Source organism: Streptomyces rimosus (assembly GCF_008704655.1).
Classification (GTDB): Bacteria; Actinomycetota; Actinomycetes; order Streptomycetales; family Streptomycetaceae; genus Streptomyces; species Streptomyces rimosus.
The window spans coordinates 5,231,567-5,288,646 of sequence record NZ_CP023688.1 but is presented as its reverse complement, the minus strand read 5'-3'; the positions used below and the strand labels follow the sequence as shown (position 1 = coordinate 5,288,646).

Annotated in this window: 50 protein-coding genes (2 of these 50 running past the window's edge); 23 read left to right on the top strand and 27 right to left on the bottom strand. The window is 72.5% G+C overall.

Features of this window, described 5'->3' with window-relative positions:
- The 3 genes from CP984_RS22655 to CP984_RS22645 form a co-directional block, all read left to right on the top strand.
- Positions 1-1,761: the 3' portion of an acetate--CoA ligase family protein gene (locus tag CP984_RS22655; protein ID WP_030182656.1), read on the top strand. 495 nt of this gene lie to the left of the window's left edge; only the last 1,761 of its 2,256 coding nucleotides appear in the window; its start codon lies off the left edge, out of view; its stop codon occupies positions 1,759-1,761.
- 178 nt (positions 1,762-1,939) lie between these two features.
- Positions 1,940-2,746, top strand: coding sequence for an enoyl-CoA hydratase/isomerase family protein (locus tag CP984_RS22650; RefSeq protein WP_003983156.1), 807 nt, complete (start codon positions 1,940-1,942; stop codon positions 2,744-2,746).
- Positions 2,747-2,828: 82 nt separating this feature from the next.
- Complete coding sequence (locus tag CP984_RS22645; RefSeq protein ID WP_003983155.1) at positions 2,829-3,461, top strand: flavin reductase family protein; 633 nt, start codon at positions 2,829-2,831, stop codon at positions 3,459-3,461.
- A gap of 61 nt (positions 3,462-3,522) precedes the next feature.
- Here the strand turns inward: CP984_RS22645 and CP984_RS22640 are convergent, their stop codons facing one another.
- The 3 genes from CP984_RS22640 to CP984_RS22630 form a co-directional block, all read right to left on the bottom strand.
- Positions 3,523-4,593: a Zn-dependent alcohol dehydrogenase gene (locus tag CP984_RS22640; protein ID WP_003983154.1), complete on the bottom strand. Its 1,071-nt coding sequence runs from the start codon at positions 4,591-4,593 to the stop codon at positions 3,523-3,525.
- Entirely contained in the window at positions 4,593-5,768 is a 1,176-nt protein-coding gene (locus CP984_RS22635) for an acyl-CoA dehydrogenase family protein (RefSeq protein WP_030191195.1), read from the bottom strand. Before CP984_RS22635 ends, CP984_RS22640 begins: the two co-directional genes overlap by 1 nt.
- A gap of 206 nt (positions 5,769-5,974) precedes the next feature.
- Positions 5,975-6,886: an SDR family oxidoreductase gene (locus CP984_RS22630; protein WP_003983152.1), complete on the bottom strand. Its 912-nt coding sequence runs from the start codon at positions 6,884-6,886 to the stop codon at positions 5,975-5,977.
- 154 nt (positions 6,887-7,040) lie between these two features.
- On the opposite strand from CP984_RS22630, the gene CP984_RS22625 reads away from it, so the two are divergent.
- Entirely contained in the window at positions 7,041-7,982 is a 942-nt protein-coding gene (locus CP984_RS22625; protein WP_003983151.1) for a cyclase family protein, read from the top strand.
- A gap of 269 nt (positions 7,983-8,251) precedes the next feature.
- Here the strand turns inward: CP984_RS22625 and CP984_RS22620 are convergent, their stop codons facing one another.
- From CP984_RS22620 to CP984_RS22600, 5 genes are all read right to left on the bottom strand, one after another.
- The gene (locus CP984_RS22620; RefSeq protein ID WP_003983150.1) at positions 8,252-8,725 is read right to left on the bottom strand and encodes an ATP-binding protein; all 474 of its coding nucleotides are present in this window, start codon (positions 8,723-8,725) and stop codon (positions 8,252-8,254) included.
- A gap of 414 nt (positions 8,726-9,139) precedes the next feature.
- The gene (locus tag CP984_RS22615; RefSeq protein WP_003983149.1) at positions 9,140-10,144 is read right to left on the bottom strand and encodes an acyl-CoA dehydrogenase family protein; all 1,005 of its coding nucleotides are present in this window, start codon (positions 10,142-10,144) and stop codon (positions 9,140-9,142) included.
- Entirely contained in the window at positions 10,141-11,277 is a 1,137-nt protein-coding gene (locus CP984_RS22610; protein WP_003983148.1) for an acyl-CoA dehydrogenase family protein, read from the bottom strand. Before CP984_RS22610 ends, CP984_RS22615 begins: the two co-directional genes overlap by 4 nt.
- Positions 11,277-12,464 (bottom strand): amidohydrolase family protein, encoded by a 1,188-nt coding sequence (locus CP984_RS22605; protein ID WP_003983147.1) that lies wholly within the window; start codon positions 12,462-12,464, stop codon positions 11,277-11,279. The genes CP984_RS22610 and CP984_RS22605 overlap by 1 nt, the downstream gene beginning before the upstream one ends.
- Positions 12,465-12,632: 168 nt before the next feature.
- Positions 12,633-13,637 (bottom strand): LysR family transcriptional regulator, encoded by a 1,005-nt coding sequence (locus CP984_RS22600; protein ID WP_030184549.1) that lies wholly within the window; start codon positions 13,635-13,637, stop codon positions 12,633-12,635.
- Between the two features lie 116 nt (positions 13,638-13,753).
- On the opposite strand from CP984_RS22600, the gene CP984_RS22595 reads away from it, so the two are divergent.
- Positions 13,754-15,289: an MFS transporter gene (locus CP984_RS22595; protein WP_003983145.1), complete on the top strand. Its 1,536-nt coding sequence runs from the start codon at positions 13,754-13,756 to the stop codon at positions 15,287-15,289.
- Here CP984_RS22595 and CP984_RS22590 read toward each other — a convergent pair.
- Complete coding sequence (locus CP984_RS22590; RefSeq protein WP_030184551.1) at positions 15,264-17,996, bottom strand: protein kinase; 2,733 nt, start codon at positions 17,994-17,996, stop codon at positions 15,264-15,266. The genes CP984_RS22595 and CP984_RS22590 overlap by 26 nt on opposite strands.
- Positions 17,997-18,265: 269 nt before the next feature.
- Positions 18,266-20,377: a serine/threonine-protein kinase gene (locus CP984_RS22585; protein ID WP_003984485.1), complete on the bottom strand. Its 2,112-nt coding sequence runs from the start codon at positions 20,375-20,377 to the stop codon at positions 18,266-18,268.
- A gap of 269 nt (positions 20,378-20,646) precedes the next feature.
- Between CP984_RS22585 and CP984_RS22580 the strand changes: the two genes are divergently transcribed.
- Positions 20,647-21,930: a serine hydrolase domain-containing protein gene (locus CP984_RS22580; protein WP_003984486.1), complete on the top strand. Its 1,284-nt coding sequence runs from the start codon at positions 20,647-20,649 to the stop codon at positions 21,928-21,930.
- A 12-nt stretch (positions 21,931-21,942) separates the two neighbouring features.
- Here CP984_RS22580 and CP984_RS22575 read toward each other — a convergent pair whose 3' ends face one another.
- Positions 21,943-23,649, bottom strand: coding sequence for a glycerol-3-phosphate dehydrogenase/oxidase (locus CP984_RS22575; RefSeq protein WP_003984487.1), 1,707 nt, complete (start codon positions 23,647-23,649; stop codon positions 21,943-21,945).
- A gap of 200 nt (positions 23,650-23,849) precedes the next feature.
- Here CP984_RS22575 and CP984_RS22570 point away from each other — a divergent pair, with 200 nt between their 5' ends.
- Together CP984_RS22570 and CP984_RS22565 are read left to right on the top strand one after the other, a co-directional pair.
- Entirely contained in the window at positions 23,850-25,124 is a 1,275-nt protein-coding gene (locus tag CP984_RS22570; RefSeq protein WP_003984488.1) for a nucleotide sugar dehydrogenase, read from the top strand.
- Between the two features lie 167 nt (positions 25,125-25,291).
- On the top strand, positions 25,292-25,819 hold the full coding sequence (locus tag CP984_RS22565) for a hypothetical protein (protein ID WP_003984489.1): 528 nt from the start codon (positions 25,292-25,294) through the stop codon (positions 25,817-25,819).
- Between the two features lie 115 nt (positions 25,820-25,934).
- Here CP984_RS22565 and CP984_RS22560 read toward each other — a convergent pair whose 3' ends face one another.
- From CP984_RS22560 to CP984_RS22540, 5 genes are all read right to left on the bottom strand, one after another.
- Entirely contained in the window at positions 25,935-27,062 is a 1,128-nt protein-coding gene (locus tag CP984_RS22560; RefSeq protein WP_003984490.1) for a GuaB3 family IMP dehydrogenase-related protein, read from the bottom strand.
- A 73-nt stretch (positions 27,063-27,135) separates the two neighbouring features.
- The gene (locus CP984_RS22555) at positions 27,136-27,408 is read right to left on the bottom strand and encodes a hypothetical protein (RefSeq protein WP_003984491.1); all 273 of its coding nucleotides are present in this window, start codon (positions 27,406-27,408) and stop codon (positions 27,136-27,138) included.
- 37 nt (positions 27,409-27,445) lie between these two features.
- Positions 27,446-28,948: an IMP dehydrogenase gene (gene guaB / locus CP984_RS22550; protein WP_003984492.1), complete on the bottom strand. Its 1,503-nt coding sequence runs from the start codon at positions 28,946-28,948 to the stop codon at positions 27,446-27,448.
- 243 nt (positions 28,949-29,191) lie between these two features.
- Positions 29,192-29,767, bottom strand: a complete 576-nt coding sequence (locus CP984_RS22545) for a sigma-70 family RNA polymerase sigma factor (RefSeq protein WP_003984493.1) — start codon at positions 29,765-29,767, stop codon at positions 29,192-29,194.
- A gap of 281 nt (positions 29,768-30,048) precedes the next feature.
- On the bottom strand, positions 30,049-30,660 hold the full coding sequence (locus CP984_RS22540) for a response regulator transcription factor (protein ID WP_003948568.1): 612 nt from the start codon (positions 30,658-30,660) through the stop codon (positions 30,049-30,051).
- A gap of 379 nt (positions 30,661-31,039) precedes the next feature.
- Between CP984_RS22540 and CP984_RS22535 the strand changes: the two genes are divergently transcribed.
- On the top strand, positions 31,040-31,372 hold the full coding sequence (locus tag CP984_RS22535; protein WP_003984494.1) for a WhiB family transcriptional regulator: 333 nt from the start codon (positions 31,040-31,042) through the stop codon (positions 31,370-31,372).
- 108 nt (positions 31,373-31,480) lie between these two features.
- On the opposite strand, the gene CP984_RS22530 is transcribed toward CP984_RS22535, so the two are convergent.
- Positions 31,481-32,392, bottom strand: coding sequence for a LysR family transcriptional regulator (locus CP984_RS22530; protein ID WP_003984495.1), 912 nt, complete (start codon positions 32,390-32,392; stop codon positions 31,481-31,483).
- A gap of 80 nt (positions 32,393-32,472) precedes the next feature.
- On the opposite strand from CP984_RS22530, the gene CP984_RS22525 reads away from it, so the two are divergent.
- Both CP984_RS22525 and CP984_RS22520 read left to right on the top strand, forming a co-directional pair.
- Entirely contained in the window at positions 32,473-33,138 is a 666-nt protein-coding gene (locus tag CP984_RS22525) for an MOSC domain-containing protein (protein WP_030184559.1), read from the top strand.
- 83 nt (positions 33,139-33,221) lie between these two features.
- Positions 33,222-33,995, top strand: coding sequence for an SDR family NAD(P)-dependent oxidoreductase (locus CP984_RS22520; RefSeq protein WP_003984497.1), 774 nt, complete (start codon positions 33,222-33,224; stop codon positions 33,993-33,995).
- Positions 33,996-34,070: 75 nt separating this feature from the next.
- On the opposite strand, the gene CP984_RS22515 is transcribed toward CP984_RS22520, so the two are convergent.
- The gene (locus CP984_RS22515) at positions 34,071-36,011 is read right to left on the bottom strand and encodes a DUF2264 domain-containing protein (protein ID WP_003984498.1); all 1,941 of its coding nucleotides are present in this window, start codon (positions 36,009-36,011) and stop codon (positions 34,071-34,073) included.
- 272 nt (positions 36,012-36,283) lie between these two features.
- Between CP984_RS22515 and CP984_RS22510 the strand changes: the two genes are divergently transcribed.
- The 5 genes from CP984_RS22510 (at position 36,284) to CP984_RS22490 (ending at position 41,857) form a co-directional block, all read left to right on the top strand.
- A complete protein-coding gene (locus CP984_RS22510; protein WP_030184564.1) occupies positions 36,284-37,462 on the top strand; it encodes a LacI family DNA-binding transcriptional regulator in 1,179 nt (392 codons plus the stop codon).
- A 150-nt stretch (positions 37,463-37,612) separates the two neighbouring features.
- Positions 37,613-38,926 carry an ABC transporter substrate-binding protein gene (locus CP984_RS22505; protein ID WP_003984500.1) on the top strand — a complete coding sequence of 438 codons (1,314 nt, stop codon included), beginning with the start codon at positions 37,613-37,615 and terminating at the stop codon, positions 38,924-38,926.
- Positions 38,923-39,843, top strand: coding sequence for a carbohydrate ABC transporter permease (locus tag CP984_RS22500; RefSeq protein ID WP_003984501.1), 921 nt, complete (start codon positions 38,923-38,925; stop codon positions 39,841-39,843). The genes CP984_RS22505 and CP984_RS22500 overlap by 4 nt, the downstream gene beginning before the upstream one ends.
- Positions 39,843-40,778, top strand: coding sequence for a carbohydrate ABC transporter permease (locus tag CP984_RS22495; protein ID WP_003984502.1), 936 nt, complete (start codon positions 39,843-39,845; stop codon positions 40,776-40,778). The genes CP984_RS22500 and CP984_RS22495 overlap by 1 nt, the downstream gene beginning before the upstream one ends.
- Positions 40,779-40,807: 29 nt before the next feature.
- Positions 40,808-41,857 carry a hydroxyacid dehydrogenase gene (locus CP984_RS22490; RefSeq protein ID WP_030184568.1) on the top strand — a complete coding sequence of 350 codons (1,050 nt, stop codon included), beginning with the start codon at positions 40,808-40,810 and terminating at the stop codon, positions 41,855-41,857.
- An 88-nt stretch (positions 41,858-41,945) separates the two neighbouring features.
- Here the strand turns inward: CP984_RS22490 and groL are convergent, their stop codons facing one another.
- Together groL and groES are read right to left on the bottom strand one after the other, a co-directional pair.
- Entirely contained in the window at positions 41,946-43,568 is a 1,623-nt protein-coding gene (gene groL / locus CP984_RS22485; protein WP_003984504.1) for a chaperonin GroEL, read from the bottom strand.
- Between the two features lie 103 nt (positions 43,569-43,671).
- Positions 43,672-43,980 (bottom strand): co-chaperone GroES, encoded by a 309-nt coding sequence (gene groES / locus CP984_RS22480; RefSeq protein ID WP_003984505.1) that lies wholly within the window; start codon positions 43,978-43,980, stop codon positions 43,672-43,674.
- Between the two features lie 835 nt (positions 43,981-44,815).
- Between groES and CP984_RS22475 the strand changes: the two genes are divergently transcribed.
- The 5 genes from CP984_RS22475 to CP984_RS22455 all read left to right on the top strand — a co-directional run bounded on the left by CP984_RS22475 (position 44,816) and on the right by CP984_RS22455 (position 51,158).
- Entirely contained in the window at positions 44,816-45,496 is a 681-nt protein-coding gene (locus tag CP984_RS22475) for a response regulator transcription factor (RefSeq protein ID WP_003987196.1), read from the top strand.
- A 64-nt stretch (positions 45,497-45,560) separates the two neighbouring features.
- Complete coding sequence (locus CP984_RS22470) at positions 45,561-46,985, top strand: sensor histidine kinase (protein WP_003987198.1); 1,425 nt, start codon at positions 45,561-45,563, stop codon at positions 46,983-46,985.
- 55 nt (positions 46,986-47,040) lie between these two features.
- Entirely contained in the window at positions 47,041-48,342 is a 1,302-nt protein-coding gene (locus tag CP984_RS22465) for an LCP family protein (protein ID WP_043979853.1), read from the top strand.
- A gap of 50 nt (positions 48,343-48,392) precedes the next feature.
- On the top strand, positions 48,393-49,901 hold the full coding sequence (locus CP984_RS22460; RefSeq protein WP_078587101.1) for an FtsW/RodA/SpoVE family cell cycle protein: 1,509 nt from the start codon (positions 48,393-48,395) through the stop codon (positions 49,899-49,901).
- Between the two features lie 60 nt (positions 49,902-49,961).
- Positions 49,962-51,158, top strand: coding sequence for a class I SAM-dependent methyltransferase (locus tag CP984_RS22455; RefSeq protein ID WP_003986936.1), 1,197 nt, complete (start codon positions 49,962-49,964; stop codon positions 51,156-51,158).
- Between the two features lie 6 nt (positions 51,159-51,164).
- Here CP984_RS22455 and CP984_RS22450 read toward each other — a convergent pair whose 3' ends face one another.
- From CP984_RS22450 to tsaB, 5 genes are all read right to left on the bottom strand, one after another.
- The gene (locus tag CP984_RS22450) at positions 51,165-51,530 is read right to left on the bottom strand and encodes a hypothetical protein (protein WP_003986935.1); all 366 of its coding nucleotides are present in this window, start codon (positions 51,528-51,530) and stop codon (positions 51,165-51,167) included.
- Positions 51,531-51,645: 115 nt separating this feature from the next.
- Positions 51,646-51,963 (bottom strand): hypothetical protein, encoded by a 318-nt coding sequence (locus tag CP984_RS22445; RefSeq protein ID WP_003986934.1) that lies wholly within the window; start codon positions 51,961-51,963, stop codon positions 51,646-51,648.
- 26 nt (positions 51,964-51,989) lie between these two features.
- On the bottom strand, positions 51,990-53,123 hold the full coding sequence (tsaD, locus tag CP984_RS22440) for a tRNA (adenosine(37)-N6)-threonylcarbamoyltransferase complex transferase subunit TsaD (RefSeq protein WP_003986933.1): 1,134 nt from the start codon (positions 53,121-53,123) through the stop codon (positions 51,990-51,992).
- Positions 53,116-53,655 carry a ribosomal protein S18-alanine N-acetyltransferase gene (gene rimI / locus CP984_RS22435; RefSeq protein ID WP_043979867.1) on the bottom strand — a complete coding sequence of 180 codons (540 nt, stop codon included), beginning with the start codon at positions 53,653-53,655 and terminating at the stop codon, positions 53,116-53,118. Before rimI ends, tsaD begins: the two co-directional genes overlap by 8 nt.
- Before the next feature lie 53 nt (positions 53,656-53,708).
- A complete protein-coding gene (gene tsaB / locus CP984_RS22430; RefSeq protein ID WP_003986931.1) occupies positions 53,709-54,368 on the bottom strand; it encodes a tRNA (adenosine(37)-N6)-threonylcarbamoyltransferase complex dimerization subunit type 1 TsaB in 660 nt (219 codons plus the stop codon).
- A gap of 86 nt (positions 54,369-54,454) precedes the next feature.
- Here tsaB and CP984_RS22425 point away from each other — a divergent pair, with 86 nt between their 5' ends.
- Positions 54,455-55,021 (top strand): hypothetical protein, encoded by a 567-nt coding sequence (locus tag CP984_RS22425; protein ID WP_003986930.1) that lies wholly within the window; start codon positions 54,455-54,457, stop codon positions 55,019-55,021.
- Positions 55,022-55,133: 112 nt separating this feature from the next.
- Positions 55,134-55,352 (top strand): hypothetical protein, encoded by a 219-nt coding sequence (locus CP984_RS41365; protein ID WP_156100295.1) that lies wholly within the window; start codon positions 55,134-55,136, stop codon positions 55,350-55,352.
- A 137-nt stretch (positions 55,353-55,489) separates the two neighbouring features.
- On the opposite strand, the gene tsaE is transcribed toward CP984_RS41365, so the two are convergent.
- Entirely contained in the window at positions 55,490-56,035 is a 546-nt protein-coding gene (gene tsaE, locus CP984_RS22415) for a tRNA (adenosine(37)-N6)-threonylcarbamoyltransferase complex ATPase subunit type 1 TsaE (protein WP_003986928.1), read from the bottom strand.
- Between the two features lie 85 nt (positions 56,036-56,120).
- On the bottom strand, positions 56,121-57,080 hold the 3' portion of the coding sequence (locus CP984_RS22410) for an alpha/beta fold hydrolase (RefSeq protein ID WP_030182565.1). The gene runs 303 nt beyond the window's last position; 960 of the gene's 1,263 nt are visible here — the last part of the coding sequence; its start codon lies off the right edge, out of view; its stop codon occupies positions 56,121-56,123.

Here is a 57,080-nt window from a genome sequence, read left to right as displayed (position 1 = left end):
GCGGCCGGCGCGGCCGCCCAGGACCGGCTGGCCGAGGCCGTGGCCCGTACCGGCATCCGGCTGCTCGGACCGAACACCAACCTCAACGCCTTCGAGTCGTTCCGCGAGGACCTGGACGGCCCCGCCATCGCCCTGATCACCCAGTCAGGCCACCAGGGCCGTCCCGTCTTCTCCCTCCAGGAGCTGGGCATCCGCCTCTCGCACTGGGCACCGACCGGCAACGAGGCCGATCTGGAGACCGCCGACTTCCTCTCCTACTTCGCCTCCCGTCCCGAGGTCGGGGCCATCGCCGCCTACGTCGAAGGGTTCAAGGACGGCCGCAGCTTCCTGCTCGCCGCCGACCGCGCGGCCCGCAACAAGGTCCCGGTGGTCGCCGTCAAGGTCGGCCGCACCGAGGCCGGAGCGCGTACCGCCGCCTCGCACACCGGCAAGCTCACCGGCACCGACGCGGTGGTGGACGCGGCCATGCGGCAGTTCGGCGTGGTCCGGGTGGACGGGCTGGACGAGTTGCAGGACACCGCGGCCCTGCTCGCCCGCGCCCGTACGCCCACCGCCGACGGCGTCGCCGTCTATTCGATATCCGGGGGCACCGGCGCCCACTTCGCGGATCTGGCGACGGCCGCCGGGCTGCGGCTGCCCACGCTCGGCCGCGCGAAGCAGGACGAGCTGCACCAGTGGATACCGGACTATCTCAGCGTCGCCAACCCGGTGGACAGCGGCGGGCACCCGGTGGGCGACCGGCGCGGCCGGCAGATCATCGACGCGATCCTGGCGGACCCGTCGATCGGCGTACTGATCTGCCCGATCACCGGCCCGTTCCCACCACTGAGCGACAAGCTCGCGCAGGACCTCGTGGACGCGGCGGAAGAGACGGACAAGCTGGTGTGCGTCGTCTGGGGCTCGCCGGTCGGCACCGAGGACGCCTATCGGCGCACCCTGCTGGGGTCCCGGCGGGTGGCGACCTTCCGTACGTTCGCCAACTGCGTCACGGCCGTGCGCGCCCACCTCGAACACCACCGCTTCACGGCCGCCTACCGCTCCCCCTTCGACGGCGCCCCGCGCGTCCCCTCCCCCGCCGCGCGCAAGGCGCAGGACCTGATGCGCCCGGGACAGCAGCTCAGCGAGCACGCGGCGAAGCAACTGCTGCGCGCGTACGGGATCAGGGTGCCGCGCGAGCAACTGGTGACCAGCGCGGCGGCGGCCGTGCGCGCGGCGAGCCTGGTCGGCTACCCCGCCGTCCTGAAGGCGTCCGCGCCGCGGCTCGCGCACAAGACGGAACTCGGGCTCGTGCGGACCGGGCTGACCTCCGCCAGCCAGGTCAGGGACACCTACCGGGAGCTGACCGACATCGCCCGCCACGAGGACATCGAGCTGGACGGGGTGCTCGTCTGCCAGATGGTCGAGCGGGGTGTGGAGATGGTCGTGGGCGTCACGCCGGACCCGCTCTTCGGGCCGACCGTGACCGTCGGGCTGGGCGGGGTGCTGGTCGAAGTGCTGCGGGACACCGCTGTCGGCGTGCCGCCCTTCGGCGAGGACCGGGCCCGCGCGATGCTCGGCGAGCTGCGCGGCCGCGCGCTGCTGGACGGTGTGCGCGGCGCGCCGCCCGCGGACGTGGACGCGCTGGTCGAGGTCGTGTTGCGCGTGCAGCGCATGGCACTTGAACTGAGCGGAGAGCTGGCCGAGTTGGACATCAACCCGCTGATGGTGCTGCCGCGCGGACAGGGCGCGGTCGCGCTCGACGCACTGGCCGTCTGCCACTGACGGGCCGGCCGGGCGCCCGGCCAGCCATACGGCCCGCACCGCCCCCACAACCACCGCCCCCACCGCTTGGAGCCGCTTCGTCATGCCACCCACCCCCGTCTCCCCCGAACCCGGCCGACCCGGGACCGAAGCCCACCGGCCCCCGGCCGATTCCCCCCGGCCCGGCGCCGCTGATTCCTTGATACTCCACACCACTGACAACGGCGTGCTGTGGATCACCCTCAACCGCCCGGCCTCCCTCAACGCCATCACCCCTGACCAGCGCGAACGCATCATTGCCAAACTTTCCGACGCCTCCGCCGACCCGGACGTGCGGGCCGTCGTCATCACCGCCACCGGCAAGGGATTCTGCGCGGGCGCCGACCTGCGCGGCGGGGCGGCCGATACCTCCGGCTCCGCCGCCCCGCAGCCGCCCGAGCGCGTCGCGGGCGACGTGGCCCGTCTGATCCGGCTCGGCGCCCAGCGCCTCGTATCCGCCGTACTGGACTGCGAGAAACCCGTCCTCGCCGCCGTCAACGGCACCGCCGCCGGACTCGGCGCGCACCTCGCCTTCGCCTGTGACCTGGTGGTGGCGGCCGAGTCCGCGACGTTCATCGAGGTCTTCGCGCGGCGCGGCCTCGTACCGGACGGCGGCGGCGCGTACCTGCTGCCCCGGCTCGTCGGACCGCAGCGCGCGAAGGAGCTGCTGTTCTTCGGCGACGCCGTCACGGCGGCCGAGGCCGAACGGATGGGCCTGGTCAACCGAGTCGTGCCGGACGCGGGCCTGGAGAAGGCCGCGCGGGACTGGGCGGACCGGCTCGCCACCGGCCCGACCCGCGCCCTCGCCCTCACGAAGCAGCTGGTCAACGCCTCACTGGAGGCCGACCGGGGCACGGCGTTCGCGGCCGAGGCGGCGGCCCAGGAGATCAACATGACGACGGCGGACGCGCGGGAGGGGGTCGCGGCCTTCGTGGAGCGCCGCCGGCCGACGTACCGGGGGCGGTGAGTCCCGCCGGGACGGGCCTCGCCCGCACCTTCAAAACTGACGGCCCATCAGGTTCAATGGACGCATGATGGGACACGCCGGTATGGCAGCCACCGCGGTGCGCTATCTGCGTTCGGTCGGCGCGCCGACCTCCGCCGCGGCGCCGGACCCGGCCGACCGCGCCGCCGTACCGCCGCGCCCCGCGCTGAGAGCCGTACGGGAGGACGAGCGCGCGCCCCTCGACCCGGCCGACTTCCGCGCCGTGCTCGGCCACTTCGCCAGCGGCGTCACGATCATCACCGCACCCGCACCCGAAACGGCCGGCGCCGACGGCCCGGCGGGCTTCGCCTGCCAGTCGTTCGCCTCGCTGTCCCTGGACCCGCCGCTGGTCACGTTCATGGTGGCCCGTACGTCCACGACCTGGCCGCGGATCGCCCGCGCCGGTGTCTTCTGCGTCAACATCCTGGGGGCGGGCCAGGGGGCACTGTGCCGGGCCTTCGCCGTCAGCGGCGCGGACAAATTCGCGGGGGTCACCCACACGCCCGCCCCCGTCACCGGCTCGCCCCGCCTCGCGGGCGTGCCCGCCTGGATCGACTGCGCGATCCAGGCCGTGCACACCGGCGGCGACCACCTCATCGTCGTGGGACGGGTGGCCGCGCTCGGTGCGGACACGGAAGCCGCGCAGGCCGGGCCACTGCTGTTCCACCGGGGCGTCTTCGGCCGCTTCAATACGTGACGAGAGGCGACGGGCCCGGACGGCAAGGGATCAAGGCGGCCAGGAATCAAGCAGCCAGGAATCAGAACGTCAGCACACCCCGCGCCAGCCGCCCCCGCCGCATGTCCTCCACCGCCTTCGCGAAGTCCTCGATCGCGTACGTCCGGGTCACCAGCTCGTCCAGGAGGAGACGGCCCTCCGCGTACAGGCGGGCGTAGCGGGCGATGTCGCGTTGCGGGCGGGCGGAACCGTAACGGCAGCCCATGATGGACTTGTCCAGGTACATCGACGCGACCACGAACGACGCCTCGGCGGCGGCCGGCGGCACGCCGAGCAGCACCGCCTGCCCGTGCCGGTCGAGGAGGTCCACGGCCTGCCGGACCAGCCGCGTACTGCCCACGCACTCGAAGGTGTGGTCGGCGCCCGTAGGCAGCACGGTCCGCACGGCCTCGACGATGTCCGGCACCGCCGACGCGTCGACGAAGTGCGTCGCCCCGAACTGCCGCGCCACCGCCTCCTTCGCCGGATTGGCGTCCACCGCGACGATCACCGAGGCACCGGCCAGCCGGGCGCCCTGGAGCACGTTCAGCCCGATGCCGCCCGCGCCGATGACCACCACCGTGTCCCCCAGTCCCACCCGCGCGCGGTTCAGTACGGCGCCGACCCCGGTCAGTACGCCGCACCCGATCAACGCCGCCGAGGTCAGCGGAATCTCCCGGGCGATCCGCACCGCCTGCACGGCCTTGACGACCGTGCGCTCCGCGAAGGCCGAGTTGGACGCGAAACCGTACACCGCCCGGCCGCCGTGCCGGAACGGCTTCCCGGGCCTGCCGATCGACGCGCGGCACATCGTGGGCCGGCCGCGGTCGCACTCCGCGCACGTCCCGCAGTTGGCCAGCGTGGACAGCGCGACATGATCTCCCGCCGTTACGTGTGTGACCCCGTCCCCCACCTCCTCGACCACGCCCGCACCCTCGTGCCCCAGCACCACGGGCACCGGATAAGGAATCGTCCCATCGACCACTGACACATCGCTGTGGCACAGCCCCGCCGCCCGGATGCCGACCAGCACCTCGCCCGGCCCCGGCCCCCGCACCTCCAGGTCGTCCACGACCCGCGGCGGCTGCCCGCCCTCGAAGATGACGCCCCTCATCAGCGCTTCCGCCCTCCGTCGAGGCCGAGCACACGCCCGGCGATGATGCCGCGCTGGATCTCGTCCGAGCCGCCGTAGATGGTGTCGGCCCGGCTGAACAAGAAGCGCCGCTGCGCCGCGTCCAGTTCGTACGGGGCGTCAGCCGACCAGTCACCGGGGCCGGACGCCGCGCCCGCCCCCCGTACATGCATCGCCAGCTCCCCCAACCGCTGATGCCACCCGGCCCACAACAGCTTCGCCACACTGGGCGTCCCCGCGTCACCGGCGGCGGGCCCAAGGGTGCGCAACGCATTCCAGCGCATGACGCGCAGCTCGGCCCACTGCCGCACGAGACGGTCCCGCAGTACGGGATCGTCCACCGCACCGTTCCGTACGGCCTCTCCGATCACCTCGTCCAACTCCCGCCCAAAGGCGACCTGTTGCGCAAGCGTGGACACGCCACGCTCCAGCGCCAGCAGCCCCGTAGCCACCCGCCACCCGTCCCCGGGCCCCCCGACCACATGCTCGGCCCGCGCCACCGCACCATCGAAGAACACCTCGTTGAACTCGGCCGTACCCGTCAGCTGCCGGATCGACCGCACCTCGATCCGCCCCGGCTGATCCATCGGCACCAGCAGAAAGGACAGCCCCCGATGCCGACGCTCACCCGGATCGGTCCGGGCGAGCACAAAGATCCAGTCGGCCTCACGCGCCAACGAGGTCCAGATCTTCTGCCCGGTGATCCGATAGACATCCCCGTCCCGCACAGCCACCGTACAAACCGCCGCCAGATCGGACCCCGCCCCAGGCTCGCTGTACCCCTGGCACCAGAGCTCTTCACCACGTGCGATGGACGGGAGGAAACGATCCCGCTGCGCGGCATCCCCGTACGCGATCAGCGTGGGAGCCAGCAGATTCTCACCGATATGCCCCACCCGCTCCGGCGCCCCCGCAGCCGCATACTCCTCCGCCCACACCACCTGCTGCGCAAGCGTGGCCGCCCGATTCCCGAACCCCCCGTAAGCCCGACCCCACCCAATCCCAACCCACCCACCCCGCCCCAACTCACGTTCCCAAGCACGCCGGACAGCCCAGTCCTCAGAGCCCCGCCCCGAGTCCCCACCCAGATGCTCGGCCAGCCAGCAACGAGCCTCCTCCCGAAAAGCCGCGTCTTCCGTACCGAACGAAAAGTCCACCGAAAGCCACCCCCTCACCTGAGCCCCGACCACCTCTCCCCCTCCCACCCACGGAAGGGGACGGGCCGGAGCGGCCTGCCGCGCAGGCCCGTCCCCGAACCTGACAGCCCCGCGCAGCGGCCACCGCCCGCCGCAGGCGCGAACGGACCGGCAGCCGAAACCGAACCGCCACCGACGAACCGGACAACCGCGGGGCCCAGCCCCCGCTACGCATTGGGCCGCCGCCCCTCGGCCGCCGCCGCGGCCATCCCCTCCACCCTCTCCAGCAACGGCATAGGATCCACCCCCACCGCCCCCGGCAAAACCTCCGCGACCTTCTCCGGCGTCCACCCACCGTCCACGTAAGCCGAGCGCAGCTCCCTCGGCTGGGCCCACACCGCGATCTTCGGCCCGGCGACCGTATAAACCTGCCCGGTGATCCGCTCCGCGGCGGCACGCTCACTGAGCAGATAGACGACCAAAGCCGCGACGTCCTCGGGCTCGCCGATCTCCGTCAGCTCCGTCGGCACACCGGCCGACATCCGCGTGCGGGCGACGGGCGCGACCGCGTTGGCGGTCACCCCGTACCGGCTCAGCCCGAGCGCGGCACTGCGCACCAGGGAGATGACGCCTCCCTTGGCCGCCGCGTAGTTGGCCTGGGAAACGCTGCCCTGGTGGTTGCCGCTGGTGAAGCCGATGAGCGTGCCGGACCGCTGGCGGCGCATCACGGCGGAGGCCGCGCGGAAGACGGTGAACGTGCCCTTCAGGTGGGTGGCGACGACCGGGTCCCACTCCTCCTCGGTCATGTTGAACAGCATCCGTTCGCGCAGGATGCCGGCCACGCAGACCGCGCCGTCGATGCGCCCGTACCGGGTGAGCGCCGTGTCCACGACGCGCCGGCCGCCTTCCATGGTGGACACGTCGTCCGCCACCGCGACCGCCTCGCCGCCGGCCTGTTCGATCTCCTTGGCCACCGCCTCGGCGACCTCGCTGCTCGGCTCGGAGCCCGCGACCGAGACCCCGTAGTCGTTGACGACCACCCGGGCGCCCTGCCCGGCGCAGGCGAGGGCCACCGCGCGCCCGATGCCGCGGCCCGCGCCGGTGACGGCGACCACCTTGCCGGCCAAGAAGTTCCCCATGCCGCGCCCCTTCCCGGAGTTCCTGACGGCCCGTTAGATTTTTGAGCAGACCGCTACCGAGCACAAGACCCGGAACACCCGAAGACCGTGAGCGCCCGGCGGCCCGGGACATCGAACCGGCGCCCAGGGGCCATGCACACCCCGAGGAGGGCCCATGCCGCTGCCCGCCGAGTTCCACGACCTCGCCAAGCGCGTGAACAACTGGGGCCGCTGGGGCGCGGACGACGAGATCGGCACGTTGAACCTGCTGGCGCCCGAGGTCGTACGGGAGGCCGCCGCCACCGTGCGCACCGGCCGCCGGGTCCCGCTCGCGCTGCCGCTGCGGCAGGACGGCGTACAGACCGGCCTGATACCCGGCCGGATCAACCCGCTGCACACCATGACCGCGATCAATCAGGAGCCGTTCGGGCCCGGTACGGTCGCCACCTCCGACGACGCCGTCACCATGGGCCTCCAGGCGGGCACCCACTGGGACGGCCTCGCGCATGTCTCGCACTCCGGGCGGCTCTACAACGGGCGCCCCGCCGCCTCCGTCACCGCGCATGGCGGCGCCACCGCCCTCGGCATCGAGAAGGCGCCTCCGATCGTCTCGCGCGGCGTACTGCTCGACGTGGCCCGCGTGCGCCCGGGCGCCGCCGGGCAGCCCGGACGGCTGCCCGCCCAGCACGCCGTCACCCCGGAAGACCTGGACGCGGCGGAGGAGTTGGCGGGGGCGACGGTACGTTCCGGCGACATCGTTCTCGTACGTACGGGGCAGATGGGCCACTACCTGGCGGGCGACCGGGACGCGTACGCCTTCCCGTCGCCGGGGCTGTCGATCCGTACGCCCGAGTGGTTCCACGCGCGGGATGTCGCGGCCGTCGCCAACGACACCCTCACCTTCGAGATCTTCCCGCCGGAGATCGACGGCCTCTGGATGCCCGTGCACGCGCTGCACCTGGTGGAGATGGGCATGATCCAGGGCCAGAACTGGAATCTGGAGGAGCTGGCGGCGGTCTGCGCCGAGGAGGGCCGCTACGTGTTCTTCCTCGCGGCGACGGCCGAGCCGTTCGTCGGCGGCAGCGGGAGCCCGGTGGCGCCGGTCGCGGTGTTCTGAGACGGGCCGGTCTTACGCCGCCATGCGGCGGACGGCGCCGTGCGGCAGGCCGGTCGCACAGGGGGAACCACCTGCCCCAGCCGGGCGGCGGCGCGCCCATGCGGACCCCGAGCGTCGCACCGCGGACCACCACCCGGCTACGGGACACGACCCGCACTCGCCGAGGCTCCGGCCCCCGTGGCCTCGGCGTCCCCTCGCGGCGAATCGCTCCACCCAAGCGTGATCACGCGAACACGCCACGTCAACATCTGGTCTGGACTTTCCTCCGGTTACGCGTGGTGCGGCAGGGCGCAGTGCGCGTCGTACCCGCCCAGGTCCGAGCCCGACGCCATCAGCATCGACCGGCTGCGGTCCACCTCGCACCAGATGCTCTTGCCGGCCCCCTCGGGCCGCCAGCCCCAGCGGTCCGCGAGCCCGTCGACCAGTTCCAGGCCGCGGCCGTTCGTGTCGTCACCGTCCGCGCGCCGGGGACGTGGCGCGCGGGCGCTGCGGTCCGCGACCTCGACCCGTACGGTGCCCACCGCGGCACCGGAGCCCGAGAAGCACATCCGCAGCTCGGCGGGGTTCCCGGTATGTACGACGGCGTTGGTGACCAATTCGGAGATCAACAGGATCAGCGTCTCCGCCAGCGGCTCGTCGGCCTCTATGCCCGACCCGGCCAGCCGCGACCTGGCCCACCTCCGGGCCCGCCCCACCTCCGAGGGGTCGGGCCGGACTTCCAACTGCACCTGAAGCACCTGCACCGCTCACACCATCCGAACCGGCGGACACATCGCCTCGCGCCTCATCGAGGTCACACTCCGTGACCCCGGTGAAGCACAGCATGGTTGACGTTCAGTCACCCCAACAAGCGCTTCGGGCATATTCCAGCGCAAGGGAGTATGCATGCTGCATACTGTGCGACGCGCTTTGCCGGGAGTCGAACAAGAGGGCCTTCCACCCCTCCTTAGAGGGCGAGCGGAGCGCATTCGGTATCCCGGGTCGGTCTCCACGACCCCACGGGAACAGTTGCGCCTCAGAACCACTCGCACCCAAGGGAGCGTACCGGAGCGCGGCCCCGACTCCCCCCTGTGACGAGTTACGCCTAGGACACAACCCGATATCGACCCTCCGTGACCGCTTGTGTGTACGGAATCCGACATTCCGCACACAATGCCCTACCCGGCGGCGTCATCGGCAAGAAGGGCCTCGGCGAGGGCTTCTTCCGCCTTTGCCCCGCTCTGCCATTGTTCGAGGCGCAACCACGCGCGTTTGAGATGCAGATGCACATCGGCCTCCCATGTGAAGCCGATGCCGCCGTGCACCTGGAGACAGTCCCGGGCGTTGCGCACCGCCGCCTCGTCGGCGAGAATCTTCGCTCCGATTACTGGGAGTGACTGTCCGGTGAGCGAAGCGGCATACACGGCACTTCGCGCGATTTCCACTCGTATCAGCATCTCGGCGCACAGGTGTTTCACCGCCTGGAACGCTCCGATCCGCACGCCGAACTGCTCTCGCCGCCCGGCGTGTTCCACGGCCATCTCGACCGTACGGGCAGCGCTGCCCAGCTGAAGCGCGGCGGTCAGCAGGGCGGCTTCGCGGCGCAGCCGGGTTATGTCCAGCGCGCGCGGCATACGACGCGGGTAGGACGCCACGCGCGCGAGCGGCGTAAGCGGATCGATGGAGCGGACAGACTCCAGGACGGGCCAGTCGGGCGCGTTCCAGTACGCGCGCGGGATTCCGTCCCCACTCCCGTCCTCACCGCCGCTTCCGCCCTCAACCAAGATCAACTCGTCGCAGTCCCCAGGGTGTTCCCACAGCCGCGCCCCGTCCGCCCCCACGTCGCACAGCCCCACCACCCGCTCCCCCGTGGCCGCGCCCGGCACCGTCCCCGCGAGGAGGTGCCCCGCCACCAGCGGCCCCGGCAGCAGCGCCCGCCCCGCCTCCTCGAAGACCAGCACCGCGTCCGGCAGCCCGAGGCCCACCCCGCCGTCCGCCTCCGGCAGCCGCAGCGCGAAGAACCCGGCCGTGCCCAGCTCGCGCCACAGCGCGCGGTCCAGCGCCGGATCGTCCACCGCCGCCCGCAGCCTTTCCCGCCCGAAGCGACGCGCCAGCAGGTCGCGCGCCGAAGCCTGCAAGGCCCGTTGATCGGCAGTGGGGCGCAGGTCCACGGGCCCGCTCACCGTCCCTTCGGCAGGCCGAGGATGCGCTCGGCGATGATGTCGCGCTGGATCTGCGACGTACCGGCGGCGATCGTGTACGAGAGGGACGACAGCCGGGCCGCCGTCCACTCCTGGTCCGCGTCCAGCGCGCCGGGCGCCCCCAGCACCTCGGCGGCCGCGTCGTACAGCTCCTGGCGGGCCTGCGAATAGCGCAGCTTGAACACCGAGCCGCCCGCCCCCGGCACCCCGCCCGCCGCTCCGGCCGCCCCGACGTTCCCCTGGATGAGCCGCCACAGCGCCGTGAACTCGGCGTTCAGCCGGCCCAGCCGGCGGCGCAGCACGGGGTCGTCCCAGCGGCCGTTCGCCCGTGCCGTACGGGCCAGCCGGCCGAGCGTACGGCGGCAGGCGACGACCTCGCCGACGAAGGCGGTGCCCCGCTCGAAGGACAGCGTGACCATGGTGACGCGCCAGCCGTCGTGCTCGGCGCCGACCCGGTTGGCCACCGGCACCCGCACCTCGTCGAGGAAGACCTCCGCGAACTCGGCCGGTCCGGCGAGCGTACGCAGCGGCCGTACGGTGATCCCGGGCGCGTCCATCGGCATCGCCAGCCAGGAGATGCCCCGGTGCCGGGGCGCGGCGGGGTCCGTGCGCACCAGCAGTTCGCACCAGTCGGCGATCTCCGCGTGGGAGGTCCAGGTCTTCTGCCCGGTGATCACGTAGTGATCGCCGTCCCGTACGGCGCGGGTGCGGAGCGAGGCGAGGTCGGAGCCCGCGTCCGGTTCGCTGAAGCCCTGGCACCAGACCGCCTCGCCCCTCAGGATCGGCGGCAGCCAGCGGGCGCGCTGCTCGTCCGTGCCCTCGGCGGCGATGGTCGGCCCGGCGTGCAGGAGGCCGACGAAGTTGGCGCCTACGTACGGCGCCCCGGCGAGCTCCGTCTCCTCCAGGAAGATCAGCCGCCGGGTGGGCGAGGCGTCCCAGTGCAGGCTGCCGTATCCGGCGTCGTACAGCCGCCGCTGCCAGCCGAGGTCGTACGCGCGCCGTCCCGGCCAGTCCAGCGGATCGGGCCGCGCGGGCAGCTCCGGGAGCGCCTTGGCCAGCCACTCCCGCAGCCGCGCCCGGAATGCCTCCTCCTCGGGCGTGTACGTGAGGTCCATCAGTCGAGGTCCAGTTCCAGCATGCGGATCGCGTTGCCGCGCATCAGCTTGTGGACGGTCTCCTCGTCCAGCCCCCGTACGTGGTCGAGGGCGACCTCCTTGGTGTGCGGGAACGTCGAGTCCACGTGCGGGTAGTCGGTCTCGAAGGTCGCATTGTCCCGGCCGACGACGTCGAGCGAGGCAACGCCGTGCTTGTCACGGAAGAAACAGCAGAAGATCTGCCGGTAGTAGTACATAGAGGGCGGCTCGGGGATCAGATCGCGTACGCCGCCCCAGGCGCGGTGCTCCTCCCACACGTCGTCGGCACGCTCCAGCGCGTACGGAATCCACCCCATCTGTCCCTCGCTGTACGCGAGTTTGAGGCGCGGGAACCGCACCAGCACCCCGCTGAAGAGGAAGTCCATCATCGACGCCATGGCGTTGTTGAAACTCAGCGACGCCTGCACGGCGGGCGGCGCGTCGGGGGACGCGGCGGGCATCTGCGAACTGGACCCGATGTGCATGTTGACCACCGTCCCGGTGTCCTCGCAGGCCGCGAAGAAGGGGTCCCAGTAGCCCGAGTGGATCGACGGCAGGCCGAGGTGGGTCGGTATCTCGCTGAACGTCACGGCCCGTACGCCGCGCGCCGCGTTCCGCCGTATCTCGGCGACGGCCAACCCGACGTCCCACAGCGGAATCAGACACAGCGGGATCAGCCGCCCGCCGCTGTCCCCGCACCACTCCTCCACCATCCAGTCGTTGTACGCGCGCACGCACGCCAGGGCGACTTCCTTGTCCCGCGCCTCGGCGAAGGTCTGCCCGCAGAACCGCGGGAAGGTGGGAAAGCACAGCGACGCCTCGACGTGATTGAGGTCCATGTCCGCCAGGCGCGCCTTCGGATCCCAGCAGCCCCGCCGCATCTGCTCCCGGGTGATGCCCTCCAGCGTCATCTCGTCCCTGGAGAAGCCGACGGCCGCGATGATCCGCTTGTACGGGAAGAGGTCCCCCTCGTACCGCCACCAGTCCGTCAGCGGCCCTTCCGGGTCCGTCGTGAACCTGTACTTCCCGCCGACGTACGCCAGCTCTCCGATCCCGGCGGTGAATGGCTTCGGCCCGAGTTCGCGGTACTTCGTGGGCAGCCAGGTCTCGAAGAGGTGCGCGGGCTCGATGACGTGGTCGTCGACGCTGACGATGCGCGGTAGCTCCATCTGGTTCCCCTCCCGCGGTTCCCCGGCCGGTGGCGGTGCCGGTGGCCGACGGGTCGCGGTGGACTGGAACTGACGGCCCGTCAGGTACGACGGTAGCCGCGGGCCTGGGGGGCGACAAGGTGGCGTACGGGGGCGGCGTATCGAACCGCCATATCGGGGGCGTACGGGTCACTCCTCGGTTTCGTACGCCTTTGGAGCGGGAGTTGAGCGCGCAGGAGTTTCTCGGGGGTTCTGCCCGGCGTCCGGGGCCGTGTCCGTACCGAGCACCGCGCGGACCGAGTCGCGTACCCGCGCACGCAGCCAGGTGTGCGCGGGGTCCGCCGCGTCGCGCGGGTGCCACGCCATCGCCAGCTCGACCGGGGGCAGCGGCACCGGCAGTTCCCTGGCGACCAGGCCGAGCGCGTGGATGCCGCGCCGGTACTGGCGCCAAGGGAGCAGTCCGGCCATGTCGTGCCGGCTGACCAGCATCAGGAGCGTGGCGGCGAAGGTGGGCGCGGTGACCGCGACCCGCCGGCTCAGGCCGTGACCGGCCAGCGCCTCGTCCAGGGGGCCGGTGGTCCTGCCGCGCCGCGAGGTGACGATGTGCCGCGCGGCGGCCACCCGTTCGGCGGTCAACTCGCCCTCGGCCAACGGGTGCCCGGGGGACATCACCAGTACGTGGTGATCGGTGGCCAGCCGCTCGGTCCGCGCTTCGGGAGGCAGCGGGCCCAGCACGCCCATCTCCAGGTCCGTACCGCCGTCCCGGAGCCAGGCGTGGTCCCCGGCCGGTTCGGCCAGGAAGCGCAGGGTCACCCCCGGCGCCGCCTCCTCCACACAGGAGACCAGGTGATCGCCGACGGAGGTGACCATGGCGTCGTTCGCGGTGATCGTGAAGGTGCGCTCCAGGGTCTCCGGCGCCAGGACGCCGGTGGGGGCCAGTACCGCCCGCGCCCGCCGGACCACCTCGCGCACCTCGTCGCGCATGTCCAGCGCGCGCGGCGTCGGCTGCATGGCGTGCCCGGCCCGTACCAGTACCGGGTCACCGATGGCCTTGCGGATCCGCCCCAGGGTCCGGCTCATCGCCGGTTCCGACACGCGCAACCGGTCGGCGGCGCCGGTGACCGAGCACTCCTCCAGCAGCGCGTCCAGGGCCACCAGCAGGTTCAGGTCCACTTTCGTCTGCACGAGAGGCATTCCATTCCATGCACGCGGCGCATTCGATTCATCAGTTGAATGCATTTGATGTTATTCCGTCGCGTTTCTACGGTCGTTCCGCCCCTTGCACGGAGGGGTTTTCGAAAGGGGAGGGCATGACCGCGCCGAACACAGAAACCACCGACGACCGGCGGACACCGGGCCACGTGCCGCGTTTGATGAACGCGAGCGTGATGGCGATCCAGGCCATGGTGGCCGGGGTGAACCTGGCCGTCCCGTCGCTCTCGGCGAGCGGGCTGCACCCCTCGTCGACGCAGCTCGTCTGGATCGTCGACGTGTACGTCCTGGTCTTCGCGGCGCTGCTGATACCGGCCGGGGCCCTCGGCGACCGGCTGGGCCGCCGACGTGTACTCATCGGCGGCCTCGCCGTCTTCGCGGCGGGCAGCCTCGGATGTGCGCTGGCGCCCGACGTGACCACACTCCTGGTCTTCCGGGCGGTCTCCGGCCTCGGCGCCGCCATGGTGATGCCCGCGACCCTCGCCCTGACATTGGCGGTGACGCCGCCCGCCGGGCGCGGCAGGGCGGTCGGCGCGTGGTCGGGAGCGACGGGCCTGGGCGCGCTGCTGGGCAATCTCGTGGCGGGCAGCACCCTCCAGTTCTTCTCCTGGCCGGTGTTCTTCGCGGTGTTCGTGCCGGCTGCCACGCTGCTCGCGGCCCTGGCAGCCGTGCACGTACCGGCCGACGGGGTCCGCGTACCTGTTGACGCAGCCTCCGTACCCTTCGACACCACCAGTGCCGCGCTCCTGGCCGCACCGGTCGTCACGCTCCTTTTCGGCCTGATCGAGGGCCGGGAACTGGGCTGGGCTTCGGTGCCGGTGCTGGCCGCGTTCGCCGTGGCGCTCGCCCTGGGGGCGCTCTTCGTCCGGCACGCGCTGCGGAGCGCGGCGCCTCTGGTGGACCCCCGGCTGTTCAAGCTGCCGGCGGTACGAGCCGGGACGCTCGGCGTGGCCGTGGCCTTCCTCGGCATGTTCAGCCTGTTCTACCTGAACGCCCAGTACCTCCAGTACGTCAAAGGGTTCGGCGCCCTGGCCAGCGGGCTGGCGATCCTCCCGCAGGCACTGTGCGTCAAGCTCGTCTCGCCACGGGCCGCGGCGCTCGGCGAACGCTGGGGCACGCGCCGCGTCGTCGCGCTCGGCATGGGGCTGATCGTCCTCGGGCTCGTCCTGCTGTCGCTGTCGACCGCGGACACCCCGTACTGGCGCTACCTCATCGGCCTCCTGACGATGGCCACCGGCATGGGACTGGCCACGCCGCCGCTCTCCGGCGGGATCATGAACGCCCTGCCCAGGAGCCGTGGCGGCCTGGGCTCCGGGCTGAACAGCACCGCACGGGAGATCGGCAGCGCGATCGGCGTCGCGGTGACCGGCACCGTCCTCACCGCGCGGTTCACCGCGGACCTGCCCGCCGCGGTCGCCGAGCGGGCGCACTCCGCCTCGGACGCGATGGCCGCCGCGGGCCGCCTCGGAGCGGCGGAGCACGCGTCGGCCGTCACGGCTTTCACGGACGCGATGGCCGTCGGGTACCGGACCGTCGCGGTCGTCGTCGCGGTGGGCGCGGTGCCCGTCCTGATATGGCGCGGTCGCCGCAACCAGCGTGCTTCACACACTAGTTGGGCCGATAAGACCCCGTAGCCTGCTCATACAGCCGGTCCACCTCGCGTCGTTCGTTGTCCGGGCCGAGGACCTGGATGATGTGGTAGCGGCCGTTGTGGATCATGGCGAGGTTGCGTACGTAGACCTGGCGGCCGCTGCTGTCCTGCCAGGTGAAGGTGCCTTCTGCCATCGCGGCCTTGCCTACGTCGATGCGGCGCAGGCCGGAGGAGCCGGACCAGCTGGATTCGCGGTACGGGGCCAGTTCGGGTTCCTTGTCCTGCTGGTAGGTCATCGGGTCGGTGCCGTAGCGGGACGTGGTGTCGCGGCCGGGCACGATCAGCAGTTCGTAACCGTTGCCCAGGTAGCGGATCTGGTTGCGTTCGTTCTCCCCGCGGCGCTGCCAGCCCTTGTGGACGGCGACCTGGAAGCCCTTCGGGTCCTTGCGGACCTCGAAGCCCTCGGCCAGGTCGGCCGGTTCGGTGCTCTGCGGCTGCCGCGCGCGTGAGCCCTGGTCGTCGGGGCGGCTGCCGGGGCCGCTGTCCGGCGGGGCGTTCTGCGTGCCCACCGAAGCCTTCCGCTCCCGGACGCCGGCCGCGCCGCGCTCGTCCGACCCGGCCTTCGGCATGAACAGCACCGCGTACAGAACCGCACCCGTCAGCAGCAGGAACACCAGCCCCACCAGCAGCCGCCCCAGCCGGCGCGGGCCGCCTCCGCCGTCCGGCGGTGTGGCGCCCTGGATGCGCCGGATCTGCTTGGCGGGGCGCGGCGGTCCGGGCGCGCGGGCCGGTCTGGGCCGGCGCGGGGGGCGGGCCGGTGGCGGGAGGGGCTGTTCGAAGTGGTGGGCCTCTTCGGGGTGGGGGTGGGCGGCCGACTGCGGCGGGAACGTCGCCGCCAGGTGAGGCGTGAGGACTTCCTGCTGCTTGGCGAGGGCCTCGGGGTGGCCCGGCTGGGCGTGGTGGGTGGCTTCCCGGTACGCCACGGCCTGGCGCTTGCCCTTCGGCTGCCGCGGAGGCTTCGCGGGGCGCGGCGGCCGGGACTGGCGCGCCTTCTTGTGCCGCCCCTTGCGGACCAGTTCGCCCCGGCGCCGCAGGATCGGCAGCCGCCGGGAGTCGGCGGGCCCCTCCAGCGACGGTACGGTCACGACCCGGCTGCCCACCTCGGGCTCCGGCGCCGTACGGATCAGCGACCTCAGCCAGCCGCGCAGTTCCTCGAAGTCCGGGCGGTCGGCCGGGTCCTGCCGCATCAGCGATTCGACGACCGGCCGCAGCGCGCCGCACTCCTCGGCGTACGACGGCGGCTCCGAGCACACCAGTTGCACCAGTTCGGCGGCGCTGTCCTCCGGATACGCGGAGTGGCCCTGCACGATGCGGAACAGCAGCGCGCCGACCGCCCACAGGTCGGTGGCGGGGCCGATCGGGGGCGCGAGCTGCCAGTTGGCGTGCACGGGGCCGGCCTGTTCCGGCGCCCAGCGTTCGGTGACGGGGCCGATGAGGTTGATGCGTACCTGGCGGGCGCGTTCGGCGGCCAGGGCCGCGCCGGGCCGCCCATAGGAACCGGAGCCGGAGCTGGAACCGGAATCGGCGGGAGTGTCGGGGGCCGGCTCCTTGGAGAGGGACGGCCGGGTGTCCGGTGCCGGTGCGGGCGGCTGTACGGGCAGGTGGTGGACCGGGCCGCCTCCGGTGCGCGGTCCCGGGCCCGGCAGGCTGCCGCCGTAGGCGGCGCTGCCCGGCTGTTCCGGCACCGACGGCGTGCCGATGTGATCGCGGTACGGGCTGAAGTGGGCGTCGGCGGGGTGTCCGGCGGACTGGCCGCCGGGGTGGCCGCCGGGGGAACCACCGCCTTCGGTGGGTGTACGAGGCGCCTCCGGCGCCGTACGGCCCGCCGCCGCCCGCGTCCCCGCCTGGTAGGCCGCGATGGCGCCCGCGCGCGCCCGGCGGGCGTCCGCCTCGGGCCGGGGCGCGGCGGCCTCCTCAGGAGCCCGGTCCGGCGCCGTGCCCTGCTGCGACTCCGGAGCCACGCCCTGGTGCGGCACCGGAGCCTTGCCCTGGTGCGACTCCGGCGCTATGCCCTGGTGCGACTCCGGCGCCGTGGCCTGTTGCCGCACCGGAGCCTTGGCCTGAGCCGACGGCCGCTCCTCCTCCCTGGGCACCGGGTCGTACCCGCACAGCGCCTCCTGCGCCGCGCCCGCGGCCAGGCCGGTCAGGATCGCGCGGCCGTCGTCGCAGATCAGGACGGTGCGGACGGTGATGTTGCGGTGGGTCCAGCCGTGCGCGTGCAGGGCGCGCAGGGCGGTGAGGAGGTCGGCGGCGACTTCGGCGGCGCGGTGCGGGGTGAGGGTGCGTTCGGCGAGGAGCGCGGCGAGCGGGCGGGCCGCGACGCGTTCGCTGACGATCCACAGGCTGCCGTCCTGGGCGAAAACGTCGAAGACCTGGTCCAGTTGCGGGTGGTCGGGCAGCCGGGCCGCGGCCGTCGCGGCTTCCAGGGCGCGGCGTACGGCGGGGTCGTGCGGCGTACGGTCGGCGCCGGCCGGCCGGTGTCCGTGGGCGCCCGGCGCGGGCCGCCCGGCAGCTCCCCCGGTGTCCAGCAGCTCCGCGTCCACGACCTCGGGCAGTGGCACCTGGCGCACCAGGACCTCCTGGCCGCTGTAGGTGTCGAAGGCGCGGGTTTCGGCGAATTCGTACTCGCCCGACGGCGGCACCGGCAGGCGGTAACGCTCGGCGAGCACTCTTCCCGCGTACTCGTCCACGACGCCTCCCCAGCGCGCGATTCACGCCGCCTGCCCGTCTTTGTCCGGGAGCGTCCGGCCCCACCGGTTACCCACGGTGGTCAAAACCGGTCGCATTCCTTCCGATTGCGGCTGCGTACGGTCTTCGGGGTCTCACGATACGTGCCGGAGGCGTGGGTTGAGGAGCGCTCCGGCCAACAGCTCTCCCACGACTTCGCCACCGCCCGGCGGCCGTCACCGCGCACACCGCGTCGGCCTGCGCACCTCTGCGGTACGGGCGCCGCGGAAGGTCAGTCCTTCACCTGGAATGACGCGAAAGCGGTGTCCCTCAGTTGGCGGCACTCCGCCGCGTCCCAGGCGTCCGCCTTGCAGGTGATCATGATCGCGTAGCCGTGCTGGTCGTCGGCGCGGAAGCCGCGGTTGAGCACGCGGACGTCCTGGCCGCCCTGCTTGCGCGTGAACGACCAGTCGGCGACCGTCGGGTAGCCCCGCCAGTCGACCGCCTTGATGTCGATGCGGTGGTAGTTCTCGCTGCTCCGGCCGACCGCGGGCTCCAGGCTGCGCCAGGCGGCCGCCGCGTCGCTGCCGGGCTTGGCGTTGTAGTCGATCTGGACGCGCGGGAAGCCGCCTCCGGCGCTGTATATGGCGCCGGAGTTTTGGCCGGCCGTGTCCGTCTGCTTCCAGCCCGACGGCAGCGCGACGGCGAAGTGGAAGCCCCCGTTCGACACGGTTCCGTACCCCTGCGGCAGGCCCGCCTTGCCCTGGCCGGCACCGCCCGGCTTGCCGCCCTGGGTGCTCCGGCCGCCCGGTTTGCCGTCCGTCGGCTGCGACGCGGCGCCGTCCGCACCCTTCCCCGAACCGCCCTTGGAGGGGTCGGCCTGGCCGGTGGCGGCCGTGCCCGCGGCCTTGCCGCCGCCCTTCTCATCGTCACCGCTCAGCGCGAAGGCCAGCACCGTGCCCAGGACGGCGAGCACCACGACCACCGCGGCGATGACGAGCGTGCGGCGCGGCACGACATCGGTGACGGACGCCTTCGGCGGGCCGGAGGGGCGCGTCCCGCCGTCCGGCCTGGATTCCGGCCGGGCTGCCGCGGCAGCGGCGGTCGCCGCCTTGCGGACCGCCTGGAGCGCGTTGCGGACCTTCTCCTTGGCGCTCTCCGACTCGAAGCCGGTACGCCCGGCGGAACCGACCGCGGTCGGCCAGTTCTTCGGCCCGTTGGTCGAGTCGGTCCGCGACTGCCCGGTGGTGGTGCCGCGCGTCGTCGAGGCGGTGGACGGCTTGGCGCCCGATCCCGTGCCCGTACGGGAGGTGTCCGTGAGCGGGGCGGAAGCGGAGGCCGCGCGGGCGCCCGGCACGCTGCCGCGGTCCCTCTCCGGTGCGCGTCTCTCGTCTTCCTTCGGGCGCGGCTTCGGCTTCCACTGCGGGCGCGACGACGAGGGCTTCTGGTCCCGGTCCTTGTCGCGGGCACGGTCCTTGGCCTTCGCCGAAGACTCTTCCGGGACGACCGGCAGCGCCATCGCGCGCGTGGCATCCGGAGCGGGCGGCTCCGGTCCGGTGTCCTCCGGCGCGTTGGCCGCGTCCAGGAGCAGCGCCCGCGCGCCCCGGTCGTCGAGGCGCGCCGCCGGGTCCTTCACGAGCAGCCCGTAGATGACCTCTTCCAGCGGGCCGGCGCTCTTCGGCGGCTCCAGCGGCTCGGTCATCACCGCGGTCAGGGTGGCGATCGCCGAGCCCTTGTCGTACGGGGGGACGCCCTCGACGCAGGCGTACAGCAGGCCGCCCAGCGACCACAGGTCGGCCGGGGGGCCGGGCTTCTGGCCGCGCGCCCGCTCGGGCGATATGTAGGACGGCGCGCCGACGAGCATGCCGGTGGAGGTCAGCGAGGGGTCGCCCTCCACCTGGGCGATGCCGAAGTCGGTGAGCACGACCCGGCCGTCGTCGGACATCAGGACGTTGGAGGGCTTCACGTCGCGGTGCAGGATGCCCTCGCGGTGCGCGGCGCGCAGCACGTCGAGGACGGCGAGGCCCACCTCCGCCGCCCGGCGCGGCGTCAGGGGGCCGTCGTCGCGCACCACCTCGGCGAGCGAGCGGCCCTCGACCAGCTCCATGACGATCCACGGGCGGTCGTCCTCGTCGACCACGTCGTAGACCGTGACCGCGCCGTTGTTGCGGATCCGGGCGATCGCCTTGGCCTCCCGCAGCGTACGGGTGATCAGCCGGCGCTTCTCGTCCTCCTCGACCCCGCCAGGGAAACGCAGTTCCTTGACCGCGACCGTACGGCCGAGCACTTCGTCCGTTGCGCGCCAGACCGTACCCATTCCGCCCCGGCCGAGGACTTCGGCGAGCCGGTACCGGCCGGCGAGCAGCCTGCCCTCCTTGCCGTCCATCTCGACCTCGTCGCCCACTGAATCCCCTCTGCAATCCAGCCGAGTTGGCATCTCGAACACGCGTCGATCACCAAACTGGCCCAACTCGGACAACCCACCCTGGCGGAGCCTTCATTCTCTCTCATCCGCGCCTGTGGGGAAGGCCAGGGTCCACGACTCGGCGCCTGTTGTGCACCCGCCATGATGGCCCGTACGGGCGGCGCTGTCGCCGACGAGGGCCTCGTCGGCGCGGTGCGGCCGGGCTCCGCGACCCGAACACGAGGACAGGAACGAGGTCGGAAACGACGATGTGGCGCACCCCCACCGCCGCCGTCCGGACCGTTGCCACCGGCCGGATCACGCCCCTCGTCCGCACCGCGTACGCCGGAGCCCGGGGCCCGTCCCGCGTCTCCCGGCGCCTGCCCGCCCTCGCCGTCGCCCTGGCGGTCCTGGCCGCACCCGCCGTCACGTCCTGCACCTCGCTCCGGGCCCCGCAGCACCTGGGCGCGCCCGCGGCCCTCGCCCCGCCGCCGGACCGGACCACACCCGCGCTGCGCCGGCTGGTACGGGACGGGGCGCCCGGCGCCGCGGCGCTCAGCACCGTCGGCGGCCAGGCGTCCCGCTTCACCGCCGCGGGCGTCGCCGACCTGAAAAGCGGACGGCCGCCGCGGCGCGCCGACCACTTCCGCGCGGGCAGCCTGACCAAGCCCTTCGTGGCGACCGTGGTGCTCCAGCTCGCCGCCGAGCACCGGCTCCGGCTCCAGGACCCGGTCCTGCCCCGCCTGCCGGACAGCCTCCGCGCCGCGGCCGGGAGGTACGCCGGTGAACTGTCCCGCGTAACGATCCGCCAATTGCTGAACCACACGAGCGGCTTGTTCAACTACACCCGCGACCCGCGGCTGGCCCACCAGCTGTACGGCAGCGGCTTCCGCGCCCACCGCTACGACACGCACACGCCCGCCGAGCTGCTGCGCACCGCCCTGCGCCATCCGCCGACCGCGCCGCCGGGCGCCCGGTACGCGTACTCCAACACCGATTACCTGCTTCTGGGCCAGGTCATCGAACATGTCACCGGGCATCCGTACGCCGAAGAGGTGACGCGGCGCATCGTGCGCCCGGTACGGCTTTCCGGTACGTCCTTCCCCGGCACCGACCCGGCCCTGCCCGAGCCGCACGGGCGCGGCTACTCCGTCGTCGGAGCGCGCCGGATGGACGCCACCGCCCTCGATCCGAGCCGGGCGGGCGCCGCGGGCGAGATGGTCACCACGCTCGGCGACCTCAACCGGTTCTTCGCCGCGCTCCTCGGCGGCAGGCTGCTGCCGCCGCGCGAGACGGCGCAGCTGCGCAGCGCGCGGCGGGCGGACGACGCGTACGGCCTGGGTCTGTACGCCGTCGAGCTGCCCTGCGGCACCACCGTGTGGGGGCACAACGGCGACATCAACGGCTCGTACGCGCAGACCGCCGCCACGGCGGACGGCCGCCATGTGCTGAGCCTGCACATCAACACGGACACCCGGGCGGCGGCGGACCGGGCCGTGTCCGTGCTGACGGCGGAGTTCTGCCGTCAGCCGGGCAGGGGGGCCGCCGGATAGGCGCGAGGCCCGTCAGAGAGGCACGATGTCCGGCGCCCCCAGGCGTGCCGCGTCGGCCGTGAGGTCATCCGGCTGCCGCTGCGACTCCCGTTCCGCCTCGACCCGCTTCTCGTAGTGCTGCACTTCGCGGTCGATCTGGTCCGCGTCCCAGCCCAGCACCGGCGCCATCAGCTCGGCGCATTCCCGCGCGCTGCGGGTGCCCCGGTCAAAGGTTTCGATGGAGATGCGGGTGCGCCGGGTGAGGACGTCGTCCAGGTGCCGCGCTCCTTCGTGGGTGCAGGCGTAGACGATTTCGGCGCGCAGGTAGTCGTCGGCGGCGGCGAGCGGCTCACCGAGCGCCGGGTCGGTGACGATGAGGTCGAGGAGTTCGTCGGCCAGTGCGCCGTAACGATTCAGCAGGTGTTCGACGCGCACCACGTGCAGGCCGGTACGCGCGGCGGTCTGGGCGCGGGCGTTCCACATCGCCTTGTAGCCCTCCGCTCCGACGAGCGGCGTGTCCTCCGTGACGCACTCGGCCACCCGCTGGTCCAGCGCGTGGACCGCCTCGTCCACCGCGTCCTTGGCCATGACGCGGTACGTCGTGTACTTGCCGCCCGCGACCACCACGACGCCCGGCACCGGGTGCGCGACCGTGTGCTCGCGCGACAGCTTGCTGGTCGCGTCCGACTCGCCGGCCAGCAGCGGGCGCAGGCCCGCGTAGACGCCCTCCACGTCGTCGCGGGTCAGCGGCGTCGCGAGCACCGAGTTCACGTGCTCCAGCAGGTAGTCGATGTCGGCGCTGGACGCGGCCGGGTGGGCCTTGTCCAGGTCCCAGTCCGTGTCGGTCGTACCGACGATCCAGTGCCGCCCCCAGGGGATGACGAACAGCACGCTCTTCTCCGTGCGCAGGATCAGCCCCGTCGTGGAGTGGATGCGGTCCTTCGGCACGACCAGGTGGATGCCCTTCGACGCCCGTACGTGGAACTGGCCACGCTCACCGATCAGGGCCTGCGTGTCGTCGGTCCACACGCCGGTCGCGTTCACCACCTGGCGGGCCCGTACCTCGTACTCGCCGCCCGCCTCGACGTCCTGCACCCGGGCGCCGACGACGCGCTCGCCCTCGCGCAGGAAGCCGACGACCCGGGCCCGGTTGGCGGCCTCGGCGCCGTACAGGGCGGCGGTCCGTACGAGGTTCATCACGAAGCGGGCGTCGTCCACCTGCGCGTCGTAGTACTGCAACGCGCCCACCAGGGCGTCCTTCTTCAGGCAGGGCGCCACTCTGAGGGCCCGCTTGTGCGAGAGGTGCCGGTGTACGGGCAGGCCGCGGCCGTGTCCCGAGGAGACCGACATGCCGTCGTAGAGCGCGACGCCGGAGCCCGCGTACCAGCGCTCCCAGCCCTTGTGGGTGAGCGGGTAGAGGAACGGGACCGGCTTGACCAGGTGCGGCGCGAGCCGTTCCAGGAGCAGCCCGCGTTCCTTCAGCGCTTCGCGTACGAGCGCGAAGTCCAGCATCTCCAGGTAGCGCAGCCCACCGTGGATGAGCTTGCTCGACCGGCTCGACGTGCCCGACGACCAGTCACGTGCCTCGACCAGTCCGGTGTCCAGCCCGCGGGTCGCCGCGTCCAGTGCCGTACCGGCACCGACCACCCCGCCGCCGACCACCAAAACATCCAGCTCCCGTTCCGCCATCCGTGCGAGCGCTTCGGCACGCTGGGCCGGTCCGAGTGTCGCTGTCCTCACCGCTGCCTCCCGCTGTGGTCGGGGTCACACTCCCCGTCCGTCGATTCTGGCCGCGCCACCGGCCCGTATCCACCCTCCGGCGACCGGGCAACACCCGGCCGCCGCAATCCCCATTCTGGGCCAAATGTCCGCTTAGTCTATTTATGTTCTTATGCTTCACCGCCCCATCCGGAACCGCTCGGGAAGGACGGCAGCCAGCCATGCCCGCAGACCTCGCCGTCATCGGACTAGGCCATATCGGTCTCCCCCTCGCCCAGGCCGCCACCGCCGCCGGCGTCCGCACCATCGGCTACGACCCCGGCCCGCCGGCCGCGCCCGACGCGCCCGCGCCCGCGGCGGCGCATCCACCCGCCGCGCACGGCCCCCTCACCGCTCCCGAGATCCGCCGGCTGCTCGCGGCCGGATTCCGCACCACCGACGATCCCGCCGCGCTCGGCCGGGTCCGTACCGCTGTCATCTGCGCCCCCACCCCGCTCGGCGAGGACGGCGCCCTCGACCTGTCCGCGGTCGCCGACGCCGCCCGCGTACTGGCGGCGCACCTGCGCCCGCACACCACGGTGATCCTGGAATCCACCGTCTACCCGGGCACCACCGAGGAATTCCTGCGCCCCCTCCTGGAAGAGGGCTCCGGCCTGACCGCGGGACGCGACTTCCACCTCGCCCACTCCCCCGCCCGCCACGACCCCGGCAGCCGCGCCCACCGCTACGGCAGCACCCCGAAGGTCATCGGCGGCCTGACCCCCGCCTGCACGGAAGCCGCGGCGGCGTTCTACGGGCGGCTCACCGACCGGGTCGTACGGGCCCGCGGGCCGCGCGAGGCGGAGACGGCCAAGCTGCTGGAGACCAACTACCGGCACCTGAACATCGCGCTCATGAACGAGATGGCGGTGCTCTGCCACGACATCGGCGTCGACCTGTGGGACGTCATCCGCTGCGCCGAGACCAAGCCGTTCGGCTTCCAGGCGTTCCGCCCCGGCCCCGGCGTCGGCGGCCACACCGCGCCGATCGACCCCAACTACTACTCCTACAAGGGGCGTTCACTGGGCTACCCGCTGCGCCTGGTCGAGCTGGCGCAGGAGGTCAACACCCGGATGCCGCGCTACGTCGTACAGCGCTGCGCCACCCTGCTCAACGAGCACGGCAAGTCGGCGCGCGGCGCCCGCGTCCTGCTGCTCGGCGTCACGTACAAGCCGGACATCGGCGACGAGGAAGGCTCACCGGCCCGCGAAATCGCCTCCCGGCTCATGGAGTTGGGCGCGCACATCACGTACCACGACCCGTACGTCCACCAGTGGCAGGTCCTCGGCCGGCCGGTCCCGCGCGCGGACGCGCTCTACGAGGCCGCCGCCGGGGCCGACCTCACGCTGCTCCTCCAGCACCACCGCACGTACGACCTCCAGGGCCTGTCCGTGAAGGCCCAGCTGCTGCTGGACACCCGGGGGGCGACGCCGACCGGCGCGGCGCACCGGCTCTGAGCTCGGGTTCCGGGGCGCTTTCCGATACCGCCCGGACGTTATTTCATGTGGACATGTCAGACCGGTCTGTTAATTTGTGACCGCGCACCGCATCTGTGCGCATCCATCACGCCGACCGGTCCCCGGTGCCGCACGGGCACCGCGACGGTCTCTCCCGGGGGAAATACATGAGCCAGCCCTGGCCGAACGCGCCTCAGCAGCCGCAGCAGCCCCACCAGCCGCCGCAGGCTCCGTACGGCGCTCCCGCACCGGGCGGCTTCCCGGCACCGATGGCCCCGCCGGCCGCGCGCCGCGGCAACGCCGGACTGGCCGTCGCGCTCGGCGTCGTCACCACGCTGGTCGCGGCCGGTGTGTACGGCGCGGTGCTCAAGGCCGTGGACGGCGCCTCCATCGGCTACGCGGCGCTCGCCGTCGGCGCGCTGATCGGCGCCGTACTGGGCAAGGTGGGCGGCCGCAGCGCGGCGCTGCCGGTGGTCGGCGCGGTGCTCGGCCTGGCCGGCCTCTACCTCGGCCAGGTCTTCGGCGTCGCCCTGATCACGGCCGACATCCTGCACATCTCGGTCCTGGAGACCGCCTCCAGCCAGTTCGGCCTGGTCCACGCGGCGTGGAAGGCGTACCTCGGCCCGATCGACGTGGTCTTCTACCTGCTGGCCGGGGCCGGCGGCTTCCAGGTCACCAAGAAGCTGGGCGGCTGACCGCGGCCGGACGGCCGGCGCGCCATACGAAAGGGCCCGGACCGCACGGGGAGTGCGGTCCGGGCCCTTCGCCGTCTGCGGATGCTTTGACGGCTACGGATGCCTCAGCGATGCCTCAGCGCTTGTCGTGCTGCGACGGCGCGACCGTCACCTCGACCCGCTGGAACTCCTTCAGCTCGGAGTAGCCGGTGGTCGCCATCGCCCGGCGCAGCGCGCCGAAGAAGTTCATCGAACCGTCCGGCGTGTTCGAGGGACCGCACAGGATCTCCTCGGTGGTGCCGACCGCGCCCAGGTCCATCCGCTTGCCGCGCGGCACGTCCGGGTGGACGGCCTCCATGCCCCAGTGGTGGCCGCGGCCCGGCGCGTCCGTGGCGCGCGCCAGCGGCGAGCCCATCATCACCGCGTCCGCGCCGCAGGCGATGGCCTTGGGCAGGTCGCCCGACCAGCCCACGCCGCCGTCCGCGATCACGTGCACGTAGCGGCCGCCGGACTCGTCCATGTAGTCCCGGCGGGCGGCGGCCACATCGGCCACCGCGGTCGCCATCGGCACCTGGATGCCGAGCACGTTACGGGTGGTGTGCGCGGCGCCGCCGCCGAAGCCGACCAGCACACCCGCCGCGCCGGTGCGCATCAGGTGCAGGGCCGCGGTGTACGTGGCACAGCCGCCGACGATCACCGGGACGTCCAGCTCGTAGATGAACTGCTTCAGGTTCAGCGGCTCGGCGGCCGAGGAGACGTGCTCGGCGGAGACGGTGGTGCCGCGGATCACGAAGATGTCCACGCCCGCGTCCACCACGGCCTTGGAGAACTCGGCGGTGCGCTGCGGCGAGAGCGCGGCGGCGGTGACCACACCGGAGTCGCGCACCTCCTTGATGCGCTGCCCGATCAGCTCTTCCTTGATCGGCGCCGCGTAGATCTCCTGGAGGCGCTTGGTGGCCGCGTCGCCGTCCAGCTCCGCGATCTCCGCGAGCAGCGGCTCCGGGTCCTCGTAGCGCGTCCAGAGCCCTTCCAGGTTCAGCACGCCCAGGCCGCCCAGCTCACCGATGCGGATGGCGGTCTGCGGCGAGACGACCGAGTCCATCGGGGCCGCCAGGAACGGCAGCTCGAAGCGGTAGGCATCGATCTGCCAGGCGATCGAGACCTCCTTCGGGTCGCGGGTGCGCCGACTCGGTACGACGGCGATGTCGTCGAAGGCGTACGCCCGGCGGCCGCGCTTGCCGCGCCCGATCTCGATCTCAGTCACGTGTGTGGCCCTTCCATACGATTACGTCCCCAGTATCCCCGACCGGGGACGCTGGGGACGTATCAGGGCTTGATCACTCTTCGTTTTCGAGGAGCGCCCGCGAGGTGTCCACGACTCGGATCATGAGGACGATCAGCAGGCCCTCGCTGATGACGTACTCGATCGCGATGTTCTCGCTGAGCGCCACCGACCGGGTGTTCCCGTCCTTCGAGAGCGGCAGCGAGACCTCCGGCCGCGGGTCGTCCGCCAGCTTCCTGAGGCCCCGCTCCAGCAAGGCTCTGCGGTCCTCGGGCAGACCGTCACGGACGTGGGCCGCGCCTTCGCCGTAACTCACCGAGTACAGCATCTGCCCCCCTCGAACCCAGGCCCCGGAGCCTACCGGCTCACCGCCGCGCGTAGTTCGGTGCCTCGGTGACCATCTGGACGTCGTGCGGGTGGCTCTCCTTCAGGCCCGCCGCGGTGATGCGGACGAAGCGGCCCTTGTCCTTCAGCTCCTCGATGGTCGCGGAGCCGACGTAGCCCATGGAGGCGCGCAGGCCGCCGACGAGCTGGTGGGCCACCGAGCCGAGCGGGCCGCGGTAGGGGACCTGGCCCTCGATGCCCTCGGGGACGAGCTTGTCCTCGGACAGGACGTTGTCCTGGAAGTAGCGGTCCTTGGAGAAGGAGCGCGCCTGGCCGCGGGACTGCATCGCGCCGAGCGAGCCCATGCCGCGGTACGACTTGAACTGCTTGCCGTTGATGAAGACCATCTCGCCCGGCGACTCCTCGCAGCCGGCCAGCAGCGAGCCCAGCATGACGGTGTCGGCGCCCGCCGCGATGGCCTTGGCGATGTCGCCGGAGAACTGCAGGCCGCCGTCGCCGATCAGCGGGACGCCCGCCGCGTTCGCGGCCTGCGCGGCCTCGTAGATCGCGGTGACCTGCGGGACGCCCACACCGGCGACGACGCGGGTGGTGCAGATGGAGCCGGGGCCGACGCCGACCTTGATGCCGTCCGCGCCGGCGTCGATCAGCGCCTGGGCGCCGTCGCGGGTGGCGACGTTGCCGCCGACCACGTCGACGCGGATGTTGGACTTCACCTTGGCGATCATGTCGAGGATGCCGCGGCTGTGGCCGTGCGCGCTGTCCACGACCAGGAAGTCGGCACCGGCCTCGACGAGCGCCTGGGCGCGGTCGTACGCCTCGTCGCCGACGCCCACCGCGGCACCGACGACCAGGCGGCCCTCGGAGTCCTTGGCGGCGTTCGGGTACTTCTCGGCCTTCACGAAGTCCTTGACCGTGATCAGGCCCTTGAGGACGCCCGCCTCGTCCACCAGCGGCAGCTTCTCGATCTTGTGGCGGCGCAGCAGCTCGATGGCGTCCTCGCCGGAGATGCCGACCTTGCCGGTGACCAGCGGCATCGGGGTCATGACCTCGCGCACCTGGCGGCTGCGGTCCAGCTCGAAGGCCATGTCGCGGTTGGTGACGATGCCCAGCAGCTTGCCCGCCTCGTCCGTCACCGGCACACCGCTGATGCGGAACTTCGCGCACAGCGCGTCCGCCTCGACCAGGGTGGCGTCCGGGCGGACCGTGATCGGGTCGGTGACCATGCCGGACTCGGAGCGCTTGACCAGGTCGACCTGGTTGGCCTGGTCCTCGATGGACAGGTTGCGGTGCAGCACGCCCGCGCCGCCCTGCCGGGCCATGGCGATGGCCATCCGCGCCTCGGTGACCTTGTCCATGGCGGCGGACAGCAGCGGGATGTTCACCCGGACGTTGCGCGAGACCCGGGACGAGGTGTCGACCGCGTTCGGCAGCACCTCGGAGGCGCCGGGCAGCAGCAGCACGTCGTCATATGTCAGACCGAGCATCGCGAATTTGGCGGGCATTCCGTCGACGTTGTCAGTCATGACACCTTCCCAAATGGTCTTGCCTCAGCGCGGACACCCATGCTAACGGCCATCACAGGCGTCCCATTCCACCACCGGTGAGGAGCGCATCACTTGTGCGTTCCTATGAAGTGGTGGCGGCGCGGACGTGCGTTCCTACGGCTGCACGTTTCCTCGACTGTACGTTCCCCCGGGCGACCGCTCGCCCGGACTCCGGCATCCGCCGAACACCGGCCCGTGAAACGGCGGCCCGCGCCCGTACGCCTACTGCTCGGCCAGCGCCCGCAGCCGGCTCAGCGCCCGGTGCTGCGCGACCCGCACCGCGCCCGGCGACATCCCCAGCATCTGCCCGGTCTCCTCGGCCGTCAGCCCGACCGCGACCCGCAGCAGCACCAGCTCGCGCTGGTTCTCCGGGAGGTTGGCCAGCAGCTTCTTGGCCCACTCGGCGTCGCTGCTGAGCAGCGCCCGCTCCTCGGGGCCCAGCGAGTCGTCCGGCTGCTCGGGCATCTCGTTGGACGGTACGGCCGTGCTGCCCGGGCCGCGCATCGCGGCCCGCTGGAGGTCGGCGACCTTGTGGGCGGCGATGGCGAAGACGAACGCCTCGAACGGCTTTCCGGTGTCCCGGTAGCGGGGCAGCGCACAGAGCACCGCGACGCAGACCTCCTGCGCCAGATCCTCGACGAAGTGGCGCGCGTCACCCGGCAGCCGGGACAGCCGGGTGCGGCAGTAGCGCAGCGCGAGCGGATGCACATGGGCCAGCAGGTCGTGGGTGGCCCGGCGATCCCCTTCCACGGCGCGTGCGACGAGATCGCCGATCTCCTGAATCCCGTCATCGCGCATCGGTCCATGGTGCCTTGGCGCGGCACGATCCGCGGCATCAGGTCCGTACTTGTGCACCGAAGCGTTATGAGCGGCAGGTGCGCCGGCTGTCATCTCCCGCGCCCTCCCCTCGCACCGGATCGGCCCGTCCCCGAGGAACTCCATACCTCAAGGATGCGGCACCGCGCGCGGAACCGGGATGCCGCTCGGTGACCGGCGCCCGCGAGGCCGGCTGCCGCCCCGCCCGCCACAGGGCGGGCGGGGACCCTCATTCCCCCGCATCGCTGCACGTCACGGCCGTCCTAGCGGACCAGGCCCCAGCGGAATCCGAGCGCGACCGCGTGGGCCCGGTCGGAGGCGCCGAGCTTCTTGAACAGCCGCCGGGCATGGGTCTTGACCGTGTCCTCGGAGAGGAACAGCTCGCGTCCGATCTCCGCGTTGGAGCGGCCGTGACTCATGCCCTCCAGCACCTGGATCTCGCGCGCGGTCAGCGTCGGCGCCGCCCCCATCTCGGCGGACCGCAGCCGGCGCGGGGCGAGCCGCCAGGTGGGATCGGCCAGCGCCTGGGTGACCGTCGCGCGCAGCTCGGCGCGCGAGGCGTCCTTGTGGAGATAGCCGCGGGCGCCGGCGGCGACCGCGAGCGCGACCCCGTCGAGGTCCTCGGCGACCGTGAGCATGATGATGCGGGCGCCCGGATCGGCGGAGAGCAGGCGGCGCACCGTCTCGACACCCCCCAGTCCGGGCATCCGCACATCCATCAAGATCAGATCGGAGCGATCGGCGCCCCAGCGGCGGAGGACTTCCTCGCCGTTGGCCGCCGTCGTCACACGCTCTACACCGGGCACGGTCGCGACCGCGCGGCGGAGCGCCTCTCGGGCAAGCGGGGAGTCGTCACAGACGAGGACGGATGTCATGACCGCCCTCCGCAGCTGATGCGCGTCACCTTGAGCCTCCAGGCTGGTACGTATCGTCACCTCAGCGATCGACGGCGTCGGACACCTGCCCGAGGACTACCTCCATCAACCGCTTCCGCCCTCTCAACGATGGTCACTCGAAAGAGTTACGGGTTGGCCAGCCGCCTTCGACACTCTACGTGAGGGCCCGGACACGCAGGAGACCGAAGGTCGTCCGGCGCCCCACTTCTCGCCGTTGTGCCCTATTTGGTGGCTTTTCTTCCCTTTTTATGGTGTCTGTGGCTAGATTCGCAATGAGTCATATTTACATCTACTTAGACAGTAGATGTACGGTCGTGAGCACCGAGCCCGAACCGGTACCGCTTCGAGGGGACTAGCAATGGCAGATTTCTCCCGCCTTCCGGGCCCGAACGCAGACCTGTGGGACTGGCAGTTGCTCGCCGCGTGCCGTGGCGTGGACAGTTCGCTCTTCTTCCATCCCGAGGGCGAACGCGGCGCCGCCCGCAGCGCGCGCGAGACCTCGGCGAAAGAGGTGTGCATGCGCTGCCCGGTACGCGCCCAATGCGCGGCCCACGCCCTCGCGGTCCGCGAGCCGTACGGGGTCTGGGGCGGGCTGACCGAGGACGAGCGCGAGGAGCTGATGGGCCGGGCGCGGCACCGGCTGGTGCCGGCGACGGCCGCGGTCGGGCACCGGAGCACCGGCCGCCCCTGAAGAAACGTTTCCTCGGATATTTCACCCGGACGGCGCAACGAGGGCGTGGCGATCCGGAAAACCTGACCGAAAGGGCGCGGCCCCAGTCCCCGGCCCCGGCCCCGCCGTCTAGCGGCGCACCGCCCCCGCGAGCCGGCCGAGCATCGCCTCGACCGCCGGAACCTGCGCCAGGTCCGGCAGGGTGAGCGCCACGACCTCGCGCTGTACGCACGGCTCCATCGCGACCGTACGCACCCCCTTGGCCCGTACCGACTCCAGCGCCAGCTCCGGCAGCACCGCGACCCCCAGCCCCGCGCCCACCAGGCCGATCACCGCCGGGTAGTCGTCCGTCGCGAAGTCGATGCGCGGCGTGAACCCGGCGCCCTCGCAGACCTCCACCAGATGCCGGCGGCAGCGCGGGCAGCCCGCGATCCACGGATCGCCGGCCAGGTCGGTGAAGCACGCCGTACCGGCCCCGGCCAGCGGGTGGGCCTCCGGGACCAGGCCCACCAGCCGGTCGACCAGGACGGGGCGGACGACCAGGTCGTCCCACTCCGCTTCGGCCGCGGGGTCCGCGCCGCGCACGTCCGGGTACCGGAAGGCGAGCGCGATCTCGCAGTCGCCGTTGCGCAGCATCTCGATGGAGCGCGGCGGCTCGGCCTCGACCAGGGAGACGCGGGTGCCGGGGTGGGCGGCGCGCATGGCGGCCAGCGCGGTGGGCACCAGCGTCGAGCTGCCGGAGGGGAAGGAGACCAGCCGTACCCGCCCGGCCCGCAGGCCCGCGATGGCCGCGACCTCCTCCTCCGCGGCGGTCAGCCCGGCCAGGATGCCGGTGGCGTGCCGCACCAGCGCCTCGCCCGCCTGCGTCAGCCGCATCTCGCGGCCCGTACGGATCAGCAGCGGCGTCCCGGCGGACTGCTCCAGCGCCTTCATCTGCTGGCTGACGGCGGGCTGGGTGCAGCCCAGCTCCCGCGCCGCGGCGGAGAAGGAGCCGGTCCGGGCGACGGCGCGCAGCACGCGCAGATGACGGGCCTCGATCATGCTTCGAGCATAAGCGAGTCTTGGGGCTGGCGCGAAATAATCGTTCGCGACTTTGGCCCGATGGGCCCTAGCGTGCCGCCATGGAGCTTCTGTCTGTGAACACGGGGCGCTCGCGGCCGACGGAGCACCGCGGCGCCGGCGGCCGTACGGGCATCTTCAAGGAGCCCGTCGACGGGCCGGTGGCGGTGGCCGCGCCGGGCCCCAAGGGCGTCGCCGGGAGCGGCCTGGCCGGTGACGACGTCGTCAACCGCAAGCACCACGGCGGCGACGACCAGGCGGTGTACGCCTACGCCCGCGAGGATCTGGACGCCTGGGAACGGGAGCTGGGCCGCGAACTGCCCGCCGGGATGTTCGGGGAGAACCTCACCACCCGGGGGCTGGACGTCACCCACGCCCTGATCGGCGAACGCTGGCGTATCGGCCCGCGCCTGCTGCTGGAGGTGACCTCCGCGCGCATCCCCTGCATGACCTTCCAGGGGAAGCTGGGCGAGCCGGGCTGGATCAAGCGCTTCACACAGGCGGGCGCGCCCGGCGCGTACCTGCGGGTCATCGAGCCGGGCGAGATCCGCCGCGGGGACCCGATCACCGTCGAGCACCGCCCGGACCACGATGTGACGGTCGCGCTCACCTTCCGCGCCATGACCACCGAACGCGCGCTGCTGCCGCGGCTCCTGGAGGCGGGTGAGGCGCTCCACCCCGAGCTGCGCGACGGGGCGCTCAAGTACATCCGTGCGCAAGAGGCTTGAACCGGGTGAACGGGGCGCGGCCGACCCTTGGGGGCGTACCGGCCGGGGCGTGTGACGTGTGCGGATCCGGATAGCGTGCCCGTATGACGACTGCACTGATTACGGGAGCGACGGCGGGCATCGGCGCCGCGTTCGCCCGCCGCCTGGCGGGCGACGGCCACAACCTGGTGCTGGTGGCACGCAACGAGAAGCGGCTGCGCGAGCAGGCCACCGAACTGCACGACCGGCACGGCGTCGAGGTCTCCGTCCTGGTCGCCGACCTGGCGACGGACGACGGCATCGCCACGGTCGAGAAGCGGCTCGGCGACCGCACCCACCCGGTGGACCTGCTGGTCAACAACGCGGGCTTCGGCAACAAGGGTGAATTCCTGGAGGTGCCGATGGCCGACGAGCTCACGATGCTCAAGGTGCACTGCGAGGCGGTGCTGCGGCTGACCTCGGAGGCGGTCAAGGGGATGCGCGAGCGGCGCCGCGGCGGGGTCGTCAACGTGGCCTCGGTGGCGGCGTTCGTGCCGCGCGGCACGTACGGCGCGAGCAAGGCGTGGGTCGTGCAGTTCACCCAGGGCGTGGCGCGCGACCTGGCGGGCAGCAACGTACGGCTGATGGCGCTGTGCCCCGGCTTCGTACGGACCGAGTTCCACGAGCGGGCCGGGATGGGGACGGACAACATTCCCGACTGGATGTGGCTGGACGCCGACAAGCTGGTGGACGCGGCGATGAAGGACCTGGCGCGCGGCAAGTCGCTGTCCGTCCCGGACCCGCGCTACAAGGCGCTGATGGGCGTGGCGAAGCTGGCGCCGCGCAACCTCCTCGGCGGGATCACGTCGAAGACGGGGCGCAAGTACGGCCCGCAGTGAGGCGGGGAGCGGTGAAACGTTGCGGTACGGGCCGCGGGCGAGGTGCCCGCGGCCCGTGCGCTGCCTGATGCCCCGTCAGCCGTCGAGCGAGTCGAGCGACAGAGTGCTGCCGGAGCCGTCCTCCCAGGTCACGTGGAGGGTGTGGCGGTCGGTGACCCGTACCTCGGCCAGTTTGTGCACGGGTCCCGGCGCCGCCTCGGCGGTGAGCGAGGCGAGCGAGACGAACAGGGCGCCGTCGGGAGCGTCGGGCACCGTGCCGTCGAGGCAGGCGGTGCGGGTGTGCTCCCCGAAGGGCGTACTGCCCGTCCGTACGGTCCGCGCGTCCGCGTCGAAGCCCTGTACGGGGTGGAGCTGGGCGGTCGGCCCGTCCTCCGTGACGGCCCAGCCGGTCTGGCGTACGGGGGTGCCGGGCGCGGCCCCGGTGACCAGGTGGGCGCGCACCTCGGCGCGGCCGTGCGCCAGGGTCGCGGACACGACCCGTACACCGGCGATGTCGGAACCGTCCGCGCGGCACGGGACGTGCGCGGAGGCCGCCCAGCCGGGGCCGGCGCCGAGCGCCCGCACGGTGCCGCGGCCGGTGGGCACGTCGTCCACGAGCAGGGCGAAGTGGTTGTCCGGGGTCGGGTTCGCGGTGGTGTCCGAGCCGGGGTTCGCGGCGGTGTCCATGACGGCCGGGGCGTCCTCGGCGGCCGAAGGGCCCGTACGCGTCGAGTAGGCGAACCGCGCGTAGTTCGGGTCGGCCGGTCCGAAGACCGAGGCGCTGCCGTGGTTGTGCAGCCTGACCAGCCCGTCCGCCACGGTGGACTGTACGAGCAGGCCCGGCGCGCGCAGCGTGGTGACGGCGTCCGCGGTCTCGGCGGGCAGCGGCTCCTCGGTCTCCGTCCACACCGGGTGGCCGTCCGGCAGCAGCAGACCGGCCAGGCCCTTGGACGCCCAGTACGGGGAGGCGGGCCCCGAGTAGCCCTGCAGCATGGGCGCGTACGGGCCGTACCAGCCGAGCGGCAGCAGCCCCTCGGCCGTCACCGCGCCCCGGTCGAGGAAGTGCCGCAGGGTGCCCGAGGTCAGCCGGCGGGTGGCGCCGGGGCTGAGCGGGGTGTGGCCGGTGAGCGCGCCGAGCCAGGGGGCGGCGAGGGTGGCGAAGCGGTAGGTGAGCGAGCGGCCGAACGGCATCGGGGCGCCGTTGGCGTCGAACATGCGGCGGTAGCCGTCGAGATGGGCGCTCAGCCGCTCGCCGTACGTGCCGAGCAGGGCGCGGTCGCCGGAAAGGTGGGCGTGCAGAACGGGATAGAAGTGCAGCGCCCAGCCGTTGTAGTGGTCGAAGGACTGGTTGGGGCCGTCGCTGTACCACCCCTCGCCGCGGTACCACTCTTCGATGCGCTCCAGCGCGCGGTCGACGGACGCCTGCGCGCGCTCCGTCTCGACGCCCGCGTCCAGGAGGAAGCCGCCGACGGTCAGGCCGAAGAGCCACCAGTTGTTGTCGATGGGCGGTGGGTCGAGGGCGGGCAGCAGCCAGTCGACGGCGCGGGTGCGCACCTCCTCGTCCAGGGTGTCCCACAGCCAGGGGCGGGTCAGGCGCAGGCCCAGGGCGACGGAGGCGGATTCGACGATGGCCTGGCGGGTGCCGGGAATCAGCGGCCAGGCGTCGGGGTGCGCGTCGAGGCCCGGCTCGTCGACCGGGTGCTCGGTGCCCGCGGCGAGCCCTTCGGCGTAGCGGGTCAGCAGGCCGTGCGGGTCCTCGCCGCGGCTGCCGGCCACCCGGAAGGCCGCCGCCAGGAACGTACGGGCGTAGCCTTCGAGGCCGTCGGAGCGCGGCCCGGACCAACTCGGGCGGACGCCGGGGAGGTTGATGAGCCCGTTGCGGGGCGAGGCGTGCGGGACCACCGCCTGGAGGAGGTGGTCCGCCGTGGTTTCCCAGTGCGCGCGGGTCCAGCCGGTGTACGGGCTGAGCTCGCGGTCCTCGGGCGGCAGGGGCATGGCCTCGCGGCCGGTGGGGTGCGGTAAGGACGGCACGGTCATGGGCGCTTTCCTTGCGGTCGACGACCCTGGAAATCCTCGGCTCGCGGCGATCGAAGGTCAAGGGAATCCGATCGAATGACCGGTTCCTGTGCCGTTCGATCACCCTGGACTAGGGTGCGTCTCCATCCGGGCCGGAGGGGTGTCCGGGCGCGGGCCGGATGCGCGTCCGGGTGCGTGTCCAAGGGCGCGTCCGGGTGCGTGTCCGGATGCGGAGAAGACGGGTCCGGGGGCCCGCCGTCACCGGTCCACCACACCGCGAGGGGGCTGCCGCCGTGCGCGAGCGTGCTGTGCAACGTCATGACCGTCTGCTGGCCCTGGTACGGCAACGCGGCTCGGCCCGCGTCACCGACCTGGCCGACCAGCTCGGCGTCTCACCCGTCACCGTACGGCGCGATGTCGAGGCGCTGGCCGGGAAGGGGCTGCTGGACCGGGTGCACGGGGCGGTGTCCTGGCCCCGGGAGCGGGGCGTCCGGGGGCGCGCGCCCGTTGGCGAAGGGCGCGTGCTGGGGCTGCTGGCGCCCTCGGCCACGTACTACTTCGCCGATGTGATCCGGGGCGCCCACGAGGCCGCGGCGCGCGCCGGGGCGCGGCTCGTGCTGCGGATCTCGGACTACCGCCCCGAGGAGGACCCGGCGCGCGCCGAGGGACTGCTCGCGGCCGGGGCGGAAGGGCTGCTCGTGGCGCCGGGCTGGCGAGGACCCGGAGACCCGGTCGAACACGGCGGTTGGGTGGCCGAACTGCCCGTACCCGTGGTGCTGTTGGAGCGGAACGTGCCGCCGGACGGGCCGCTGGCCGGGCTGGACCGGGTGTGTTCGGACCACGGCCACGGCGTGCTGCTGGCGCTGCGTCACCTTACGGAGCAGGGGCACGGGGTGCCGCTGTTGGTGGCCCGCGCCGACAGCCCGACGGCGATCGCCGTGCGCGAGGGGTACGCGGCGGCGCTGCGCGCCCTCGACGTGCCGGGGCCGCGGCCGGTGATCGAGTCCGTACCGGCCGAAACGGACCCGGCGGGATTCGAGCGGGCCGTACGGGAACTGCACGCGGCGGTGGCCTCCGGGGAGGCGACGGCGGCGCTGGTGCACAACGACGTGGACGCGATCCAGATGGTGCAGCGGCTGGCCGAGCTGGGCGTAAGGGTGCCGGACGACCTGGCCCTGGTCGCGTACGACGACGAGGTGGCGGCCCTGGCGGACACACCGCTGACGGCGGTGGCGCCGCCCAAGCGCGAGGTGGGACGGCAGGCGGCGCGGCTGCTGGTGGAGCGGTTGCGGGAGTGGGGGGACGGGGGTGGGGGCGCCGACACGGGTGCCGGCGGGGTTGCTGTGGGCGGGGACTCCCACAGGACCGAGGACGGGGGCGCCGTCGGGGAGCCCGCGCCGCGGCGGCATCTGGCGCTGCTCCCCGCGCTGCGGGTACGGGCGTCGTGCGGGGCGGGTGCGGGCGGGGCCTGACCCCCGTACGCCGCACCAGCCTCCCCCATCCTGTTCTTTTTTCGATCAATCAATCTTTCGCTCTTGACTTCGCTCAGACCCGGCCCAAGGATCGCGGATCGCGGCCATCCCCCTCGCGCCGCGCCCCTTCACCCGCTCAGGAGCCGCGCCATGAGCACCAGTTGGAGCAGAAGACGGACCACTCTCGCGCTGGCCGGCGGCCTCACCGCCCTGATCCTGCTGCCGGCCTGCGGCGGCGGTGCCGCCGGGAGCGAAGGCCCCGTGACCCTCACGTACTGGGGCTGGACCAAGGGCACCAAGCAGGCCGTGGACGCGTTCAACGCCGCGCACCGGGACACGAAGGTACGGTTCGAGGAGATTCCCTCGGGCACCGCGGGCGGCTACGCCAAGATCTCGAACGCGGTCAAGGCGGGCAACGCGCCCGACCTGGTCAGCGTCGAGTACCCGACGCTCCCGGAGTTCGTCAGCCAGGGCGCCATCAAGGACATCACCCCGTATGTGACGCCGGAGCTGAAGGAAAAGCTGCTGCCGCAGGCCGTCCGGCTGACCACCCTCGGCGGCCGGAACTGGGCCGTTCCCTTCGACGCCGCGCCGCAGGTCTACTACTACCGCAAGGACTTCTTCACCCGGCACAAGATCGAAGTGCCGCGTACGTGGGACGACTTCCGCACCGCCGCGGCCGCCGCCAGGAAGGCCGACCCGAAGGCCCGCATCGGGACGTTCTTCCCCGACGACCCGACCACCTTCGAGGCGATGGCCTGGCAGGCGGGCGCCCGCTGGTTCGCCACCCAGGGCGACTCCTGGAAGCTCGACACCACCGGCCCGGCGACCAGGAAGGTCACCGCCTACTGGCAGGGCCTCCTCAAGGACGGCCTCGTCCACACCCATGTCTCCTTCAGCCCCGGATGGACCAACTCGCTCCGCGGCGGCGGCACCGTCGGCTACCTCGGCGCCTCCTGGGGCGCGGGCGTGCTGAAGGGCACGCTGCCGGACCAGAGCGGCAAGTGGGCGGCGGCGCCCGTGCCGACCTGGGACGGCAGACCCGCCAGCGGCATGCTCGGCGGCTCGACGACGGCCGTGACCAAGAGCAGCCGGCACGCCGAGGCCGCGGTGCGGTTCGCGGCCTGGATGTCCACCGCGCCCGAGGCCGTCCGGGCCCGGGTCGCCTCCGGCGAGTCCAGCGCCTACCCGGCCGCCACGGCCCTGCGCCCGGTCGCCAAGCGGGCCTTCGACACCCGCTACTACGGCGGCCAGGACGTCTACGCCCTCTTCGACGCGGCCGCCGCCTCGGTCAACGAGAACTGGGGCTGGGGCCCGGCCACCAGCACCACCAACACCACGCTGAAGGACGAGTTCGGCAGGGCGGCGGGCGGCGCGGGCTCGCTGGCCGACGCCGTACGCGCCGGGAGCGACGCGACGGTGCGCGAGCTGAGGAAGCGCGGCCTGAAGGTCATGGGCCGGTGAGCGCCAAAGCGCGCGCCGCGGCCGTTCTGCTCACCCCCTTCTTCGCCCTGTTCACCGTGGTCATGGTCATCCCGATCGGTTACGCGGTCCGGCTCAGCCTCTTCACCGAGCAGCAGTCCGGCCTCGGCTTCGGCGGTACCCACACGGTCTTCAGCGGACTCGGCAACTACGCGGCGGCGCTCGGCGACCACGCCTTCCGCGACGGCTTCCTCGTCCTCCTCGGCTACTGCGCCCTCTACCTCCCCCTTCTGCTGGCCGGCGCGCTGACGCTCGCCCTGCTGCTCGACTCCGCCCTCGCCCGCGCCCGGCGCTTCTTCCAGCTCGCCCTGTTCCTGCCGCACGCCGTGCCCGGCATCATCGCCGCCCTGATCTGGGTCTACCTCTACACGCCCCAACTCAGCCCGGTCGTGGCCGCGATGGAGTCCGGCGGCCTCGGCTTCGACTTCCTGTCCCCCTCCGGCGCGCTGCCCTCCGTCGTCAACATCGCGCTGTGGGAGTGGCTCGGCTACAACATGGTCATCTTCTACGCCGCCCTCCAGGCCATCGACCGCTCGGTGATCGAGGCGGCGACCGTGGACGGCGCGGGCGCCTGGCGCGTCGCGACCGCCGTCAAGCTCCCCCTCATCCGCTCCTCGCTCGTCATGGTCGCCCTCTTCACCGTCATCGGCTCTCTCCAGCTCTTCACCGAGCCGCTGATCCTCAACCAGGGCTCCGGCTCCGCCGTCACCTCCTCCTGGACGCCGAACATGTACGCCTACACCGCCGCCTTCGCCCGCAACGACTACGGCCTCGCGGCCGCCTCGTCCGTCCTGCTCGCCCTCGCCGCCGCGCTGCTGTCCTTCTGCGTCACCCGCCTCTCCGCCCGCTCCGCGCGCGGCCCCCGTCCCCCGCTCGCCCACCCGAAGGGCAGGCCCTGATGGCGCTCCCGCCCCGCACCGCGGTCACCGGCCCGGCGGCCCCCGCGCCCGTACGCCCGTCCCGCACCCCGGCCGTACGCACCGCAGCCCGCCGCCCCCGCGGCCGCTGGCTCTCCCCCGCCGCCGTCAACGCGGCCCTCGCCCTCGCCGTCCTCTACACGCTCTTCCCCCTCGTCTGGCTGGTCACCGCCGCCACCAAGGACGCGGGCGGCCTGCTGGCCGGTGACGCCCTGTCCTTCGAGGGCTTCGACCTGGCCGGCAACCTCTCCCGCCTCGCCACGGAGGGCGGCGGCATCTACTTCCGGTGGTACGCCAACAGCCTGCTGTACGCGGGCGCCGGCGCCGCGCTGTGCGCGCTGATCTGCGTGGCCGCCGGCTACGCCTTCGACAAGTACCGATTCCCCGGGAAGGAGAAGCTGTTCGGTGCCGTCCTGCTCGGCGTGCTCGTCCCCACCACGGCGCTGGCCCTCCCCCTCTACCTGCTGGCGAGCAGGACCGGCATGGTCAACACCTACTGGTCGGTGCTGGTGCCCGTGCTCGTCAACCCGTTCGGCGTCTATCTGGCGCGGGTCTTCAGCGCGGGCTACATCCCCGACGAGGCGCTGGAGGCGGCCCGTATCGACGGCGCGGGCGAGCTGCGCGTCTTCTGGTCCATCGGCCTGCGTATGGTCGCGCCGGGCCTGGTGACCGTCTTCCTCTTCCAGTTCACCGCGATCTGGAACAACTTCTTCCTCCCCCTGGTGATGCTCTCCGACCAGCGGCTCTTCCCCGTGAGCCTCGGGCTGTACGCCTGGCACGGCAACGCCCACGGCGAGCCGTCCTTCTACCCCCTCGTCGTCACCGGCTCCCTCCTCGCCGTCATCCCCCTGATCATCGCCTTCGTGACCCTCCAACGGCACTGGAAGGCCGGACTCGCCGCCGGAAGCGTCCAGTGACGCCCCCGGACCAGGAGCACGCTTCCACCATGCACCACACCACTGACAATCGCCCTGACCAGGAACTTTCCCGCCCCGCCCTGCTGCTCGCGATGGAGCCGGGCCTCGCCGGACGCCTGCTCACGGACCACCACCGCACTCGCCTTGCGGACCTGACCCGCACCGACCCCGGCCTGGTCGCCCACGACCTGGCCACGCCGACCCCGGCCGTGGCCGCCGCGCTGGCCGACGCCGAGATCCTCCTGATCTCGTGGGGCGCGCCCCGGCTGACCGCCACCGTCCTGGATCGGGCCCCGCGCCTGCGCGCCGTCGTCCACGCCGGCGGCTCGGTCAAACCGTATGTAGGAAAAGCCTGTTGGGAACGGGGCATCGCCGTCGCCTCGGCAGCGGAGGCCAACGCCCGCCCCGTCGCCGAATACACGCTCGCCGCGATCCTCTTCGCCAACAAGCGCGTCCTGCACACCGCGCACCGCTACCGCGCGCTGCGCGCGCCCCACAACTGGCACCCCGACCTGGAGGGCGCCGGCAACCACCAGCGCACGGTGGGCGTCATCGGCGCCTCCCGCATCGGCCGCCGCGTCATCGAGCTGCTGCGCCCCTTCGACCTGGCGGTCCTCCTCCACGACCCATACGTGGACGAGGCCGAGGCCGCCCGCCTCGGCGTCACCCTCGCTCCCCTCGATGCCCTCTGCGCCGCCTCCGACGTGGTCACCGTGCACGCGCCCGAACTGCCCGCCACCCATCACCTGATCGGCGTACGGCAGTTGGCCCTCATGCCCGACGGCGCCACCCTGATCAACACCGCCCGCGGGGCGCTGGTGGACGAGTCGGCGCTGCTCCCCGAACTCGTATCCGGCCGCCTCAACGCCGTCCTGGACGTGACCGACCCCCCGGTCCCGCCCCCGGGCTCCCCCCTCTACGACCTCCCCAACGTCCTGCTCACCCCGCACATCGCCGGCTCCCTCGGCGGCGAACTGCACCGCATGGCCGACCAGGCGCTGGACGAGATCGAGCGCTACACGAAGGGGCTGCCGTTCGCCGACCCCGTACGCCCGGAAGAGCTCGACCGCTCGGCCTGAAGACACCGGAGCACCCGACACCGGCCGTCAACGGGACGAGGCCCGGCCCCCTCGAAAGGGGACCGGGCCTCGTACGGGCTGAGGTGCCTCAGTGGGCGTGGCCGTGACCGTGACCGGCCTCGGCCTCCTCCTCTTCCTTCTTCTCGACGACCAGGGTCTCGGTCGTGAGCAGCAGGGAGGCGATCGACGCGGCGTTCTCCAGCGCCGAGCGGGTGACCTTGACCGGGTCGATGACGCCGGCCTTCACCAGGTCGCCGTACTCGCCGGTGGCGGCGTTGAAGCCCTGGTTCTTCTCCAGCTCCGCCACCTTCGAGGTGATGACGTAGCCCTCCAGGCCGGCGTTCTCGGCGATCCAGCGCAGCGGCTCGACGACGGCGCGGCGGACGACGGCGACACCGGTGGCCTCGTCACCCTCCTTGCCGAGCGAACCCTCCAGCACCTTGGCGGCGTGCACCAGAGCGGAGCCACCACCGGAGACGATGCCCTCCTCGACCGCGGCGCGGGTCGCGGAGATGGCGTCCTCCAGACGGTGCTTCTTCTCCTTGAGCTCGACCTCGGTGGCCGCACCCACGCGGATCACGCAGACGCCGCCGGCCAGCTTCGCCAGACGCTCCTGGAGCTTCTCGCGGTCCCAGTCGGAGTCCGTGGTCTCGATCTCGCCCTTGATCTGGTTGACGCGGCCCTCGACGTCCTCGGACTTGCCGCCACCGTCGACGATGGTGGTGTCGTCCTTGGTCACGGTCACGCGGCGGGCGGTGCCCAGCACGTCCAGACCGGCCTGGTCGAGCTTGAGGCCGACCTCCTCGGCGATGACGGTCGCGCCGGTCAGGGCGGCCATGTCGCCGAGCATCGCCTTGCGGCGGTCACCGAAGCCGGGGGCCTTGACGGCCACCGCGTTGAAGGTGCCGCGGATCTTGTTGACGACCAGCGTCGACAGGGCCTCGCCCTCGACGTCCTCGGCGATGATCAGCAGCGGCTTCGAGGAGCCGGCCTGGATGACCTTCTCCAGCAGCGGCAGCAGGTCCTGGATCGAGGAGATCTTGCCCTGGTGGATGAGGATGTACGGGTCCTCCAGGACGGCTTCCATGCGCTCCTGGTCGGTGACCATGTACGGCGACAGGTAGCCCTTGTCGAAGGCCATGCCCTCGGTGAAGTCCAGCTCCAGACCGAAGGTGTTGGACTCCTCGACGGTGATCACACCGTCCTTGCCGACCTTGTCCATCGCCTCGGCGATCAGCTCGCCGACCTGCTTGTCCTGGGCGGACAGACCGGCGACGGCGGCGATGTCGGACTTCTCGTCGATCGGACGGGCGGTCGCGAGCAGGTCGTCGGACACGGCCTTGACCGCGGCGTCGATGCCCTTCTTCAGGGCGGCCGGGGAGGCACCGGCGGCGACGTTGCGCAGACCCTCGCGAACCAGCGCCTGGGCCAGCACGGTGGCGGTGGTGGTGCCGTCACCAGCGATGTCGTTGGTCTTGGTCGCCACCTCCTTCACCAGCTGCGCGCCGAGGTTCTCGTACGGGTCGTCGATCTCGACCTCGCGGGCGATGGTGACACCGTCGTTGGTGATCGTGGGGGCGCCGAACTTCTTGTCGATGACGACGTTGCGGCCCTTGGGGCCGATCGTCACCTTCACGGTGTCGGCAAGCTTGTTGACGCCGCGCTCAAGGGCGCGACGGGCGTCCTCGTCGAACTTCAGGATCTTCGCCATGAGTTACGTGTCCTTAGTCGTTCTCTCCAACGAGCTGCGCCCCGGGCGACCGGTTGTTTAGACGCGGGAACCAGGGGCGCAGATCAAGGCAATCTTCGGTGAATTACTTCTCGACGATCGCGAGCACGTCGCGCGCCGAGAGAACGAGGTACTCCTCGCCGTTGTACTTCACCTCGGTGCCGCCGTACTTGCTGTAGAGCACGACGTCGCCGACGTTCACGTCGAGCGGAAGACGGTTGCCGTCCTCGAAGCGGCCCGGGCCCACGGCCAGGACGACGCCCTCCTGGGGCTTCTCCTTGGCAGTGTCCGGAATGACCAGGCCCGAAGCCGTGGTCTGCTCGGCGTCGAGCGGCTGGACCACGATGCGGTCCTCAAGCGGCTTGATGGCAACCTTGGAGCTGGCGGTCGTCACGATCCGACCTCCCCCTTCGGAGATCTCACGGGGTTAACTGTCTGAGGTGGCGACCAGGTGGATCCGTCGTCGCGGGTGCCGGACCTGCCCGTCGCTGTGTTTGGCACTCCCCGGTGGAGAGTGCCAGGGCCGAGACTATGACGCGGTTAGCACTCGGTCAAGCGGAGTGCCAATTGCGTCGCGGCGCGGTGGGGGGCGATACGGGGCCGTCGGTCACTTTGCCCCGGGTGGGGGTACCCCATGCATGCCGCTGGCGCGGCGGGTGGGGTGGGGGTCTGGACCGCGCTTCGCGCGGATACGCATTGGCTTTGTTGTGGGGCGGGGGTGCCCAGGGGGCCATCTCCTCGGCGCCTGGAGTGGCCGTCATGTCTGGACGCAACCATGTAACGGTCGCCTGCGGGGAGTGTCCCCCTGCACACCCCCTCCCGTCGGTGTGGCGTGTGCGGGCCGGTGGGGGGAGGGGGAAAGAAGCCTGGTGCGCGCCCCCCCCATGAGCGGAAGCTCGCCCTTGCGTAGGCGCAGGGCCCGGGCGGCTCCGCGTCGTGCGGAGGGGGCCGCATGGGTCCGGCCGCCAGGGGTCTGTAAAAGACCCCCGCCACGGCGGCGGGAAAGCCGCCCACGGCGCGGGCTCGGGGACACGTAGGGGTCTCCCCGCAGGCGACCGAAGCCCCGGTTGCGTCCATACACTTCGGCCGCTCCAGGCAACGAGGAGAGACCCCTGCGGGGCCCCGAGCCCCCACCCACCGAACCCCAGGCGCAAACCCGCACCCCCACCGGGGCCACACCCACCTCCAGCCGACGCCACAAACCAGGGCACACCCCGCACAATGGCCCCATGCACATACTGGTCGTGGAGGACGAAGAGGGGCTGGCCGACTCCTTGCGTCGGGGGCTGGCGGCCGAGGGGCACTGGGTGGACGTGGCCCGGGACGGGCATCGGGGGCTGGAGCTGGCGCTCTCCGCGGCGTATGACGCGATCGTGCTGGACGTGATGCTGCCGGGGCCCAGCGGGTACGAGATCTGCGGACGGCTGCGGCGCCGCGACGACTGGACGCCCGTACTGATGCTGACCGCCAAGGACGGCGAGTACGACGAGGCCGAGGGGCTGGACGCGGGCGCCGACGACTACCTCACCAAGCCGTTCTCCTTCGTCGTGCTGCTCGCCCGCCTCCGCGCCCTCACCCGGCGCGGCCGCGCCGCCGAGCGCCCCCGTACGCTCCAGTGCGGCGATCTCACCCTGGACGCCGAGGCCCGCCGCTGCCGCCGCGGCGACACCGACATCGAGCTGACGGCCCGCGAACTGGCCGTACTGCGCTGCCTCATGGCGGGCGAAGGCCAGGCGGTCGCCAAGCGCGACATCCTCGACGAGGTGTGGGACTCACCGGCCGACGTGGACCCCAACATCGTCGAGGTGTACGTCTCGTCCCTCCGCAAGAAGGTCGACACCCCGTTCGGCCGCCACTCGATCCGTACGGTGCACGGCACGGGTTACCGAATGGCACCCGGTGAGGACTGAACCCCGCACACAGCACCAGAGCCAGAACCGGACCACCCGGTTCTGGCACCGGCATCCGACTTCCATGCGCGGCCGCACCGCCGCAGCCGCCGCCCTGGCCATGGCGCTCGTGCTGACCGTCGGCGGCGGCTGGCTCTACGCGCTGCTGCGCGCGAACCTGCTGGACAACACCACCAGCCGCACCGAGGTGGCCGCCCGCAAGGTCGCCGCGCAGGCCGACACCGGGGCGCTCCCCGGCGTACTGACGTCGCCGGCCGACGGTGTCGATCTGGTGCTGGTCCTGGACGAGGCGGGCCGGGTCGTCGCCACGAGCCTGCGGTCAGCCGATCCGCTGGCCGCTGAGCTGCGGGACCTGCGCCCGCCGCCGGGCCAGGACTCCGCCGACCGTGTCCTGACCGGCGCCCCGGCCGCGACGGCGGGCGGCTCGCGTGCGGACGTGGTCGTGGTGCGGGCGACGCCGCCGGGCGAGGGCGGCCGGGTGCGGTACGTGTACGCGCTCACCGTGCTCTCGGACGTGGACGACGCCACCCACGCCATCGGCGTCGCCCTGCTCGCCAGCGCCCCGCCACTGATCGCGCTCGCCGCCGCCATCGCCTGGGCGGTGACGGGGCTGGCGCTGCGCCCGGTCACCGCGATCCGCACGGAGCTGGCCGCGGTGAGCGAGAGCGAGTTGGACCGGCGGGTGCCGGATCCGGCGGGCGGTGACGAGATCGCGCTGATGGCCCGTACGGTCAATGCCACGCTGGACCGGCTGGAGCAGGCGGTCACCCGGCAGCGCCAGTTCGTCGCCGACGCGTCGCACGAGCTGCGGAATCCGATCGCGGCCGTGCGTTCCCGGCTGGAGGTCGCGCTGGCCGCCGACCCGCCCGCCGGCGATCTCCGTACCTCCGTACAGGCGGCTCTGCGCGACACCGAGCGTCTCCAGCGGATCGCCGCCGACCTGCTGCTTCTCGCCCGCCTCGACGCGCATGCCCCGCGCGCCGCCGAGCCGGTCGACCTGGCTCTGCTGGCGGCCGAGGAGGCCGCGCGCCGGCCGGCGCGCGGCGGGCCCCGGCTGGTGGTGGTGGCCGACGAGCCCGTGCCCGTACGGGGTGATCCGGCGCAGCTGGAGCGTCTGCTGACCAATCTGGTCGACAACGCGCTGCGCCACGCGGCCTCGGAGGTCCGGGTCGTCGCGCGGGCCCGGGAGGGTGCCGCCGCAGAGAACCAGGCCGTAGAGAACCAGGCCGTCCTCGAAGTGATCGATGACGGCCCCGGCATTCCGCCGCCCGCCCGCGAGCGCGTCTTCGAGCGCTTCGCCCGCCTGGACGCGGCGCGCGACCGCGAGAGCGGCGGTACGGGGCTGGGCCTGGCCATCGCCCGCGGCATCGCCCGTGCGCACGGCGGCGATCTGTCCGTACGCGACCGGGAGGACGGGCGCTCCGGCGCGCGCTTCGTGGCCGTACTCCCCGGGGCGCCCGGACAGTCCGGGGCCCCCGCCCGCTCCTGAACCCGCCTTCAGAACCTTCAGACTTCTTTCAGCCCCGCCCGGCCAGCCTGTTCGGATGAAGCACCGTCGCAGGCCCGCCACCCCGGACGCACCCCGCCCGCAGGGGCGCCGGCACGGGCGCAGACCGCGGCGCCGTGTGCTGCGCAGGCTCGCGCTGTGCGTCTGTGTGCTTCTGCTGTGCACCGCCGGTGCGGGCTGGTACTTCTACCGGGACCTGGCCGGGCAGATCGGCTCGTCGCGGGCGCTCGGCGACGGCGCGCCGAAGTCGTCCGGCGGGGCGACCAACATCCTGCTCATGGGGCTGGACAGCCGTAAGGACCGCAACGGCGATGCTCTGCCGAAGGACGTACTGGCGAAGCTGCACGCGGGCGCCTCGTCCGAGATCGGCGGCTACAACACGAACACGCTGATCCTGCTGCACGTGCCCGCCGACGGCGGCCGGGCCACCGCGTTCTCCATTCCGCGCGATGACCTCGTGGACATCCCAGGACACGGCAAAGACAAGATCAAGAAGGCGTACGGGCTGGCCAAGGCCGCAGCGGAGGACCGGCTCGCGCGCCAGGGCGTCACCGACCACGACCGGCTGGAGCACGAGGGGCGGGAGGCGGGCCGCCGCGCCGAGATCGAGACGGTGCGCACCTTCCTGGGCGTGCCGGTCGACCACTTCGCGGAAGTCAATCTGGTGGGCTTTCTGCACATCGCGGACGCGCTCGACGGTGTGCCGGTGTGCCTGAAGCATCCGGTCAAGGACCGGTACTCGGGCGCCGACTTCCCGGCCGGGCGGCAGACCCTCGACGGGCCGCAGTCGCTGGCGTTCGTACGGCAGCGGCACGGCCTGCCCGCGGGCGACCTGGACCGTACGCGCCGCCAGCAGGCGTTCCTCGCCTCCGCCACGCACAAGCTGAACTCGGCGGGCACCTTCACCGACCCGCTGCGGCTGCTGAAGCTGATGGACGTCGCCAAGCAGGACCTGGTGATCGACGATGGCTGGGACCTGCTGTCGTTCGTCGAGCAGGCCAAGAACCTTTCGGGCGGTAACGTACGATTCTCCACGCTGCCCGTCGAGGGCTTCGCCAAGCACCGCGGCGAGGACGTGAACCTGGTCGACCCGGAGAAGATCCGGCGACTGGTCGCCCGGGAGACCGGGGCGGCGAACGGCGGCAGTGCCGCGCCCGGCGCCTCGGCCGGGTCCGGTGACACCTCCGGCACCTCCTCGGCCGCACCCCGTTCACCTGCGGGAACCCTGCAACCGTCACCCTCGTCTTCCCCATCGGCGGTGGAGTCCGGTTCCGGGGCGGGAGGTTCCGGGCAGACGGCTCCCATGATCGATGGCGGAGGCATCCCGTGCGTGGACTGACGAGCTCGCTCCGGCCCCAGGAGGGCCCGGAGAGCGACGCCGAGCGCACGATGACGTTCGCCGCCCTGGCCCAGGCCCCCAACCGGCGGCGTACGGAGATGTGGCTGCTGGCCTTCGCCGTGCTGATCACGGTCTTCGGCTACACGTACACCGGCCTGTCGATGACCGGCAAGCTGCCCGACGGGCTGCCCGGCTTCGCCGCCGCCATGTTCTTCATGGCGCTCGTCCCGCACCTGGTCGTCCGCCGCTTCGCGCCGCGCGCCGACCCGCTGATCCTGCCGCTCGCCACGCTGCTGTCCGGCATCGGCCTGGTGCTGCTGAACCGCCTCGACATCACGTACGTGGCGAAACCGAGCCTGCACATGGCCCCGGCGGCGGGCGGGCAGCTGGTGTGGACGGTGATCGGGGTGGCGGTGTGCACGGGCACGCTGATGCTGCTGCGCGACCACCGCTTCCTCCAGCGCTACATCTATCTGACGATGGCCGTCGCGCTGGTGCTGCTGATGGCACCGGCGTTCTTCAGCGCGGACACCTACGGCGCCAAGCGCTGGATCTTCATCGGGCCACTGTCGCTGCAGCCCGGCGAGTTCGTGAAGATCATGATCGCGGTGTTCTTCGCGGGCTATCTGACCCTGAACCGCGACGCGCTCGCGCTCACCGGGCGCCGGGTGATGGGCGTCCAGCTGCCGCCCGGCCGCCAGCTCGGACCGATCTTCACGATATGGATCATCAGCCTGCTGGTGCTGGTCTTCGAGCGTGACCTCGGTACGTCGCTGATCTTCTTCGGCCTCTTCGTGATCACGCTCTACATGGCCACCGAACGCACCAGCTGGGTGCTCTGCGGCCTGGCCATGGCCGTGGTCGGCGCCGCCGTCGTCGGCACGACCGAGCCGCACGTCAAAGGCCGGGTCATGGCCTGGCTGCACCCCATGGACATCTTCCTGCCCGAGAAGGAGCGGCCGCCGGGCCTGATATCCGACCAGGCCGCGCAGGCGCTCTTCGGCTTCGGCAGCGGCGGCATCAGCGGTACGGGCCTGGGCCAGGGCCACCCCGAACTGATCGGCTTCGCGGGCAACAGCGACTTCATCCTCACCACCGTCGGCGAGGAACTGGGCCTGGCCGGCGTGATGGCCGTACTGCTCCTGTACGTCCTGCTCGCGCAACGCGGCCTGCGGGTGGGGCTCACCGCCCGCGACCCCTTCGGCAAGCTGCTTGCGGTGGGCCTGGCCAGTGCGCTGCTGCTCCAGGTCTTCGTCGTGTCCGGCGGCGTCACCGGGCTGATACCCCTCACCGGCAAGGCGCTGCCGTTCCTGGCCAAGGGCGGGTCCTCGCTCGTCGCGAACTGGGTGATGGTGGCGCTGCTCATCCGTATCAGCGACAGCGCGCAGCGGCGGCGCGAGCCGGTGGGGCCGCCGGGCGGGCGGGGCGGCACGCGGCGGCGCGCGCGGGCCGCCGACCCCGACGAGACACAGGCCACGCCGCGAGTGGTGGCGGCGCTGCCGGGCCCGGCCGTGCAGGGAGGCGGCGGCCATGGGCGCCGCGCCCGCCGACGCGGCTAGAGCGCGCTGCGGGGCCGCCCGAACCGCCCCGCCTCTCCCCCACCCGGCTCCTGGCCCACAATGGACCGGGTGAACCAGGCGAACGACCTCGACTCCTTCTCAGCGCTGCACACGCCCGAAGGGCAGGCGCTACTGGCCGAGCTGCGCGATCACGACCCGGCCGACGAGCTGGCGACCGCCACCCGGCTACGGCGCGACCACCCGGCGTCGCTGGTCTCCGCCGCGCTGGGCCAGGCGCGGCTGCGCCAGCGCGCGGCCGCCAAGTTCGGGACGGACGCCGCGCGCATGTACTTCACGCCCAACGGCGTCGAACAGTCCACGCGCAGTACGGTCGCCGCCCACCGCGCCACCCGCCTCGCCGCCCTCGGCGTCCGCTCCCTCGCCGACCTGTGCTCCGGCATCGGCGGCGACGCGATCGCGCTGGCGCGCGCCGGCATCCACGTCCTGGCCGTCGACCGCGACCCGCTGACCTGCGCGGCGGCCCGCGCCAACGCGGAGGCGCTGGGGCTGGCCGACCGGATCGAGGTGCGCTGCGCCGATGTCACCGAGGTGGACACCTCGGCGTACGACGCGGTGTTCGTCGACCCGGCGCGGCGGGGCGGGCGCGGCGGCCGGATCTTCGACCCCGAGGCGTACTCGCCGCCGCTGTCCTGGGCCGTACAGGCCGCCCGTACGGCGCCGCACGCCGCCCTGAAGATCGCGCCGGGCATCCCGCACGAGATCGTCCCCGACGAGGCGGAGGCCGAGTGGATCTCCGACGGCGGCGACGTGAAGGAAGCCGTCCTGTGGTTCGGCACCGCGCCGGGCGCCCGCCGCGCAACCCTCCTGCCCGCCGGTGACTTCCTGCTCGGCACCGGCCTGCCCGACCCCGAGCCGGGCCCGGTCGGGCGCTGGCTGTACGAACCGGACGGCGCGGTCATCCGCGCGCACCTGGTCGCGGAGGTCGCCCAGCAGGTGGACGGCCGCCTGATCGACCCGACCATCGCCTACGTGACGGCCGACGAGCACCGCCCGACCCCGTACGCCACGGCCTACGAGATCACCGACACGCTGCCCTTCAACGTCAAGAAGCTGAAGGCACTGCTGCGCGAGCGCGGCGTCGGGATCGCCGTGATCAAGAAGCGGGGTTCGGCCGTCGAACCCGACGACCTGCGCAAAAAGCTCAAGCTCTCCGGACCGAACTCCTGCGTGGTGTTCCTGACACGGGTGGCCGGCGCGCCCACGATGCTGCTGGGCCGCGAGGCACCGGCCTCCTGAGGGCGCCTAGGCCCGGTCCGTCAGCTCCTCCGCGTACACCTGCGAGAGGGGCTGCGGGCCGACGTACTGCTGGCAGGTGCACTGCCCCGGCTCGTACGCGACCGGCTTCTTCTCCGCGTCCCAGGCCGTCGGCACCTGGACCGCCTCATGGCACCTGCCCTGCTTGTCGTGCTTGGCGAGATGATGCGTACACCCGCACACCGGCTCCGGCGACCGCTGCGCCGCCTCCAGCTCCAGCCGCTCCCGCCGCACCAGCTCCAGCCGCTCCATCTTCCGCTTGTGCCGCGTCCGCATCGCCTTCCGCCCGGTCTCGGCCACCGTGGCGAAACCCCCCGCCATAAAGAACGCGAACACCCACCAGATCCAGTTCACGGCCTGCCGCCTCCCCGTATGTCTGCATTTCGGCTTGGCCAGGGTATGACGTGGTGTCACGCAGGGGCAGGGCAGGTTTGCACGGCGGCGCCCTTCGGAGGCCGGGGTGCCGTGATCACGGCGCTTCGCGGTGCGCCACGGCAGCATGCGCGGCATCCAGGATGCGGCCGAGTCCGGCCACCGCGCCGCGGACCACATCGGGGTCGGCGGAGGCCACGGCCAGGTCCTCCAGTTCCCGGAACCGGGCGGCGGTCACGGGATCACGTTGGATGTGTACGTGGACGGCCCACTGTGCCGCGAAGCGCCGCAACGAAAGGAAGCCTTCGCCCTGAAGGGCCTCGTCGGCGGCCCGGGACAGCTCACAGGTGAAGGCGGGCAGAGCGGCGGGCGTGGCCTGCGCCACGGCGTCGTACAACAGCGTGATCGAGGCCACCCGCCCTCTCCCCCTACGCGAACAAGCTACGAGTACAGGTTGTCCTTGCTCAGCTCATGGAAGTGATCGTGACTGTGGCTGTGGCCATGCCCGTGCCCATCCTCATGACCATGCCCCGTCCCCGGCACATGCGGCTCCGTGACCGGCAGCGACGAGTCGGCCGGGAGGTCCCAGGAGGATGCCGGGCGGTTGCGGGCGACCATTTCGGCGCCGAGGGCGGCGACCATGGCGCCGTTGTCGGTGCAGAGTTTGGGGCGGGGGACGCGGAGGGTGATGCCGGCGGCCTCGCAGCGGTGCTGGGCCAGTGCGCGGAGGCGGGAGTTGGCCGCTACGCCGCCGCCGATCATCAGGTGGTCGACGCCGTTGTCCTTGCAGGCGCGTACCGCCTTGCGGGTCAGTACGTCGACGACCGCCTCCTGGAAGGACGCGGCGACGTCCGCGACCGGGACCTCCTCGCCCGCCGCGCGCTTGGCCTCGATCCAGCGGGCGACGGCGGTCTTCAGGCCGGAGAAGGAGAAGTCGTAGATCGGGTCGCGGGAGCCGGTCAGGCCGCGCGGGAAGCGGATCGCATCCGGGTCGCCCTCGCGGGCGTAGCGGTCGATGACCGGGCCGCCCGGGAAGCCGAGGTTCAGGACGCGCGCGACCTTGTCGAACGCCTCGCCCGCCGCGTCGTCGATGGTCGAGCCGAGGGGGCGCACGTCGGAGGTGATGTCGGGCGCGAGGAGGAGGGAGGAGTGGCCGCCGGAGACCAGCAGGGCCATCGTCGGCTCGGGCAGGGCGCCGTGTTCGAGCTGGTCGACGCAGATGTGCGAGGCGAGGTGGTTGACGCCGTACAGCGGCTTGCCGAGCGCGTAGGCGTACGCCTTGGCCGCCGAGACGCCGACGAGGAGGGCGCCGGCCAGGCCGGGTCCTGCCGTGACGGCGATCCCGTCGAGGTCGGACGCGGCGACCCCGGCCTCCTTCAGGGCGCGCTGGATGGTGGGGACCATCGCTTCCAGGTGCGCGCGCGAGGCCACTTCCGGTACGACGCCGCCGAAGCGCGCGTGCTCGTCGACGCTGGAGGCGACGGCGTCCGCGAGGAGGGTGTGCCCGCGCACGATGCCGACGCCGGTTTCGTCGCAGGAGGTCTCGATGCCGAGGACGAGCGGTTCGTCAGCCATGGGTGGGGGTTCCTTGCGCGGTGGGAGGTTCGGGAGACGGGGAGGCGGCGGCCGGGGCCCCGGCCCCGGAATCGGCCGGAGATTCGGAGGGGGACTGGGTGGTACGGCGCATGACCAGGGCGTCCACGTTGCCGGGCTGGTAGTAGCCGCGCCGGAAGCCGATCGGCTCGAAGCCGAAGCGCTCGTACAGCCGCTGCGCCCGCGTGTTGTCGACGCGTACTTCGAGCAGCACCTCGGCGCATTCGAAGGCGGTCGCGGCGGACAGCAGCTCGGTCAGCAGCCGGGAGCCGAGGCCGGTGCCCCACTGGTCGCGGGCGGTGGCGATGGTCTGGATGTCGCCGGTGCCGTCGACGGCGGCCAGGCCGCCGTAGCCGACCAGGCGGCCGTCGAGTTCGGCGACGACGTAGCGACGGTTGGCGGCCGGTCCGCGCGCGTGCGCCAGCTCGGACCAGAACATGCCCGCCGACCAGGCGTCCTCGGGGAACAGCTCGCGTTCGAGTTCCAGTACGGGGGCGATGTCCCACCAGCGCATCTCACGGAGTGCGGCGCCGTCCCGCGCGCCCTCTCCGGCAGCCACCCGCGCGGTCACTTCGGCGTGACCACCTTGTAGTTGGCGGGCACCTGCGCGTCCGGGCGGCGCAGGTACAGCGGCTGCGGCGGCAGCATGTCCTCGCCGCGCGCGAGCTTCTCGGCGGCGAGCGAGGCGAGCGCGCCCGCGGACTGATGCTCGGGGGCGCCGTTCCGTACGCCGGTGAAGGTGTCGGCGTACAGCACCGCGCCCGCGCCCACCGCCGGCACCCCGCCGACCTGGTCCGCGATGTCCGCGGGGCGGTCCACGGCGGGCTCGGTGAGCCGCGTGCGGGCGTCGGCGTAGCGCGCCCAGTAGACCTCCTTGCGGCGCGCGTCGGTGGCCACCACGAAGGGCTCGTCGAGCCCGGCGGCGTACGCGATGCCGTCCAGCGTGCACAGGCCGTGGACCGGCACGTCGAGGGCGGCCGCGAAGGTCGCCGCGGTGACGAGCCCGACCCGCAGCCCGGTGTACGGGCCGGGGCCGACGCCGACCACGATGTCGCTGACCGCGTCGAGTTTCACGCCCGCCTCGGCGAGCGCCCGGTCGACGGCGGGCAGCAGCAGTTCGCCGTGCCGGCGCGCGTCCACCTGACGCTCCTCGGCGAGTACGCGGGAGCCGTCGTGGACCGCGACGGTGACGGCGGGGGTTGCGGTGTCCAGAGCAAGCAGCAGCACGCCTTCAAGACTACGGCGCGGCCGGGGGTGCCTTGCCGGGTGCTACCGTCACCCGTAGTCACGCGCGTACGAAAGGTGGCACGGCGGTGTCCGGTAAGAGCAGCATGATCGTCACCGCTTTGACCGCGGCCGCGCTCGCCGCCGTCGGCTTCCTGGCCTATCAGGCGTCCGCCTCGGCCCCGGACCACACCACCGCGGGCAAGCACCCGTCGGCCTCCGCGAGCCCGTCCCCCGGCAAGGGCAAGGACGGCGCGGACCAGCAGAAGACCGAGGTCCCGGTCCCGCCGAACTCGGGCGAGGGCGAGCGGGTCGTCTACTCGCTGGGCGCGAAGCGGGTGTGGCTGGTCACGGCGGACGGCAAGATCAAGCGGACGTTCGAGGTCACGCCGAGCGCGGTGTCCCCGGCGCCGGGCACGTACAAGGTCACCGGCCGGTCGCTGAAGATCCCCGGCTCGGACGGCGTGCCGATCGAGCACGTGGTGCGCTTCGCGGTCGTCGACAACGTGGTGATCGGCTTCAGCTCGGCGGTCGACGGCTCCATGCCGACCCCGAACGCGAAGAAGAAGACCGGCGGCATCCGGGAGACCCGCGAGGACGGCACGGCGATGTGGGACTTCGCGCTGGGAGGGACGAAGATCGTCGTCGTTTCCTGAGGGCGGGGGTCGTTTCCCGAGGGGCGGCGTGTGTGTCCCTGAGGGGCGACGTCTGAAGCCGTAGGGGCGGCGCCCTTACGCCGCGTCCCGCCTCCCGGCCTCCTGCGGACCGATGACCCGCGGCCCACCCGCTTCCGCGGCCTCCGCGTCCTCCTCCGCACGCGACGGCGGCTCCGGCGGCGTCGACACCGCGCTGGCCGCGGCGCACGCCGCCAGCAGTTCGTTCATGGTCGGGGTCGGCTCGGTCGCGCCGCTGCGGACCCCTGGGGTGACGGGCTGGTGGGCCGACATGGATGCCTCCCGTGGCTCCTGGGCGGGCAAGCGGGCGTAGTTAGGCAGACCTAACCGGCTCTCTCTTCACCCATGTGACCACGTTCGGCGCCGCGCGCGCAACATCTTCCCGACGGCTTGTCGGAAACTACGGTACGACCGGAGCCCGCTCCCCCGCCCGGCGCGGCCCCTGCCCGCCTACTCCCCGGCCAGCACCGTCAGGTCCACGTCCGCCCAGCGGGCGCCGACACCGCGTACGGTGACCTCGCGCACGTCGTCCTCGTCCGTGACCACGTCGGAGTGCGCGCCGCCCGGCAGGCCCGGCGCGTCCGCGCCGACCGTGCGCTCGATGACCAGGTGCAGCCGGTCCTCGGACAGTTCCTCGACCTTGTCCTCGCCCCACTCCACGACGACCACCGACTCCGGCAGCGACACGTCGAGGTCCAGGTCCTCCATCTCGTCCAGCCCGCCGCCGAGCCGGTACGCGTCCACGTGCACCAGGGCCGGGCCCTGGGCCAGCGGCGGGTGCACCCGGGCGATCACGAACGTCGGCGAGGTGACCGCGCCGCGCACGCCCAGGCCCTCGCCCAGGCCGCGGGTCAGCGTCGTCTTTCCCGCTCCCAGCTCCCCGGTCAGCATCACCAGGTCACCCGGCCGCAGCAGCCCGGCCAGCCTGCGGCCCAACTCCTGCATGCGGGTGGGCGACTTGACGGTTACGTGCACGGTCGTCTCGGTGGCGCTCATGCGCCGATGGTACGGCGCACACAACCGGCATTCCGAACCCGGCGCCCGCGACCCGTCCGCGGCGGACGGGCGCCGGAACGCCGCCCTAGGCCCGCGCCGACCGCGCCGCCGCAGCAGCCGCCGCGGCCCGTTCGATCAGCGTCTCCAGGTGGCCGGTGACCACCTCGGGGCGCTCCAGCATCACCAGGTGGCCCGCGCCCGGCTCGCACACCGACTCGGCGCCCGGCAGCAGCTCGGCGATGGTGTCGCTGTGGTCGGAGGGGGTGATCAGGTCCCGGTCGCCGGCCAGCACCAGGGCCGGTACGGCGTCGAAATTGGCCAGTGCCTCGGTCTTGTCGTGCACCGCGAAGGCCGGGAAGAACTCGGCGACGACGTCGATCGGCGTCGCCTCGATCATCCGCTCGGCGAACCGGGCCACCCCCGGGTCCACCTCTTTCGGCGTACCGAAGGAGTAGCGCTTGACGAGCCCGGCGAAGAGGTCGGCGGTCGCCCGGCGGCCCTTCTCGACCAGTTCGCTCTGCGAGCCGAGCGCCTTCAGGACGCCCGGCGCCAGCTTGTGGAACGCCTTGACGCCCAGCGACGGCAGCCCGAAGGCGACCTCGCTGAGCCGGCCCGCCGAGGTGCCGATCAGGGCGACGCCGGCCACCCGCTCCGCGACGAAGTCCGGATACTGGTCGGCCAGCGCCATCACGGTCATGCCGCCCATGGAGTGCCCGACCAGCACGATCGGCCCCTCCGGCACGGTGGTGTCCAGCACCGCCTTCAGGTCCCGGCCGAGCAGGTCGATGGTGACCCGCTCGGTGCCGTCGCGCTGGGACCTGCCGCGCTCCGAGCGGCCGTGGCTGCGCTGGTCCCAGTGGACCGTGCGCACCGCGCCGCGCAGGGCCGCGCGCTGGAAGTGCCAGGAGTCCTGGTTGAGGCAGTAGCCGTGGCAGAAGACGACCGTGGGCGCCTCGGCGCGGCGCCCGAGCAGCTTCAGCAGCCGCTTGCGGCGCGCGCTGCCGGTGCCGCCGCCCTTGGTGTTCTTGCCGTCGCCCGGCTCGTC

What these genes read in the sequence shown, in the direction of transcription:
- CP984_RS22645 (WP_003983155.1), top strand. Translation starts at nt 2,829, where the DNA reads ATGGCAGCCACCGCGGTGCGCTATCTGCGTTCGGTCGGCGCGCCGACC.
- CP984_RS22640 (WP_003983154.1), bottom strand. Translation starts at nt 4,593, where the DNA reads ATGAGGGGCGTCATCTTCGAGGGCGGGCAGCCGCCGCGGGTCGTGGAC.
- CP984_RS22630 (WP_003983152.1), bottom strand. Translation starts at nt 6,886, where the DNA reads ATGGGGAACTTCTTGGCCGGCAAGGTGGTCGCCGTCACCGGCGCGGGC.
- CP984_RS22625 (WP_003983151.1), top strand. Translation starts at nt 7,041, where the DNA reads ATGCCGCTGCCCGCCGAGTTCCACGACCTCGCCAAGCGCGTGAACAAC.
- CP984_RS22610 (WP_003983148.1), bottom strand. Translation starts at nt 11,277, where the DNA reads ATGGACCTCACGTACACGCCCGAGGAGGAGGCATTCCGGGCGCGGCTG.
- CP984_RS22605 (WP_003983147.1), bottom strand. Translation starts at nt 12,464, where the DNA reads ATGGAGCTACCGCGCATCGTCAGCGTCGACGACCACGTCATCGAGCCC.
- CP984_RS22600 (WP_030184549.1), bottom strand. Translation starts at nt 13,637, where the DNA reads ATGCCTCTCGTGCAGACGAAAGTGGACCTGAACCTGCTGGTGGCCCTG.
- CP984_RS22595 (WP_003983145.1), top strand. Translation starts at nt 13,754, where the DNA reads ATGACCGCGCCGAACACAGAAACCACCGACGACCGGCGGACACCGGGC.
- CP984_RS22580 (WP_003984486.1), top strand. Translation starts at nt 20,647, where the DNA reads ATGTGGCGCACCCCCACCGCCGCCGTCCGGACCGTTGCCACCGGCCGG.
- CP984_RS22570 (WP_003984488.1), top strand. Translation starts at nt 23,850, where the DNA reads ATGCCCGCAGACCTCGCCGTCATCGGACTAGGCCATATCGGTCTCCCC.
- CP984_RS22565 (WP_003984489.1), top strand. Translation starts at nt 25,292, where the DNA reads ATGAGCCAGCCCTGGCCGAACGCGCCTCAGCAGCCGCAGCAGCCCCAC.
- CP984_RS22555 (WP_003984491.1), bottom strand. Translation starts at nt 27,408, where the DNA reads ATGCTGTACTCGGTGAGTTACGGCGAAGGCGCGGCCCACGTCCGTGAC.
- guaB (WP_003984492.1), bottom strand. Translation starts at nt 28,948, where the DNA reads ATGACTGACAACGTCGACGGAATGCCCGCCAAATTCGCGATGCTCGGT.
- CP984_RS22545 (WP_003984493.1), bottom strand. Translation starts at nt 29,767, where the DNA reads ATGCGCGATGACGGGATTCAGGAGATCGGCGATCTCGTCGCACGCGCC.
- CP984_RS22540 (WP_003948568.1), bottom strand. Translation starts at nt 30,660, where the DNA reads ATGACATCCGTCCTCGTCTGTGACGACTCCCCGCTTGCCCGAGAGGCG.
- CP984_RS22535 (WP_003984494.1), top strand. Translation starts at nt 31,040, where the DNA reads ATGGCAGATTTCTCCCGCCTTCCGGGCCCGAACGCAGACCTGTGGGAC.
- CP984_RS22530 (WP_003984495.1), bottom strand. Translation starts at nt 32,392, where the DNA reads ATGATCGAGGCCCGTCATCTGCGCGTGCTGCGCGCCGTCGCCCGGACC.
- CP984_RS22525 (WP_030184559.1), top strand. Translation starts at nt 32,473, where the DNA reads ATGGAGCTTCTGTCTGTGAACACGGGGCGCTCGCGGCCGACGGAGCAC.
- CP984_RS22520 (WP_003984497.1), top strand. Translation starts at nt 33,222, where the DNA reads ATGACGACTGCACTGATTACGGGAGCGACGGCGGGCATCGGCGCCGCG.
- CP984_RS22515 (WP_003984498.1), bottom strand. Translation starts at nt 36,011, where the DNA reads ATGACCGTGCCGTCCTTACCGCACCCCACCGGCCGCGAGGCCATGCCC.
- CP984_RS22505 (WP_003984500.1), top strand. Translation starts at nt 37,613, where the DNA reads ATGAGCACCAGTTGGAGCAGAAGACGGACCACTCTCGCGCTGGCCGGC.
- CP984_RS22495 (WP_003984502.1), top strand. Translation starts at nt 39,843, where the DNA reads ATGGCGCTCCCGCCCCGCACCGCGGTCACCGGCCCGGCGGCCCCCGCG.
- CP984_RS22490 (WP_030184568.1), top strand. Translation starts at nt 40,808, where the DNA reads ATGCACCACACCACTGACAATCGCCCTGACCAGGAACTTTCCCGCCCC.
- groL (WP_003984504.1), bottom strand. Translation starts at nt 43,568, where the DNA reads ATGGCGAAGATCCTGAAGTTCGACGAGGACGCCCGTCGCGCCCTTGAG.
- CP984_RS22475 (WP_003987196.1), top strand. Translation starts at nt 44,816, where the DNA reads ATGCACATACTGGTCGTGGAGGACGAAGAGGGGCTGGCCGACTCCTTG.
- CP984_RS22470 (WP_003987198.1), top strand. Translation starts at nt 45,561, where the DNA reads ATGCGCGGCCGCACCGCCGCAGCCGCCGCCCTGGCCATGGCGCTCGTG.
- CP984_RS22465 (WP_043979853.1), top strand. Translation starts at nt 47,041, where the DNA reads ATGAAGCACCGTCGCAGGCCCGCCACCCCGGACGCACCCCGCCCGCAG.
- CP984_RS22460 (WP_078587101.1), top strand. Translation starts at nt 48,393, where the DNA reads ATGACGTTCGCCGCCCTGGCCCAGGCCCCCAACCGGCGGCGTACGGAG.
- CP984_RS22455 (WP_003986936.1), top strand. Translation starts at nt 49,962, where the DNA reads ATGGACCGGGTGAACCAGGCGAACGACCTCGACTCCTTCTCAGCGCTG.
- tsaD (WP_003986933.1), bottom strand. Translation starts at nt 53,123, where the DNA reads ATGGCTGACGAACCGCTCGTCCTCGGCATCGAGACCTCCTGCGACGAA.
- rimI (WP_043979867.1), bottom strand. Translation starts at nt 53,655, where the DNA reads ATGCGCTGGTGGGACATCGCCCCCGTACTGGAACTCGAACGCGAGCTG.
- CP984_RS41365 (WP_156100295.1), top strand. Translation starts at nt 55,134, where the DNA reads ATGACCCGCGGCCCACCCGCTTCCGCGGCCTCCGCGTCCTCCTCCGCA.
- tsaE (WP_003986928.1), bottom strand. Translation starts at nt 56,035, where the DNA reads ATGAGCGCCACCGAGACGACCGTGCACGTAACCGTCAAGTCGCCCACC.